Raw genomic sequence first — 57671 nt, forward strand, 5'->3', positions numbered from 1 at the left:
AAGTGGGATGTATGGGTTTTATTTAGTTGTTAAATTTATTAATAATCTAGATATTAGGAGGCATTAATTATGAGTGATATCGAAAAACAATTGTGGAAAGCGGCTGATAAGCTTCGGAAAAATATTGATGCTGCAGAGTATAAGCATATAGTTCTTGGCCTGATTTTCCTGAGATATATTTCGGATGCCTTTGATGAGTTATATGATAAACTGGATAAAGGGGAAGGGGAGTATGCCGGTGCTGATCCTGAGGACAGGGACGAGTACAAAGCCGAGAACGTTTTCTTTGTACCTGTAATTGCACGCTGGTCATACTTAAAAGCAGAAGCCAAAAAACCGGAGATTGGTAAGGCTGTTGACAATGCAATGGATGTAATTGAAAAAGAGAATCCTTTGCTTCGTGGGGTTTTGCCGAAAGTTTATGCCAGAGGCAATCTCGACCCTGCTAATCTTGGAGGTCTGATCGATCTTGTGAGCAATATTGCTCTGGGGGATGCAAAAAGCAGAAGTGCCGATGTTCTGGGTCATGTTTTTGAGTATTTCCTTGGTGAGTTTGCCCTTGCAGAAGGAAAGAAAGGTGGACAGTTCTACACTCCAAGAAGTGTTGTTGAATTACTGGTCGAGATGCTTGAACCATACAATGGTCGTGTTTTTGACCCTTGTTGCGGTTCAGGCGGCATGTTCGTGCAGTCGGAGAAGTTCGTTGCCGACCATCAGGGGAAGCTGAACGATATCTCTATTTATGGGCAGGAGAGCAACCAGACAACGTGGCGGCTGGCAAAGATGAACCTTGCCATAAGAGGCATTGATAGTTCTCAGGTCAAGTGGAACAATGAAGGCTCTTTCCTCAATGATGCTCACAAAGACCTGAAGGCGGATTATGTGATAGCCAACCCGCCGTTTAATGACAGTGACTGGAGCGGTGATCTGTTACGTAAGGACGGAAGGTGGAAGTATGGTGTTCCGCCGGCCGGGAATGCAAATTATGCCTGGATACAGCATTTCCTTTATCATTTAGGCCCGAGCGGTCAGGCGGGATTTGTTCTGGCTAAGGGTTCCCTTACATCCAAATCTTCGGGTGAGGGAGATATCAGAAAAGAGCTTGTAGAAGCACGTCTGGTGGACTGTATTGTGAACCTTCCTCCAAAACTGTTCCTGAACACCCAGATTCCGGCAAGTCTCTGGTTTTTGAGCAGGAACAAGGCCAATGGTGGGTACCGAAACAGGACAGATGAGATCCTGTTCATTGATGCACGGAACATGGGACACCTGATAAACCGCAGAACCCGGGAGTTCTCATCTGAAGATATACAGGAGATTGCGAGCACCTATCATAACTGGCGAAATCCTGAAGGGGATTACGAAGACGTGAAAGGATTCTGCAATTCCGCCCCGATTGAGCGGGTGCGCGAACTGGACTATGTGCTGACTCCGGGGCGCTATGTGGGATTGCCGGACGATGAGGACGATTTTGATTTCAATGACCGGTTCACCGCCCTGAAAGCCGAGTTTGAGGAGCAGTTGAAAGAGGAAGAGAGACTTAATGCGTTGATTGCCGAGAATCTGAAAAAGGTGAAGCTGGTATGAGTGGAAATGACCTGATAATACCAGAAGAGATTCGAAGCAGGATATATACCATTCGTGGTGTTCAGGTAATGATCGACCGTGACCTTGCATCACTTTATGATGTAGAGACTAGGGTACTCAATCAGGCTGTGAAACGAAATAGTGAGCGTTTTCCCGAGGAATATTGCTTTCAGCTTAATGATGAAGAATTTTCGAATTGGAAATCACAGATTGTGATGTCCAATGAGGACAGGATGGGGTTAAGAAGGCCTCCGTATGCTTTTACTGAACAGGGTATCTCTATGCTTTCAGCGGTTTTAAGAAGCGAAACTGCCATTAAAGTAAGTATCAGGATAATAAATGCTTTTGTGTCAATGCGACGCTTCATCAGTTCAAATGCACATATCTTCCAGAGACTTGATACGCTTGAAATAAAGCAACTTGAAACAGATAAGAAGATCAATCATGTCCTGAATGCTATTGAGAGTAAGGAAATCCAGCCAAAACAGGGTATTTTCTTTGAGGGTCAGATATTCGATGCCTACAATTTCGTAGCAGACTTAATTAGAACAGCCCGAACATCAATTATAATCATTGATAACTATGTGGACGATACTGTCCTGACCCACCTCACAAAAAGAAACGATGGTGTGGATGTTACTATTTTCACAAAGACTATATCAAAACAACTGGCACTGGACCTGAAGAAGTTCAATTCCCAATATCCACCTATTGAGATCAGGAAGTTCAAAAATTCCCATGATCGTTTTATGATTATCGACGACAAAACAGTCTACCATTTCGGTGCTTCCCTGAAAGACCTCGGTAAGAAATGGTTCGCCTTCTCAAAAATGGATTTCGAAGCAGTTGAGATGCTCACAAGACTGGAGGGGATGAAGTGACGGGTGAGTGGAAGGAAACTGAAATTGGCCGTATTCCATCTGAATGGAATTATGGTTGTTTATTAGATATTGCTTCGAGAGACAAAAAATCAATTATTTCAGGGCCATTTGGTTCCAATATAAGCAGGAAATATTTTGTAGACGAAGGTGTGCCAGTAATAAGAGGTAACAATCTTTCTTTGGATATTGGTCAGCCGTTTATTGATAATGAATTTGTTTATGTGACTGAAGAGAAAGCGGAGGAACTAAATACATGGGCAAAAGTCGATGATTTGGTTTTCACTGCGGCAGGCACTATTGGTCAAGTGGGGATAATTGGACATAGACAAAAATATGAAACTTATATTATTTCTAACAAACAACTCAGAGCTACAGTTGATTCTTCAAAGATGCTTCCGATTTTCGCTTATTATTGGTTTGCATCGAATTTCATGCAAAGATGGATTGAAAATTGTAATACTGGCTCAACAATTCCATTGATTAATTTAACTGTGCTTAAATCCCTCCCTGTTCCAATTCCCCCTCTCCCCGAACAACGTGCCATCGCCTCAGTCCTTTCCAGCCTCGACGACAAGATTGACTTACTCCACCGCCAGAACAAGACTCTTGAAACGATGGCGGAAACTCTTTTCAGGCAGTGGTTTGTGGAGGAAGTGGATGAGGAGTGGGAGGAAGGCACACTGGGTGATGTTATTGAGCTTATTTATGGTAAAGGTTTGAAAAAGGAAATAAGAACAGGTACAGGCTATCCAGTAATTGGTTCAAGTGGTGTTGTTGGTTATCACTCAGAATTCTTGGTTGAAGGCCCTGGAATTGTCATTGGAAGAAAAGGCACTCTTGGGAAAGTTATTTACTTGTGGAATAACTTTTTCCCGATCGACACCACATACTATGTTAAATCTAAAGTTGAATCTGCTGGATTGTTATATGAGTACTTCTTATTAAAAACACTCAATTTTGAAGAAATGAATTCAGATTCAGCAGTTCCTGGTTTAAATAGAGACCTCGCTTTGTCTACAGAAATCAGAATTGCACCTTTAGATAGATTAAAGAAGTTCAATCAATTTTGCTCACCATTTATAGATAAATTAAGAGAAAATACAAAGCAAATCCACACCCTCGAAAAACTGCGGGATACGCTGCTGCCTAAACTGATGAGTGGTAAAGTGAGGATGGAATTTTAAGGATGAGTGGGGAGTAGGGATGACTACAACTAAAATCACCGAATCCGAAATAGAGAACTTCGCCATCGAGCTTCTTGAACGTCAGGGCTATCGGTACATCTATGCGCCGGACATTGCCTCGGATAGTGACACTCCCGAAAGGAGCAGTTTTGAGGATGTTTTATTATTAGAGCGTCTGCGAACGGCTGTTGGTCGGATAAATCCGGGCGTACCGGCAGATGCGAGGGAGGATGCTATCAGGCAGCTTCAGCGACTGAACTCTCCGGAGCTCATTTCTAACAACGAGGCATTTCACAGGATGCTTACGGAAGGTGTAAATGTAAGTTACCAGAAAGATGGGATTAACAGGGGTGATCTGGTCTGGCTGGTCGATTTTAAAAATCCTGAAAATAATGATTTCCTTGTTACCAATCAATTTACTGTTATTGAGAACGATGTGAAAAAGCGTCCTGATATCATTCTTTTTGTAAACGGTCTGCCTCTGGTGGTTATTGAACTCAAGAACCCTGCTGATGAGAATGCAACCGTAAAATCTGCATTCAAACAACTGCAGACCTATAAACAAACTATTCCCTCCCTTTTTGCATATAATGGTTTCATGGTCATCTCCGATGGGCTGGAAGCAAAATCCGGTTCCCTTTCCGCTGGTTTCAGCCGCTTTATGGCATGGAAAAGTTCAGATGGCAACGTTGAAGCCTCGCCACCCATCGGACAACTTGAAACACTCATTAACGGAATGCTTGAGAAAACTACTCTTTTAGACCTTATCCGGCATTTCATCGTATTTGAAAAATCGAAAAAAGAAGACTCTGCTACCGGCATCATTACCATCCAGACCGTAAAGAAGCTCGCCACATATCATCAATACTATGCAGTTAACCGGGCCGTGGAATCAACACTCAGGGCATCGGGTTTTATTGTAAAGGGAAAAACGGACTGGGATACTCTGGGCATACATCACGAGAGTCCCGAAAGTTATGGTCTTCCGGGAGTGGAAAAACAACCTGTAGGAGATCGCAAAGGTGGCGTTATCTGGCACACCCAGGGAAGTGGCAAATCCCTTTCCATGGTATTTTACACAGGAAAGATCGTATTGGCAATGGACAACCCAACGCTGGTAGTAATTACTGACAGGAACGACCTCGATGATCAGCTTTTTGACACATTTGCCGCTTCAAAGCAACTCCTCAGGCAGGAACCTGTACAGGCAGAAAACAGAAATCATTTAAAAGAACTCCTAAATGTTGCATCCGGTGGAATAGTATTTACTACTATCCAGAAATTCCAGCCTGAAGAAGGCAACGTTTACCCGAAACTCTCAAACAGGGAAAACATCATTGTAATAGCTGACGAAGCACACCGTACACAATATGGTTTCAAGGCAAAACATGTCGATGTCAAAGATGATAAAGGAAATGTAATCGGTAAAAAAATCGTTTACGGTTTTGCGAAATATACACGTGATGCTCTGCCCAATGCAACATTCCTCGGTTTTACCGGTACACCAATAGAAAAATCAGATGTGAACACACCTGCTGTTTTTGGAAATTATGTTGATATTTATGATATCTCGCAATCAGTTGAAGACGGTGCCACGGTAAAGATCTATTATGAGAGCAGGCTGGCAAAAATCGCTCTTAGCACCAAAGGAAAAAGACTTGTCGCTGAACTGGATGAAGAGCTGGAAAAGGAAGACCTTGCAGAAACCCAGAAAACCAAGGCAAAATGGACTCAACTTGAAGCCTTAATTGGCAGTGAAACCCGGGTAAAGAAGATTGCTCAGGACATTGTGACCCACTTCGAACAGCGACAGGAAGTTTTCGAAGGGAAGGGGCTAATCGTTACAATGTCACGAAGAATAGCTGCTGACCTCTATGATGAGATAATCAGGATAAAACCGCAGTGGCACAATGACGACCTTCGAAAAGGAGCGATCAAGGTAGTAATGACCTCCGCATCATCCGATGGTCCCAAAATATCAAAACATCATACAACAAAAGATCAAAGAAGGGCTCTGGCAGAACGAATGAAAGACCCGGAAGACGAATTAAAACTTGTAATCGTCCGGGACATGTGGCTAACGGGTTTTGATGTTCCATGTCTCCATACCATGTACATCGACAAACCAATGAAAGGCCATACCCTCATGCAGGCGATTGCACGTGTGAACCGGGTCTATAAAGACAAGCCCGGAAGCCTGATAGTTGATTATCTGGGAATAGCCTCTGACCTGAAAGAAGCCTTATCCTTCTATTCAGACAACGGAGGCAAGGGTGATCCTGCTGTTCTTCAGGAGAAAGCAGTTCAGTTAATGCTTGAAAAACTAGAAATCGTATCCCAGATGTTTTACGGATTTATCTATGATGATTACTTTGCCGCGGACACTTCCAGAAAGCTGTCAATAATACTTGAAGCAGAAGAACATATTCTGGGTCTTGAAAATGGAAAGAAAAGATACATTGATGAAGTAACGGCTTTATCAAAAGCATTTTCTCTGGCTATCCCACACGAACAGGCAATGGATGTAAAGGATGAGATATCCTTCTATCAGGCAGTAAAAGCCAGACTCGTTAAATTTGATAGCACTGGAACAGGTAAAACAGACGAGGAAATTGAAACTGCAATCAGGCAAGTTATTGATAAGGCTCTTGTTACCGAACAGGTAATAGATGTATTTGATGCAGCCGGAATTAAAAAACCGGATATTTCCATATTGTCAGAAGATTTCCTTTTAGAAGTCCAGAACATGGAACATAAAAATCTGGCACTGGAAGTCCTGAAAAAGTTGCTCAATGATGAGATTAGAGCCCGTGCAAGGAAAAACCTTGTTCAGAGCAGATCCCTAATGGAAATGCTGGAAAATTCCATCGTCAGATATCATAACAAGGTCTTAACTGCGGCTGAGGTCATTGAGGAATTAATCAAACTAAGTAAAGATATCAGGCGTATGGATAAAGAGCCTCAGGAAATGGATATGTCTGATTTTGAATATGCTTTTTACACAGCAATTGCAGACAACGACAGTGCCAGAGAAGTAATGCAAAAAGATCAATTACGTGAGTTAGCCGTTGTTTTATTTGAAAAGGTAAAACAAAATACGTCTATTGACTGGACAATAAAGGAAAGTGCCAGAGCTAAACTAAAGGTTATTGTAAAAAGAACATTAAGGCAATATGGATATCCTCCTGACATGCAGGCACTTGCTACAGAAACAGTACTCAAGCAGGCGGAATTGATAGCTGATGAAATAACAAAGAGTTCTTAAACGGTAAACTCGTCCACATAGTGGCGTGCCTTGAAAAACCTTTTTTATTTCTATCAAGTATGAAAGTAGTCATCATAAACAGAAGTCCACTTAAAGAAGGAAACACAGCAGCAATGCGGAGCTAAACAGCCATGAATGAGAACAACCTTTCCGGCAACCAGTCAGATTTCATCCTCTACACCTCAAATGACGGAGACGTTAAGGTAGAGGTTGTATTGCAGGACGAGAATATCTGGATGACACAGAAGTCAATGGGTGAGCTTTTTGGTAAGGATCGAAGTGTTATTACCAAACACATCGGGAACATTTTCAGCAGTGGGGAACTAGATGAAGAAAGCAACGTGCAAAAAATGCACTTTGCATATTCTGATAAGCCTGTAAAATTATACAACCTTGATGTCATCATATCAGTTGGCTACCGTGTCAACAGTTTTCAGGCAACCCAATTCAGAATTTGGGCTACCCATATCCTGAAGGAGTACATCATCAAAGGGTTCGTAATGGATGATGAACGGCTCAAACAGGGGAAGCAGGTTTTTGGAAAGGACTATTTCGAAGAACTTCTTGAGCGTATCAGGGAGATTCGTGCAAGCGAGAGGCGGTTCTACCAGAAGATCACCGACATATATGCCCTCTCTGCAGATTATAACAAAAATGCACCGCAAACAAAGGAATTTTTTGCCACGGTACAGAACAAGCTCCATTGGGCGATCACCGGAAAACAGCCGCTGAAATCATTTATGACTCTGCTGACGCAACAAAGTTACACATGGGCCTGACAAACTGGAAACAGGCACCCGACGGGAAGATACTGAAATCTGACGTCACAGCTGCCAAGAACTACCTGGGGGATGCTCATATCAGGGAACTCAATCGGCTGGTCTCTGCCTATCTCGACCTCGCGGAAAACCGTGCACAGCGCCAGATACTAATGAAAATGCAGGACTGGAGTAAATTCCTGCATAACTTCCTGGAACTGTCCAGCTATCCGATATTGAAAGACAAAGGCAGGGTCAGTGCACTGGAAGCAAAACTGAAAGCTGAACAGGAATATGAAGAATACCGGGTAACACAGGATACTACTTACATCTCCGACTTTGACAGAGAGGTCCGACGTATCATGGAGAGTAAGGATGAGTACAACTAAGCTCATTGAGTCCAAAATCACTTATAACAACTTGCAATATTCATCTAGGGATAATTAATTTAAAATCACAAAAAGAGGAACCAACCATGAAAGTAGTCGCGATAAACGGAAGTCCACGTAAAGAAGGAAACACAGCAGCAATGCTGAAAAGACTTACATCCAAGCTGGAAGCTGAAGGTATAGAAACTGAAACCATCAATATTGGTGGGAAGAAGGTTCATGGATGTACAGCATGTATGAAATGTTTTGAGAAAAAGAACGATCTGTGTATTTTTGATGATGACCCAATAAACGAGTGTATCACTAAAATGAAGGATGCTGACGGAATTGTGATCGGTTCACCAACTTATTTTGCTGATGTGACAACCGAGACCAAAGCGCTCATTGACCGTGCAGGGTATGTATCTCTTGCAAACGGTGGTTTTTTTGCAAGGAAAGCCGGTGCAGCAGTTGTAGCAGTTCGCAGGGCAGGCGCAGTAGCTGCTTATGATTCCATCAATCACCTGTTTGGAATTACCAGCATGGTAACCGTGGGTTCATCTTACTGGAACCTTGGTATCGGACTTCATCCGGGAGACGTCAATGAGGATGAAGAGGGTATGCATACAATGGACAACCTGGCATCTAATATGGCATGGTTGCTGAATAAAATCAATGCAGATTAAGTATGAGTTGAAATTAACATAAATTAAAATTAACAAGAAAACAAACTTGAAGTTCAAATAGAAAATATAATGGAATCCGGCCCTATGGCTTAAATTCCTTCACCTTCACTTTATCATCAACAATTTCGATGTATTCAAGGTCTTTTTTGTCTCCGAATCCCCAGCTTCCCGTATTTGCAACCTTGTTCCTGTCATCAACATAAGCCAGGTGGGTGTGACCATATATCAGGTATTGTTCTGGTCGTACATTCAAAAGGAAATGTCTTGTCTTTGCAGCAGCAAGTTCCATTATTGGCTCGATTACGTTGTGTCTGTGATAATTCCTTATTCTCTTCTCCGGTGGTTCCATCATTGACTGGAGTGCGGATTTTGGTTCACTTGGGAATCTCTTCAGAGTATCCCAGAATGAACGCTTGGATTGTATCTCTTCCCACACCATTTCAGCTGCATTGCCGGCATCATCACCTGCAAGACACATGTGCTCGCTGAAAGCCTCGTAAGTTTTCATGGACTTGTAGTATGGGTTGCACAAAACTTCCAGCTGGTATCCGTGGAAGAAGAAAAACTCCTGATTTATATCCTTGATAACTTCGTGCTTCTTCACTTTGAACGGAAAGTTGTCTTTCAGAACCTCACTCATGCGAAGCAGATAGAAATCATGGTTACCAACAACGTAATGAACCTCAGTTTCATCCAGCATGTCGTTTAATATGCTAAGTGACTTAGAGCATTCCATCACTGCTTTTGTGAAATCCCTTCTCCATATATCGACTATATCTCCAAGGAGCACAAGGTGATCAATTCTCCTGTGCCTTATATACTCGATAAAATCAATGAAATCCTTTTCTTTTGCTCCCCTCATACCCAAGTGTACATCCGAAACAGCTACTATTGACATAAATACTCCCCCCTTTCAATTTGACTTTCTTTGTGAGATTTGTTTGCTCTCTGATTTCAATATGTTATTTGGTTGCTAATCAATTTAAAACTATTTTTCCCTGATAAATAAATGTTCTGAAGCAAAATCGGTGTACAGTCATTTCAGTTGTCGTATATTCCGTCACCGGTAATCATGCTTCCTTCTGCTGAAATCCATCCGTTCTGCATTCCGTTCATTCTGACATTTACAGTATCCTGAAATGTATCGAATCTCCATCCGCCGGTCCACCATTCATTTGTGCCTGTAAGCTCAATACTTATCTCCACATCTGTCAGTTCAGATGTATTGTATTGTGCGAGTATGAGGCTTTCATATTCATAGTATTCAGGATCTATGTACTCAGGTGGAGGTACCATATTTACAGGTTCCGTTATTCTCAGGTTGTACTTTGGTATCAATACTGATTCATTCCCAAGAGGATATTTTGTATCGATACTCTGTTTTACTGTGATTCCGACGGTAAACTTAATGGGCCTGAGCACAGGAGTTTCTTCCGAATATTCATTTGACTCGTTAATGGTATCTTTCTTTGAAACTTCCTGATCTTCAGATATGGGTTTCGGTAATGAATGATAAGTTGGAACTATTTTTTTGTTGCTTAGTTCAAGCATTGTTCCATGTTGTGTATTAACAAGACTGAAATTCCATTCGGGACTGTTATTGTAAAAATCTTTGGACATCATTTGTTGTCCCACAATGGATTCATTCTCTGATACTGGCACAGGAAGGTAAAATGTTGCATTATGCAGAGTTTTATTCGCTTTTATGGTAATCTCATAATTATAACTGCTCGTGTATGTTTCCTCTTTCTTATCTGTACTTTCCAGGTATATTATGGTCATTACTATAGAAAAGACTACCAGCACAGCAAATATGATTGATATGAATATTAAAAACTTGCCAAACTTGTTCAATATTTCCCAACCTTCGTTTTATTCATATTACTTCAGGAAGGTTATACTCTTATATTATTGACGCACCAAAATGGCATAACATAGCTTAATGACAAGGTATTCATAGTTATTTATCCTTTAAAGGTCAATATCTATCAATAATCACGATATTATCCTATATAGCTTATAACCACATCAACTAAAATTCCTGATTAAAATGAAACTCTACAGCACAAATCTTAACGCACCGGAAGTAAGCTTTCAGGAAGCTCTCATAACCGGACTTGCACCGGACAGCGGCCTTTATATGCCAAAGAGCCTGCCAACCTTCTCAAAGGAAGAGATTGACTCCTTTAAGGGTGTTCCATATCCTGAGATAGCTTACAGGGTACTTAGCAAAGTACTTGATGGCGAGGTCGATGATGAATCACTCAAAGCCATCACCTATGACGCTTACAACTACGATGTCCCGCTTGAACCTGTTGATGGGCAGACCTACATAATGAGACTTGACAGAGGACCAACTGCATCATTCAAGGACTTCGCAGCCCGCATGATGGCAAGACTCATGCAGTACTATCTCAGCAAGGAGAACAGAAGTCTGACCATCCTTACCGCAACATCCGGTGATACAGGCAGCGCAGTTGCCGATGCATTCTATGGTCTTGACAATATCAGGGTCATCGTACTCTTCCCAACAGGTGAGGTTTCCGACCGGCAGCGCAAACAGATGACCACACTTGGCAAGAACATCACTGCTATTTCAGTTGATGGTAAATTCGATGACTGCCAGGCAATGGTAAAACAGGCATTTGCAGACCAGGATCTAAAACACCTGAACCTCTCATCAGCAAACTCCATTAACATCGGTCGTCTTGTTCCTCAGTCTATTTACTACATTTACGCTTACGCAAAACTCAGAGATTATCCAGAAGATATAATCTACTCCATCCCATCCGGAAACTTCGGTAACATGATGGGATGTGTCCTGGCAAGGACCATGGGACTTCCTGTCAAAAAGATAATCGCTTCTGTTAATGAGAACGATGAAGTTCCAGCATTCCTGAGCACAGGCAAGTATGACAAGATCGTACCTTCAAAGAACTGTCTCTCCAATGCAATGAATGTGGGTCACCCAAGCAACCTTGCAAGACTTATTGCAATTTATGGCGGTATCATGGATGAAAAAGGTATCATTAGCAAAGAGCCCGATATGGATAAACTCCGAAAAGATATTCTCTCCAGCTCTGTGACTGATGAGGAAACTAAGGCAACCATTAAGGAGATCTTCGAGAAACACAATATCCTAATAGAGCCACATGGTGCGGTTGGAATAAAGGGACTTCTTGATTTCAGGAGGGAATCAGGCGATAACACACTTGCAGTAACCCTTGAAACAGCGGACCCTGCCAAATTCCCTGAACATGTCAAAGCCCAGACAGGCGTTGAACCTGAACTTCCGGAGAGTCTGAAGAAGGTAGAATCAAAGGACGAGTTCATGGATTATCTTGGAACTGATTATCCTGCTTTCAAGAAATATCTTCAGGAAAAACTCGGATGAGTTTTCCTTTTCCTTTCTTTTTTGCTCTAAGCACAAGACTATTAATTTGATCTTTAAAATTATCCAGTAGGGTGGTTTATTGACAGAGAATAATTCATATGTTCCGGAAAAGCGTGGTAAATATTTTGGAATCTGCACATCTTATCATCATTCAAAAGGCTGCAATTGTCCGGAGTGTCCTTCTTATCCTGAAATCGGGAAGTTTATGTTCTGCTCTAAAGGAGGGTATACTGGGTTAGAAAAGAAGGGATGTTTGTGTCAGGGATGTATTATTCACAGTAAATTCGGTCTTGAAGGTGAATATTTTTGTTCTGAATAAGGTCTTTTTTAGCTATTATGGGGGAGTTCATAATACCTCATCATTATTATAATCATTATATATTATTATATACATATATTTATATAGTAGTAAAAAGTACTATTTATTGTGGCAATATCTGCCAGTCAGAAATTGTCAGCATGAAATATATCATATAGAGTACGATATGGATTTCATCATCCCAACAAACTCCGTTAAATACGGAATTGGATTGCACAGAAATGTAGGCTCGATACTCCCCCTCAGTATCTAAAAACAAATGCCTACATTTCAACCTCTCTGAATTGGGAAATGGAGTATGAGCGTTTATGGTGGGACAGGTGGGGGCACCTGAGTGGGGGAAAAAGAGTATGAGCTAAGGGCGCCATTTCGGTCTGGCCGAAGTGGCGTGGTTATTGTCTTTTCATTTTCTGTTTTTAAATTTTCTATTATTAATAACTCTTTAAAAGCCGTATCTCGTTATTGAATGTTTTCTATAGTGGCTAATCTCTTATCATCCGGCTTAAAAGCGTTTTAATTGGCCAGTGTTCTGTAATAAATTATCATTTCAGATTGTTTTATATATTATTAAGTGCTTTCAGCGTAAACTTCATGAAACACATTAAAAACGCTAATTACTCTTATTTAGAGCTTATAATATCATGTACTATATTTGGAGCTAGTGGAATCTTTCTTAATCATATATATAGCATGCAAACTGTATCAATCATATTTTACAGACTTATTTTTGGATTTTTACTGCTATTAATGTACTGTATATGTTCAAACAAGTTGAAATTACTGTATATGAAGAAAAATAAGCGTTATCTAGTTTTAATTGCAATATTTAATGTATTTACGCTTTATACCTATTTTAGTTCCATAAAACATGCAGGAATATCAATTGCAGTTCTTTTACTTTATACAGCTCCGGTTTACGTCACTCTCCTGTCACCTTTGTTTTTGAAGGAAAAGATCACAAAACGTGGAATGCTATCTCTGCTAATTTCGGTCTGCGGAATATTACTTGTTGTTCTACCTGGAAACAACACATCATTGAATGCAAATCTTTTAACAGGAATAGTACTGGGTATACTTTCCGGCATATCTTATAGTGGAACCATTATGACTGTAAGTTATCTGAAGAAAGATTATTCAGGTCTGACCCAGCTTTTCTGGTCGACTTTTATTAGTCTGCTTATACTCCTGCCATTTGGGATTGGAGTTCCTGCAGAGGTGCTTGTACCGAATTTAGGTATGCTTTTCCTTTTTGGGCTTATAACAACAGCTTTTGCTTCAGTTCTCTATCTGAACAGTGCTTCAAAAATAAGAGCACAGACTGTAAGTGTCCTTGCATTACTTGAGCCTGTAAGTGGCATCATATTTGGTTTTGTCTTCCTGCATGAACCTATATTTATGAACACAATACAAGGATGTTTTTTCATACTTCTGGGAGCATCCATACTTGTTCTGGAACCGGGAACTTTTGATATATTCCGGAAAAAAAGATACGCTTACACTCCTGTGAGGTGGAAGCTTCATCCGGTCTTCAATTATCTCACGGCATCTTCACGTATGAGGAAATGATGACCGGATAATTATTTTCTGTTGAAGTACATGGCTATTCCAAGTATTGTAACAAATGGTATCACAAGAACTGGAAATTCGGGAATCTCATGATTTCCGTTATCATTGTTATTTTCATCATCTCCATTGTTGCTATCCCCCTCAGAATTACCTGATTCGGATGCAGACACGTTGCTACCTGTTACAGTGCTGTGACCTTCATGTTTCCACCATCCCTTTTCATCACTTGCAGCACTTTCAGGAGTAGACATTAGTGGAGTTTCATCAGCAGGTAGAGTCATGTTCGTTGTGTTTTCTGTGGAGCTATTGTCAATTACCGGTACAGGGGAAGTATTTTCCTGGGGAATAAAAAATCCCAACAGGAAAAGAAGCACTATTAAACCAATAACCACACTGTATCCGTTTATATTCAAGTCTTATTCCTCTCATGAAAACAAGTATTCTGCTGCTTTTGTAACTTCTATAAGCGTAGAGTAAATATATCTTTTGCCGTATATTATTTACTTAATAATGTTCAGTAAGACGGAAATTGCTTTATGTGGTCGTTGCTAACATTACATAATATTGGAACCTATCTTTCACTATGCATGCTAATGTTCCGGTGGTGCATATTCTGCTTATAAGGTACATAAATAAATTCCAGACTATCATAATAAAAATAATAATGGTGATGATGGTTTTTGTCATTCTCAGTGCCATGCTGGAGATTGGCTGGGTACTTATCACTGACATTTCAAATCCACCTTACTTTATAATAGGTGTGGATAAAATACTGGATGTATTCGCTCTCTTTTTCCTGGTTATCATAGGAATTGAACTGCTTGAGACTGTCAAGATGATAATCATTGAATCATCTATGAATGTTGATGTCATTATCCTTGTTGGTATCACTGCAGTAGTAAGGAAAATACTGATTGTCGACCTGAAAAATACTGATCCTTTATTCCTTATTGGAATGGGAGTCCTTATAATCGCTCTTGCGGGAACTTATTATCTTGTTGTGAATTCTGAAAAGGAGTTCAAATGCCAACTTGGTGATGATGAAATGGAATAAGCATTCCATTGATCTTTTTGAAAACGAATATATTTTAATTACGTGCAATAATCTCTGTAGTCTGCTATTATCTATATGATGTTCCTTGCGAAAAGGTTTAAATTTTAAAATCCATTCAAAACAGAGTTATCATGAAGATACATTGTCTTGTTCATCTCGATTTTGAAACTCTTGGAAATATCAGGGAATGGACCTGTGAAAAAGAACATTCTCTGCATGTTATTGTTCCTTCTGAAAAGCAACTTTTTCCCGACCCGGAGGATGTCGATCTGCTGATCATCATGGGCGGATTGATGAGTGTGTATCAGGAAGCTGAATATCCCTGGCTGAAACAGGAAAAAGAATTTGTGGAATCAGTTATTTCCTGTGGTAAAGCAGTTTATGGAATATGTTTCGGTGCCCAGATGCTTTCAGAGGTTTTAGGTGGGCAGGTAAGTCAAAATCAATATCGTGAAATTGGATGGCATAAAGTCAGGGCTCTGGATGAGCTAAACAAAAACAAGCAACTTTTCCATGTACAGGACGAATTTGCTGTTTTCCAGTGGCATGGTGATACATTTACACTCCCGAATGGTTGCAGGCGCTTGTTTGAGAGTGAAGCCTGTTCTGAGCAGGGTTTCATCTATGGTGACAGGGTGCTGGCATTGCAGTTCCACCCGGAAGTTGATGTGTGTTGTGTGGAAAGTCTGCTTGAGAATTGCAGCTCTGACCTGGCAGAAGATGGCAAATATATCTCATCCGAAAATGAGATACGGGGACGAGATGACCTGCTGGAGGTTTCAGCAAACCTTATGTTCTCAATACTTGACTGGTTTGAGAATATAATAGAAAAAACTTAATTGAATTAATGGCTCTGGTATTTGGTGTATTATGCAAGATAATATTGAACACATGAGGAAATTATGCAAAACACGCCCGGTCAGATATTCGGATCTTGACCATATGAAAAAGGGCTCCACAGCTTTTCTTCATGACAGTGGATACTCAGACTGTCAGATAGCAGAAGCCCTTGGTCTGAATGAAAAAGATGTTGAGAATAATCTCAAAGGTACTGGTTTTCCTCTGGACTACAAAAGGATAGCTCCATTTGAGGATAATCTCCCTTCAAATATCGGTGATATAGTTACCGTCTCTGTTCCTTCATGGGATGGTACTGGTCAGGAACTGAGTTTCAGGGCAAAGGTAGTCCAGTGCATTCCGCAGGGTGGTGGATGTGGTCTTTCAGTGGTCCTTCTTGAAAACACTGATTTTGAAATACCTCTTTACGGTAAAGGTAAGAAAGATGAGGAGATCGTTGTTCCTCTTGACTGGATCGTAAAATAAATCAGTTTTTCAGTTTTGTGTGTAACTCATGCAATGGCTTTTGTCATATCATGGTCATAATCGTTGTATGTGCTACAAAGAATGCCTGATATGTCACTGAAAGCTATTTCTGTGAAACTGTTGTATTCTCCAAGTTGACAGCGTCCGGTTCTGTTAACTCCGTGGAAGTCTGATCCTCCTGTCATTATAAGACCCTGTGCAGAGCATAGTTCATACATTGTGCGTACCTGATCTTCGTTGCTGTTGGCATAGAATACCTCGAATCCGTCCAGGCCACATCTGATAAGTGATTCCGACATAAAGGGCAATAATGAGAGTTTATCACTTTGTTCCAGTGTTCTGATAATGTGTGCGCAGACAGCTTTTCCACCGGCTTTGTGGATGGCTTTAATCACTTTCTTAGCAGGGAATTTTTGCATTGTAATATCAAGAGGTGAATTTTCTGATAGCCACATGTTATGAAAATCATAGTTACTCATGTTCTTGTTTATAACAGACAATGTTATGTCGTGTTTTGTGATTATTCCCTTTGTATTATTAAGAACTGAATTATCTATTTCCATTCCATATGATTCCAGTGCAGAGCAAACTTTGCTGCAGTAATCTTTTGCATTTTGCTTTGCATGGTCGGTCATTTTGAGAATACCGTTGTCTTCAGGATCAAAACTGTATCCAAGTATGTGTACTTCAATGTCTGAATACTCTGTCTCGGTCGTGAATTCAATTCCCGGAATCAGGGTGATATTTTGCGTTTCACATTCCCATCTTGCTTCATCAAGTCCGTCAACTGTGTCATGATCGGTAATGCTAAGGACTTTTATTCCTTTGTTTTTTGCCAGTTTAACAAGTTCTTCCGGTTTCATATCCCCGTCAGAATAGCATGTATGGGTGTGCATGTCTGCTAAATTAACTATATTTTCACCTTCGTCATCCTCAATGCTTTTCCATTGAAGTGTGCTAATATATAATTAATCTACATAAAATATAGTGGTAATGAAATCTATATATCGGTAAAATCTAGGTAAAAAAGTAAACAAAAAATAAGATGGATATGAGGAAATACCTCATATCATTCAGATACTATTTCGTCGTCGTTCCTGATGGCAGCAACGATATCAACAGGATAGACAAATATCTTACCGTCACCGAATTTGCCTGTTCTGGCACTCTTTCTGACAATTTCGATTATTGGCCTGACATCCTCGTCACCAACGACCATTTCGATCTCAGTCTTAGGGATCATGTCTACTTTGATCTGTTTACCTCTGTACTGGAGACAGATACCTTTCTGTGCACCACGACCCTTGACTTCTGTCACTGTCATAGCAAAGTAACCTTTCTCTTCCAGTGCTGCCTTTACATCTTCCAGCTTTTCCGGACGAATTACTGCTTTTACTGTCTTCATTCATATCACCTCAGGCTGTTGTGGATTCTCCATGCTGGGAGATATCAAGGCCAACATATTCTTCTTCTTCGGTTACGCGCAGTCCCATCGTCTTGTCGATTATTACTGCAAGTATATAGGTAACTACAAATGCATAGATCATTGCAACGGTTGCATCAAGTAATTGTATAAGGAACTGGTGTGTGTTTCCATAAATAAGTCCGTCAACTCCACCAATGCTTGCGGTTGCAAATATTCCTGTTGCTATTGCGCCCCAGAAACCGCCCATTCCATGAACTGCCCATGCGTCAAGACTTTCATCAAGTCCCTTGCGTACACGGAATAAAAGTGCTCCGTAACAGAGAAGTCCTGCAAAACCACCGATAAAAATTGCGGCCATCGGACCTACAAAACCGGAAGCAGGTGTAATGGCTACAAGACCTGCAACAGCTCCACTGATAAGACCCAGTGAACTTGGCTTACCCATGGCCCATGCTGCAAACATCCAGGTTATTGCTCCTGCTGCTGCAGAGACATTTGTAACAACCAGTGCATTAACGGCGAGTCCGTCTGCTGCAAGTGCGCTTCCTGCGTTAAATGCGAACCATCCGAACCAGAGCATTGCTCCTCCGAGAAGAGTTGTTGTGATGTTCTCTGCTTCCATGCTGTATTTGCCAAATCCTGCACGGTTGCCTATTACAAGTGCAAGTGCAAGTGCACCGAATCCTGAACTGATGTGTACAACGGTACCACCGGCAAAGTCAAGAGCTCCGAGTTCTCCTGCCCAGCCGCCACCCCATGCCCAGTGAGCAAGGGGATCATAGACAATTGTTGTCCAGAGTATGCCGAGTACTATGAATGAACTTAATTTGATACGTCCTGCTACACCGGATGTAAGAATTGCCAGTGTGACGCCAGCGAAAACAAGCTGGAATACCATGAACAGCATGTCAGGGATGCCGTCTCCTTCAAGACCTACACCAGCAAGGAAAAGGTGGTCAAGCCCACCGATAAATCCCGAAATATCGGATCCAAAGGAAAGTGTGTATCCTATTGTTACCCATTGGATACTCACAACAGCAAATGAAATGAAAGACATTGCTATCATTGAAATTATGTTTTTACTACGTACCATCCCGCCGTAAAAGAGCCCGACCCCTGGAGTCATAAGCATTACCATGGCGGTACAGATGATTATAAATGCGGTATCTCCTGCATCGATTGCCACTTAAATCACCTGTTTTTTAAGAATATGTTCTTTGATCTTTTCCATTGTTCCACCTATTTTAAATAATGTTAATCGGATGTCTGCAATACTCTTCCCTCTTCCGATATACAATTATTTAAAACTATTGGTATGGTGGAGTTTTTAAAAAATTCACTAAAAGACTTTAAGTCATTGAATATAATAGTGAATGGGGTTCATTATGAAATCAAAAGAAGTAATTGTGGAAATAAGTAAAGATGGTCCTTATATTGTGAAAAATGTATCTGCGCTCATAAATTCAAAAAATGAAAACCTTGAGACTCAGCCGGTGATGGATCTCTGTAGATGTGGAGGTTCCGGGAATAAACCATTTTGTGACGGTACGCACATAAAAATCGGTTTTAAGGACGAGAAAAACTGATCTTTCACATCTCAACCTTTTCTTTTACAATTTTGATATTCTTCATTTTATAGCGTAGAATGCGTATTCCAATCAATATCAAAAGTTTATTAAGCAACATTTTTCTTATTTTGTTTTAATGGTTGGAGATGGTTATTTGATTAATAAAGTGAATATCCTGAAGAAAAATGATGCAAATGGTAATTTGAAAATCGTTATTGCAGCTGCTGCAGTTGTTATTGTGGCTGTTCTTACAGTTGTAGCAGCTTCCGGAATGGTGTACATTCCAGTCCTGACCGAGATTCTTGGTACAGATGAAGCTGTGGATCTGGGTATTGAAACTGACCCTCTGCTTTTTGACAATATTGTTAAAGAGCAGGGTATAACCCTGAAGGATCCTGTATCACAATATCAACTGACAAGCAATATTATCTATTCCGATACATCTCCCATGGATATAAGTCTTACAAGTTCTGACCTGAGTTCATATTTACAGGCAACAAACAATGAAGGTCCTCTTAAGGACATACAGGTAAAACTTGGTGATAATAACCAGGCTGAGATGTCAGCTTATCTTGACCTGAAAGAATATGGTTATGATTTCAAGGGTCCGGTATATGCAGAGGGTAGCATATTCAAAGCAAGTGACAATTCTATAAGTATTGATATCGACAGTGCTAAAGTCGGTCTTCTTCCGCTTCCAGAGGGAAGTACAGAACAGGGAGAGCAGGAACTTGAGAACCTGATAAATTCACATCTATCAAAGATGCCTGACCTCAAAATTGGTACTCTGGAAGTATCTGATGGGACCCTTAACTTTCAGGGGGATTTTCCAAGGACTGCAGATGTGGTAGATGAATAAAGAAGTTTCCTTTTATGCATTGCTCTCTTTTTTCTTTTTTAACCCAACAAAGCCTATTTATTGGTAATTAACTATACCAGAGGCATACTGTTAATTTGGATGATATCTGTAATATGTCAGTATATAGATATGTTAAGATATCAATTTCATGGAGATTCAATAAATGGCAATTCATCCTATAGAATACCGTTACGGAACAGATGAGATGAAGTTCGTCTGGAGCGAGGCAAACCGCCTGGAAAAAATAATGAAAGCTGAGGCTGCTCTTGCTAGGGCTGAAGCAGACATCGGACTGATTCCTAAGGAAGCTGCAGATATCATAGAAAACAGCATAGGTTCTGTGGAACTTGAAAGGGTAAAAGAGATCGAGGACGAAATTCACCACGATATGATGGCTGTTGTGCTTGCTATCTCAGAAAAGTGTGAAGAGGACGCTGGAAAATGGGTTCACTTCGGTGCCACATCCAACGATATGCTTGATACTGCTACAGGTCTTCAGTTAAAGGAAGCTGTGAATATACTGGAAAAGAAGATCCACAAACTTCTTGATGTACTTCTTATTCAGGCTGAGAATAATAAGAACCTCGTATGTGCCGGAAGAACACACGGTCAGATAGGTGTTCCAACAACATACGGACTTAGATTTGCCATATGGGCATCCGAGATTGGCAGACACATCGAACGTCTGGAACAGCTCAAACCACGTGTCACAGTTGGCCAGATGACCGGAGCAGTTGGAACTCAGGCTGCTTTTGGCAAGGATGGAATTGAGATTCAGAAAAAGGTCATGGAATATCTTGAGATCGGCTCAGTTGACGTTTCAAACCAGATAATCCAGAGGGACCGCCATGCAGAATTTGTCATGTGGATGGCAAACACCGTAACAACCCTTGACAAGATCGCTATTGAGATCCGCTCTCTCCAGAGAAGTGAGATTGCTGAAGTTGAGGAGAGTTTCAGGAAAAAGCAGGTTGGTTCATCAACAATGCCACACAAGCGTAATCCTATCAAGTCCGAGCAGATATGTGGCCTTGCAAGAATTGTACGCTCCATGATAGAACCTGAACTCCAGAATAACACTCTCTGGGATGAAAGGGACCTTACAAACTCCTCATGTGAAAGGATTGTTTTCCCTGAAGCATGTGTGCTGACCGATCATATCATTAAACTTGCAATTGGTGTTATCGAGAACCTGAGGTTCTATCCAGAGAATATCCGCCGCAACCTTGACCTGCTCAGAGGTCTGAACATGGGAGAAGCAGTTATGATCGAACTTGCAATGCGCGGAGTCGGTCGTCAGGAAGCTCACGAGATCGTGCGTTCCAGTGCAATGGAAGCTCATGAAAGCGGAAAACATTTCAAGGATGTACTCCTGGCAAATCCGGAAGTTGCAAATTATCTCAGTGAAGAGGATGTCATCAATCTTGTCGATCCTGACAAGTACATCGGTACTGCTGTGGAACAGGTTGAAGCGGTTGTTGCAAAACTGAAAAAATAATTTTTCTTTTTATTTTTTATATCATTGTATCCCTTTCAGATACATTGATATTTTTCTTAATTTCGGATTCTATCAAGCCGATCTCTTTTTCAATAGTTTCCAGCATTTCCGGAATGTTCTCTACCTGATTCTCTACAGAATCTTCAAGTTCCTTTGCCATGCTGGCAAGAATATCGAAACCTATATTCAGTGAAACACCTTTCATTCTGTGGGCGTTCTCTTTTACTCCCTGTAGATCCTGCTCACTGTAGTTATTAATTGTTTCTTCCAGGCTTGATGTGACTGATCTCAATGCCATTGTACTCAATCTTTTGTAAGTCTCATCATCACCTGCAATGGTGCTCATAAGTCTTACTTTGTCAAAGTGCACAGATTCGGTTTCATTTTCAGTAGCAATACATTTGATACTATCTGCTTTTTCAGTTTCATCGATGTTTTTTCTGTAAAGCCACTTATTCAGAATGTCATGTATGATCTCTGAAACCACCGGCTTTGAAATATAGTCATCCATTCCAGACTGAATACACATTTCTTTTTCGCCTTTAAATGCACTTGCTGTTAAAGCAATGATAGGAACATGTCCTCCTGTTTCTTTTTCAATTTCCCTGATCTTAACGGCAGAGTCATGGCCATTCATTTCAGGCATCTGTATGTCCATGAAGATCAGGTCTACTTCCTGTTCTCCTTTCTTCTTTCCATTCAGGAATAATTTAACAGCTTCTTTTCCGTTCTCCGCTTTAAGGATCTCAGCCTCAGGCAGGAATTCTGAAATTATAATGGAGGTAAGCTCCATATTTGTATCATTATCTTCAGCAACAAGTAAGGAACATTTTTTGTCTATGTTAAATGATCTTGTAATATTGTAACAGTACTCCTTTTGCTCCGCGTTACATTCTCCCATTTCCACAGGCAATTTTACTTTGAAATAAAAAGAGCTTCCTTCCCCTAACTCACTTTCAAGTTCAAGTTTTGACCCCATCATTTCCAGAAGTCTGTTGGATATTGTAAGTCCAAGTCCTGTACCTCCGTATTTTCGTGTTATGGAACCGTCAGCCTGTGAGAATGATTCGAATATCCTGTTCCTGTTATCGTCTCCAATTCCGATTCCAGTATCGCTCACAGAAAATATGAACTCCATTATATTATCAGTATCTGAAACAGGTTTTGCTTCAACCTTAAGTTCGATTTCACCTTCTTCTGTAAATTTGATGGCATTGCTAAGGAGATTGACGAGTACCTGACGTAACCTCAGATGATCAACAGTAACATGGCAGGGCAGGTCTTCAGGAATTGTAAGTTTAAGTTCCAGTTCCTTTTCCTGAGCACGATACTTTACAATGTCAGTAATCTTTCCCAGTAATTCTGAAATCTCTATCCTTTCAGGGTTCAGTTCGAGTTTGCCAGCTTCGATCTTTGAAAAATCAAGTACATCATTGATAATATCAAGCAATGAGTTCGCAGAGGTAGAAACCGTTTGCATGTAGTGTTTTTGTTTACGACTGAGTTCAGTCTGCATAAGAATGTCTGAAAAACCTATTATACCATTAAGAGGTGTGCGTATCTCGTGGCTCATGTTTGCAAGGAACTCGCTTTTCGCACGGTTTGCCATTTCTGCCTGTGTAGTCATGAATTGTGCTCTTGCAGTTGCTTCCTCAAGTTCACGGTTGGTCTGAAGCAAGATATCTTCTGCATTTTTGCTTTCTGTGATGTCCCTTAATATGATCATCTGACCTACAATATCATCGCCTTCACCATACATTGGAAGGAAATCTATCTTTAACCATATAGGAGTCCCATTATTGTCTCTCATTACTTCCATACTGTTCTTTTTAGAAGCATTGTTTCTGACAGCATCGAGTTCCGGCCAGCATTCCATTAAATCAGCAATATACTTGCCAACGTCTCTGGTGGTTATTCCAAGGAACTTTGCAGCAGATCCATTACAATCTACAATTCTCTGCATCTGGTCAAGAACAATTACACCATCAGGGAGTTTGTCAAAAAGCTCACTGCGGGCCATAGGTGCAATATCCAGAAGCTTGTAACGTGTCAGGCCAATATACATTATAATTCCGGAAAAAGGAAGAGAATAAGGTATTGGATCCAGACCAGAGGGAAATAATCTTGCTATGAAGAGTAGCAGTACGATGAATGGTATTAAGATACCTGCCATAACAATGGTTATTTGTTTCCTGAGGGCAGGGATTACTTCAAGCCACATTTTCAGCATGAGTAATATGCTGAACATTATGCAGAGGACGTTATAGAATTCCTGCACAGCATACCATATTCCCGGTTCAAAGGTAAGTGTCGGGAAAATAGTGTTTGTATTCATTATCAGGTTCTGGTGATAAAATGAATGTCTTTCTGTGGTAAATACCAGGATCATTGTTATCAGCGGGATTGAAAAAATGGATACTATTGTGGGTGCAGATAACCATTGTTTCTTACCTGTGTATTTTATTGCAAATGTAAGTAAGAAAGCGGGGATAAAAGGAATGCCAATATATTCAAGCTTATAGAAAACCAATGCTGTATCAAAACTGGTAGATGATATTTCAAATGCATAAAAGAATGAATAGATTATCGTAGCAAACAACATTAATGAGAAACACGTTGTTCCACTTGCTTCCTTGTGTTTTCTTACATGGAATAATAATACACAGAGTATTATTACTAGTGCTATCAGTGGCAGCATAAAGTAATTCAGGTACATATTGACTTATCTATAAATTTGAATTATGCAGATCCCTTGTTTTAGCTAGATATCTGGTATTTTTTAGAAACTTGTTGTGTGATCACAACTATATACCAATTTAAATTATATAAATACATGTTATATTTACGTATGTGTTTTAGATGCGAGTTTGTCTGTTGATGTTGATTTTTTAACAAGCAGGCTTCTGCAAACACATACTATTTTAAAAATAAAGTGATTAATGCATCTCATTCTAACATCTTCTTCAGGAATTGTCCTGTGTAGGAAATATTATTCTTTGACACATCTTCAGGTGTTCCCTGTGCGATAACCTCGCCACCTCTGTCCCCTCCTTCAGGCCCTAGATCGATTATCCAGTCCACAGTCTTGATCACATCCAGATTGTGCTCGATGACAATTACCGTATTTCCTGCATCTACCAATCTCTGCAAGACTTCAAGGAGTTTTTTGACGTCATCGAAATGAAGTCCTGTTGTTGGTTCATCAAGTATGTAAACTGTTTTCCCGGTAGAACGCTTACTCAACTCTGTTGCAAGTTTCACTCTCTGGGCTTCTCCTCCTGATAATGTGGTAGATGACTGGCCAAGTTTGATATATCCAAGACCTACATCGTTGAGCGTCTGAAGTTTACGGCTGATCTTCGGTACATTCTCGAAGAACTCCAGCGCTTCCTCCACAGTCATGTCAAGGACTTCGGCAATGTTCTTATCTTTATATGTGACTTCCAGGGTTTCTCTGTTGTAGCGTTTTCCATGACATACTTCACATGGAACGTAAACATCAGGCAGGAAATGCATTTCTATGGTTATTATTCCATCACCTGAACATGCTTCACAGCGACCGCCACGAACATTAAAACTGAATCTACCTGGTTTGTAACCTCTGGCACGTGCTAATTTTGTCTGTGCAAAGAGTTCCCTGATGGGCGTGAATAGATTAGTATAAGTTGCAGGGTTAGACCTAGGTGTACGTCCTATTGGTGACTGGTCTATGGTTATAACCTTGTCAACATTTTCCAGTCCTTCAATGGAACTATATTTTCCAGGAATATCCCTTGCTTTGTTAAGTTGCTTTGCAAGCACCTTATTGAGTGTTTCATTGATAAGCGTACTTTTTCCGGAACCAGATACGCCGGTTACGCCGACAAGGATTCCCAGTGGGAATTCCACATCAATATTTTTGAGATTGTTCTGGCCTGCACCACACAGCGTAATTGTGCCAGTAGGTTCTCTTCGTGTTTCAGGTATTTCTATTCTGAACTTTCCACTCAGGTACTTTCCTGTGGTTGAAGCCTTGTTTTTCATGATCTGCTTTGGAGTACCCTCAGCAACTATTTCACCGCCATGAATACCTGCTCCTGGTCCCATATCCACTACATAGTCCGAGTTGCATATGGTCTCCTCGTCGTGTTCAACAACAAGAACCGTGTTTCCAATATCCCTGAGATGCTTAAGGGTTGTTATAAGCCTGAGATTGTCTCTCTGATGCAGGCCGATACTTGGTTCATCAAGAATATACAGCACACCCATAAGACTTGATCCTATTTGTGTTGCAAGCCTTATACGCTGGGCTTCACCACCAGAGAGTGTGGCTGCTGACCTGCTCAATGTAAGATAATCAAGCCCTACGTCAACAAGGAATCCAAGTCTTGCTTTGATCTCTTTAAGTATCAGACGGGCAATGGTGTATTCCCTTTCATTGAGCTTTGGTTCAACTTGTTTGAAGAATTCCAGTGATTCTTCCACGGACATCTCTGTTGTGTCTATGATGTTCCTGCCATCGATGGTGACTGAAAGTGTCACCGGCTTCAGTCTTTTACCATGACATGAAAGGCAGGGTTTGGTACTGATATACCTGCTCAATCTGTCTTTGCTGTTCTCTGATTCTGTGCCGTCGTAAATTTTAGACAGATTGGCAATTACTCCCTTGAAGCGTCCTTTATGTTTCCACATACCACCGTTCCTTCCGACATGAACAAATGGAATAAGCTCCTCGCTTCCGTAGAATATAATATGCTGGATTTCGGGGTCTAATTCTTCAAAGGGTACGTCCATAGAGAATCCAAGATGATTGGAAAGTGACTGAAGTGATTGCATGTAGTAACCATCTTTCTTCTTGCCGTACCATGGTTCCACTGCTCCTTCATTCAGGGTGAGCTTTTTATCCGGAACAATGAGGTCAGGGTCGAACTCCATTGAAGTTCCAAGTCCGTGACACTCGGGACAGGCACCCTGTGGACTGTTGAATGAGAATGCTGCTGGCTCCATTTCCTCAAAGCCGATACCACAGGAAGTACATGCCAGTTTTTCACTGAATGTCAGTTCTTCTCCGTCAAGTACCTGAACTGTGATGGTCCCACCGCTTTTTTCAAGTGCTGTTTCCACGGAATCAGAAAGTCTTTCCTCGATTCCTTCTTTTATTACAAGTCTGTCAACAACGATGTCAATATTATGTTTGAAGTAACGCCCAAGTTCGATTTCTTCAGCTTCTTCGAGAAGGTGAATCTCACCATCCACGCGTACTCTTGTGAAACCTTCCGTGCGCAGGTCGATGAGGAGCTTTTTGTATTCTCCTTTTCTTTCTCTCACAAGTGGTGCCAGCACATGTATTTTTGTACCCTCACGCAGGTTCATAATACTGTCAACTATCTGGTCAACGCTCTGGGTTTCAATTATCCTGCCACAATCGGGACAGTGTCTTATGCCTATACGGGCAAAGAGCAGTCTCAGGTAGTCATAAATTTCAGTAACGGTCCCCACGGTAGAGCGGGGATTCTTGCTTGTGGTCTTCTGCTCTATGGAAATAGCAGGTGAGAGTCCTTCGATGTACTCTACATCCGGTTTTTCCATAAGGCCAAGGAACTGCCTTGCGTATGCTGAAAGTGATTCAACGTACCTGCGCTGTCCCTCTGCATAAATTGTATCAAAAGCAAGTGATGATTTTCCTGATCCGCTAAGTCCTGTGATGACTATAAGCTCATCACGTGGAAGGGTCAGGTCTATATTCTTAAGATTGTGCTCTTTGGCACCTTTTATCCTGATGCTGCTCAAAGACATTGTCTACTCTGATGCCTGACTAATAAGTATAGTTTGCGGTGTGACGAACAAATTTCAGATAAACACCTGCTTTTTACTCTTATCTCTGGAAGCAGCGCTCTTTTTCTGAATACTTCTGATGGTGGTTATCAGCTTTACTCTCCTCTCAAACTCTGTCATGATTGCTAATTGTAGAATTTGGTATATATTGGAGATGTAAGCGGGGTGAAAGTATTCATTAGTGGATTTATGTGAGTCATTTCTTTTTTTCTATAAACAAAAGGCAAAATGACCATTGATGCCAGAGGAATAATTACAAGTGCTTGATCCAGGTTATTTTTAATTACCGCCACATTTTGCAATTGCTGATTTTGAATTACTTGAATCATTAAAACAGAATTCACTATTATTGTCTACATATCTTGGGGGCTGACAGTGTCCTAATTGCTTGAAAAATAAGCGTGTTCCATTGAAGCTCCTTTAGACTTCGTACTTCTAATAGATTTTCACTTGATTAAACGGTACTGATTCTACTTTAAAAAAAGAAGATAGTGTATCATATTTTGTAAAAAAAGAATGGCCTTAGAGGCCATTTGAACAATGTTTTCATTTTATTTTACAGTTTATCCCTTCCTCCTTTATTCTTCAGGAAAATAATTGCAGATGCTGCTACTGCAATAATTGCCACGGTTCCGAAAATTGTTCGGCTACTATTACCGCCTGCTGAACGTTCTGTGTCCTCTGAATCGGACTCAGCATTTCCTTCATTTGCTTTTGCTTCATCGTTATTATCAATTACAATGCTATCTTCGGATCCACTATCCTCACTGACTATAGTTTCGTTTTCTGTAATCTCTTTTTCATCCGAGCCGATTCCCAACAGCATTTTCTTAAGGTACCACGGCATGCCGTCATCTGTATTTGTACTTGGAGATACTTGCTCATAATCACACGTTATCGCGAATGGGGAGAATCCTGAAAGATTTCTGACAATAAAGTATGAATATGTTCCATCGTTTCTTGTGAATTCCGGTGTATAAGCTTCCCATGCAGGGTTTGACCAGTGTCTGAGTCTGACAGAATTCCTGACAAGGACCTGTCCATTACGTTCGTTAAGAACTCTGAATTCGATGTTCCTGTCACTACCATTGTTAACAAGGGTTTCGTTGTTGAAGCTGATGTCAAAATACTGGTACACAGAATCTGCTGAAAATCCAGCGTCTGTTACGTTGATACTGGATCTGTTGAGGAATTCGATCTTTGTCAGGATACCGGTACTTTCGTTTGTGGTATTGAAGGATATTGCAATAATACTTCCGTGAATTCCATCATTATCTGTCCTTGAATCGTCAGTAGTGTTGAAAACCACCTGTGACTCATTGCCTGAAGCTGTTACGTTTGCAGACTGGTTGATGATAAAAGCGATATCATCATTATCACTTGCCGATGATGAACTTGTGACAGTCCATTCCCATGAAGAGGTATCTGTTCTGCCAATACTCTGGTTGCTGACACTGACAGAGATATTGTAGATGCCCATATAGTAGTCATCCTGGTTGAAGTACTGGCTGGTATTGATCTTACAGTATGAGCTATTTGTAGAATCATCTGTGCTGGCATCAGTCGTAACTCCTGTACCATTTAATGGAGCTCCGTCAATGAACCATTCAAAGCTTGAAAGCAATGTGCTGTTAATACTGAAGTTCATCTCGTCCCCATAGAGTGATATCTGCTCCATGGTTGCAGGAGTTAGTGTATACTCAGGTTCCGGTGCGGCTCTTATGTTCATCAGCGAGGATGAGCTTCCGTTTATGTTTGTTACAGTAAGGTTCACTGTGAAATTACCGGAATCAAATGTGTGAACCGGATTCTGGTCTGTTGATGTATTTCCGTCCCCGAAGTCCCAGAGCCAGCTTTCTACAAGTCCGGATGAGTTGTCAGTAAAGTTGACTGAAAGCGGCTGTGTTCCTCTTGTAACGTTGGCTGAGAAATCTGCTATAGGTAGGATTGCAACATTGATCAGATTGTCACCTGTACTGTTGACATTGCCTGCAACATCTGTGAAAGTACAGTTGAAATCTATTGAGCTTACAAGGGTTCCGGAATCACTGGCAGGAATAGAAATATTCCAGGAATAGTTACCTGAGCTTTCATTCATCTGGTGCTCCTGGCCATCCACCGTTATGTTTGCAGAGCTAATGCCGGCATTGTCAGTTACGTTCAACTCAATTGTTATATTGTCACCGGTGTTTGCATTGACAGGTTTCTGTATCCAGCTATAAGACGGAACTTCATTATCCAGCTTGAACACATTAGAAACTGAATGGATTATGTTACTTGCATTGTCAACAGCTCTGACATGCAGATACCAGTCGCCGCTAACAGAATCTTTTGTTAGTGTGTCACCACTGTTAAATGATGTCCATGAACTTACGGAATTCTCGTCGGCTGACTGGTTCCATGCAAATCCAAGTTCCTGAAGACCTGCCACCTCATCGCTTGAACTTACTGTGGTACTATGGCTGTTAGCATATGTGCTGCTGCCATTTGTACTAAAGCTGACAGACGGATTTTCAGAATCGATCTTTGTGACATTAAATGTTGTGACATTTGTGTTTCCTGCAGCGTCTTCCGCATACACAGTGTAGCTTCCATTGTTATTTACAGTGAATGTGTACGGATCATCAATTGTAGTACCGGATAATCCAAAGTAAGCTGTATCCTGTACTCCGGCAGCCCACTTCACTGACTGCATAGCAGTAAGATCAGTGATATTCACATCTATAGTCGCACTGCTGTTCTGCCACTCGGCCGGATTTCCTGAGATTTCGATTACCGGTTTTGTAGAATCTATTGTAAAAGTAACATCTCTTGCTGAGGAGTTATCCATTGTGTCATTAGCATATACACGGAACATTGCGCTGTCAGTATTATCTGCAGGCAACGTAAAAGAAGCGCTATTCGTGCCGAGCATACTCCTGATCATTGACCAGGTACTATTGAAGAACCAGAGGTCATATGTGATATCATGGTTTTCCGGGTCGGTTGAAGATCCCCATCCTACTGTAAGTGTCTCTCCGCCCTTTAGTATCTGGTTCTCTGTAGGTGTGGTGAATGCTCCGGGAGTTGAAGGTGCCTCATTTGCTGTCTTCAGAAGGAATTCCTCGTATGCTCCACCTTCAGCTGTGGCTTTTATTGATATTATGGTTATATCTTCTTCTGGATATGAAAAAGCTGTTGTGATGTTACCTTCAGCATCAGTGCTGCCTGAACTTGAATCAAATGTACCGTTGGTTGCTGAGAATGTGACCGGCCAATCTGATACTGTATTGCCACTAGCGTCTTTCACAGTTGCTGTTACATTAGATGTTGTGGTATAGTTAGTAGGATCAAGTGTGAGAATCACTTGTGTAGGTGCTTCATCGTAAGAATAAGTGTTTATGTCTATAGGATCGTATGTGTTAGTGAAATACCAGGAAAGAATATCGTGATTTTCCCAAGCACCACCGGTTGAAGCTGTAAAACCAACAAAGGCTTCATCATAACCTATTATATCTCGAAGTGTCTTTCCTTCAAAATTGTGGATAAGTTGAGGATTAGATGGCCGCGTTTCTGAAGTATTGATTCTTACTTCCACAATGTTAGTACTGGAATTATAATCTATCCATGCATGCTTGATGTTTGTATTCCCAAGATCTAAGTCGCCTGCAAGAGCCGTGCTATTTAGAGAAGTAACACTACCATTAATATCAATTCCGACGTGACTACCCGAAACCTCTGAATTATCAAATGTATCAAACTCTATTCCGATACTGTTGTTGATACCTTCATAACCTATGCCTCCTCCTGTGCTACCTTCATCATTTGAGTTTGGTTGAATTACAAAAACGATACCATCTGCGCCAGTAGATACTGGACTGGTTATTTCGAATGTAAAATATGTACTGAAAGAACTATCGTTCCCAATAGATACCTTATCCTTAAGGAATGCACTTCCATGCTGATTTTGTTGGCTTGGAGTCAAACGTAGTTTTGTGCCAGACTGATATGCATCTCCATTCAATTGAAATCGTGAAACATCGGAAAAGTTTTCATATGCTGCCGTGATTGTTTTGTTCTCAACAGATTCTGCTGTTGTTATTGTTAGACTTAATGCGATTAAAAGTCCCAGTAACAAAACAATTGTTTTTTTGTGTTTTCCCAAAATGATCTCTCCTTCGTGTACTAGATGAAAAGTATATAGCGTCAATTCTATCTTAAAATTAATATATTATTTAAAAGACACCTTCTCAATTAATATAGATTTTGTGATAATCATTAACATGCACCTCGTTAATTTATATTGAATGATTGTTTGTTTCAGGTTATAATTTTGTATCTCTTTTCAAAAACTACAGTTTCCTGACGCTTATCTATATAAATCTATAGCAAATATTCTTATTATCCACAAAAAGAGGAGTTCATAATGAAAACACTCGTTACATACCTGACCCAGACCGGAAACACACAGAAGATAGCCGAAGCCATTTATGGTGAACTTGAAGGCGAGAAAGACATCAAACCGATCAATGACGTTGCAGACCTTGAAGACTATGACCTTGCATTTATCGGATTCCCTGTTATGCAGTTCGACATTCCTCCAAAGGTAAAGTCTTTCATAACCGACAAGACCGCAGGCAAGAACATTGCAATATTCATGACCCATGCAGTTCCTGAAGGCTTTGAAGCAATCCACTCATGGACTGGCTCATGCAAGGAAGCAGCATCAGGTGCAAATTTCCTCGGATCATTTGATTGCCAGGGAGAACTCGCACAGCCTGTTATCGACATGCTTCTTCAGGCAGATGATCCACAGATGCAGGAATTCGGAAAGATGGGACCATCAACAAAAGGCCAGCCAGATGAATCCCGTGTCCAGAAGGCAAAGGAATTCGCAAAGGAAATTCAGGCAAAATTATAATTATCTGTCAGGCTTATCTTTATCTGGAAAAACGAAAAAAGTCTAAACAGCTTAGAAACAAACGGAGGGGATAATTAATGGCAGACCAGAAAAAAGCTCCGGTATTCTGTGAGAAATACTGCCTTGTGTGCAAAGGCGCACGTGCCGGTAATGGTTTTTTCAAGGCAATCCAGAACCTTGAACTCAAGATATTCGGCGAAAAAGGTTGTCCATGGGGCAAGGCAAGAACAGAATACTATGGCGTAACACCTGATAAACCGATTCAGAAATAAAGTAAAAGGCTATATGGCCTTTTATCTTCTTCTTTTGCCAAATTAGCAGTCCTCACAATTCATATGAGTAATATGATATCCTCAAAGAGGAAACTCTAGTTTATTTTTATTTTTCTTATAACAACTATAGCAAGTTGGTTTGATTTTTGATGATTTAGTTGCTTGTCCACAAATATGACAATGTTTTTCTTCATATTCTTCATTTTTGTATTTGTTCCACGAAGTATAACACTTTTTACAATATGGGCTCATGGGATCTAATTTAATTTCATCATTACAACGGATACAAAATCCATTCTTTTTTACTGCTACTTTTGGTTTATTTTTTGGAGCAGCTTTAGACTTACCATTATTTACATTTTCATTTCGTGGAATTTTCTCTACAGTTACTTTTATTTCCTCACTGATGCGGAATAATCTTATTGCTTCTTTATTTATATCTTCATATAATGTAGAGTCATCTTCCCTTGAGACATATATCCCCATTTCATTGTTATTCTGTTGAGAAAACTCATATAAATTCATAGAAGTAACTATAGCTTCTTTCTCGCTCAAGTAACATTTAGCATGTAAATTTTTGCAAAAACCAGTCCTCACAAAGTCTAGGGATTTTAACCAATTATTTTCATCAGGTTGTAATTCATTTTTCCCATAAACGACATCAATACGAATTTTCATTCGATTTTTGTCTTCGATTAATTCTTTAATTCTGTCATTAATCCTTAAATATGGGCTAATGATAACTACTTTTTCATTTGCATTTTTAATAAGTCGCTCTAAATGATATGTAATTCCACTTGTATCTAAAAAATCCGCCATGATATAACAATATTAATATAATTACTTAAAATTTACGTAATTGAATTTTACAAACTTCTTTTAGTATTAGTGTCATTTATTGGAACCAATAGTCCTGTTTAAAATAGATAATACAAATTCTATGTGCTATGATTTTCGCATAGTTGTGAAAACAAAACAAAAAAGGCCAAAGGCCTTTTTTCTTCAGTTCGCCTTGATATACTCGATCATCTTCGGTGTCAGCAGTGGTGCAATCTGCGGAAGCATGTTAGGCATGAGATTCTCCATTGCAGCCGGCATGAGGTCTGGCATCTGTTCCTTCATGTAATCTGGCATTGGGACTCTCTTTTCCACTGCAACAAGCATCTTTGGCATGACCTTTGGCATCAGTGAAGGCATGAGCAGTGGCATCATCTTTGGCATCATTGGTTTCATGAGCGCGTCCATGCCGGGTACGTACTTCACTGTCTTCATCATGGCCTGCATGTATGAAGGCATGGCTCCGATCATGTCAGGCAACAGTTCAACCATCATATCGGTCATGTTCTCAGGTTCCATGAGCTCGATCATCTTGTCAAAGGTCGCCCAGGCAATTAGTGCATCCTCGGTGGTTTCAGGAATGTCGTAACCAAGGCTGCGTGCTGCAAGAGCACCAAGGTCCTCTATCTTCATGTCCACATTGTTCTCCTTGGCAGCGATTCTGAACTGTACAAGACAGCACGGACAAAGTGCAGCCATGATGTCGGCATCCTGGTCCACAGCTTCCTGCAAACGGACATTACCTATTTTACCGGCAACCTTCGGCTCGTCAATAAGTGTCACAACAGAACCACAGCAGAGAGCTTTCTCACGGTTGTGCTCCATTTCCTTGAAATTGATTCCCGGAATTGCCTTAAGCAGTTCACGTGGTGGTTCATAAACACCTGCTCCGGCTCTGCCTATGTGGCAGGAATCATGCCATGCAACAGTCTTGTTCAGTGGCACCTTGAACTTTGGCTTGAGCACATCCATCTTATCCATAAGGATCTCTGAATAATGCTTTGCCTCAATGTCAAACTCCATGCCGAGCTTCTCAGCCCACTGCGGATAGATAGTCCTCCACATGAGCAGACATGCAGGACATGAGGTAACAACGGTCTTAGCCTCACGCTTCTGCATATTGGCAATGTTCATTTTCAGGATTCTCTCAAACACATCCCACTTTCCGGCAACAAGCATTGGAATTCCACAACATGCTTCCTTGTCACCAAGGGTTGTGAACTCGATTCCCGCATCATCAAGCAACCTCACAGTACCTTCAGCAACATCTTTTTCCACAAAGGATGCGGTACATCCGGCAAAGTAAGCAATGTCCGCCTTGTCCTTTATCTTAGGCCGGATGTCATCAGGTATCCACTTGTCCCTGTCAACCCTGTAATTTGCCCAGATATTTCTCTCCTTGTCCAGACTCTGAGCCATGATCTCAAACGGAGGAATTGTCATCATGCCTCTCTTCTGGACAAAGTTCTGCCTCAGGGTCATCCATGAGCGCTCGATCGGCAGGTCAAGCTGGCAGTAATAATCACACATCTCACAGGTGGTACATGCAAGGAAAGTGTCAACCTGCTCCTGGTCAAGTGGCATTTTTCCTGCAAGGTATTCTTTTATGAAGAACCACTTTCCACGCGGTGACTGTGATTCCCAGCCACGTCCGTAGTACTGGTCACATTCGTTGACACAATAGCCGCATTGTGCACAGGTGAATGCATGGGATATAATATCTCCGGGAATTCCTTTCTCGTCCCTGGACTCCTGATGACCGGCTCCGGACATGTTTCCGACCATACGAGCCATTGGCTCGAATGCCTTTGCCATGGACAGGCCTGTGTTTATCATTGACTTACCTGTCATTGTTTCAGGATTCATGATATCTTCAGGGTCAACCTGCTTCTTGAAATTCTGAATAACTTTGAGCCTGTCTTTATAGACTTTCTCTGCCTGACTTGCAAAGTAAAGACCTGAAGCGTAAATTCTTCCGCCATTCTCCTCTGCGATCTTAACAATGCTCAGGGCAAGCGGGAAGGCAAGGTTATACTTGAAGGATCTTTCTGAGTGAGGCATGAAACAGAGCATGATGGCTTCATCGCCCTTGGTGACCATACCTTCAACAAGTACAGGCAAACCAATTTTCTTCTCGATCTCATTGAACATTGTGTCGATCTTGTTAACAGGAACAACCACTTCAGCCGGAATGAATGAAGGACCAAGTCTCTTGACTTTCATTGACCTGAACCATTCCTGAGTTTCATGCTCGGCAATCTCTTCCGGCAGTATCTCTCCACCTGCTTCCTTGATTATCTCTTCAAGTGCACTTACGTCCCTTGATTCAGGATAGGCAAAGTTGCATATGTATGAGAGTGGCAGTTCAGGCCTGTGTTCGTCAACAGTCTCCCCGTAGTGAGTCTTATACGGAGCTTTGTTCTTCATATCGGCCCACTGGGGATTTAAGAATGAGATTGCCCACACAGGGACTTTCTTCTCCCCTACCATTTTGATGGCAGTCTTCATGGAAGAGGCGTCAGGGAATTTGACTGAGATAGCTGCAGTTTTTTCGTATTTCCTGAGTTTCAGGGTAATCTGTGTAATAATTCCTGTGGTTCCAAAGGTTCCGATTATTTTCCCCAGTTCTTCACCTGAGAAATCCTTCACTTCACCGTTTGGAAGTACAACTCTTGCAGATTCCATGGTGTCCTGTGACCATCCGTATTCATAACTTCCGTAACCAACGCCGTTCTGGGCAAGCCATCCACCAACTGTTGCAGACATTGCACTGGAAGGTACAGCCTGTACAGCAAGTCCTTCCTCGTTAAGTTTTTCCTCCAGCTGATACCATACGGCACCTGCGCCTACTGTTACCCTGAGATTGTCCTTGTCAATATCGATTATATGTCTCATGGGAGTTACATCGGCCACAATCCCACCTTTCGTAGGAAGGATTCCACCGTATCCTGAAGAAGCACCAGCTCTTGGTACAACAGGGATTTTGTATTTATTTGCAAAATTAATAAGTTCAACAGCTTTCTCTTCGTTTCTTACTTTTACAATAGCTGCTGGTTTTGTATTACCTACCATTGACTTAATTAATGAAGGCAAGGCTCCCACATCATGTGTGTAAAAGTGTCTTTCTTTGTCTTTGAAATTGACTCCTCTGCCGAAAATATCGGAGAGTTCATTCTTTTGTTGCTCACTCAACTTATAGACTGAATTTGTCATGATAAACCCCATAATATATATTCAATTCTTATGTTTTAAACATTTTTAATGATGTAACTTTATAGTATGTCTATTATGTCTGTATATATACTGAATTGAATACTTCCGAATAAGCCTGAATTTAATCAGTTCCATGAGAAATAATATATTGATTACTGAATATCTTTAAGGTGGGATAATGTATGTATTTGCCTGACCATAAAACAAAAATTGTATGCACTATCGGCCCTGCAACCTCTTCACCTGAGATGATCCGGGAACTGATCCTTGCAGGAATGAACGTTGCTCGCCTGAACTTTTCTCACGGGGACATGGAGGATCATCGCACACTTATCAAGAGGATCAGGGATGCATCTGATGAACTAAATCAGGTGGTTGCAATTATGGCAGATCTTCCTGGTCCTAAAATAAGAGTAGGGGTTATAGAAGATGAACCGATGCTGCTTGAAAAGAATTCGATGGTAACTTTAACCCCTAAGGATGTTCTGGGCAGGAATTCAGTAATTCCTGTTCAGTATAAACGAATATCAGAAAGTGTGTCATTGGGGAGTCCTATATACCTGAGTGATGGTTTTATCCAGCTTAACTGTGAATCCATAGAGAATGAGGATATTCACTGTAAGGTCGTTGTAGGTGGTCAGCTTTTCTCTAAAAAAGGCATCAATCTCCCTGGTTCTAAAATATATATCAGTCCTATAACAGGCCGTGATCTTGAAATAGTCGATTTTTGTCTCAAGGAAGATATTAGTATTTTCTGCCTCTCATTTATAGAAACCAGGGAAGATGTTGAGCAGGTACGTAATTATATTGAATCAAAAGGAAAGAAAGCATTCCTGGTCTCTAAAATAGAAAGGGACCAGGCAGTAGTTAATATAGATTCTATACTTCAGGAGACCGATGCTATCATGATAGCTCGTGGTGATCTTGGGGTTGAGGTTCCTATTGAGGAAGTTCCTATTATCCAGAAGAAGATAATCCACAAAGCGAATCTTCTCAGTAAACCGGTGATCACTGCCACCCAGATGCTTGAATCAATGGTCAGCAACATTCGTCCTACAAGAGCTGAAGCGACAGATGTGGCAAATGCGATAATAGATGGTACAGATGCAGTAATGCTTTCAGCAGAGACTGCAGTTGGAAAATATCCTGCTGAAACTGTAAGGATGATGGCTACAATCGCCAGGTCAACAGAAAAATGGAGAGACCATACAACTCTCGGACTTGAGTTAATGACAAAGGCAATCCAGAAAATGGATCCGGGCATTGAAGATGTAATTTCCATACAGGTAAATGATGCTCTTCGCAGCTTGCCGGTCCGTTATGTAATTACTCCCACTGTGTCCGGGAAAACCTCCCGGATGATTTCCAGGTTCCGGCCAAACGTCTGGATACTTGCATTCAGCCGTAATTCACTGACCTGTGAACAGCTTGCTTTGCAGTATGCGGTGTATCCTGTATTTGTTATATTGAAAGTTCATGAATGGGAGGAAACTATTATGGATTCGCTCAAAAGATTTGGAAATATAGATCCTGGTGACCTCGTCATACTTACCCAGGGGCAAACTCCGGGTATGGGTAAATCCGGCGGTACAAACTTCCTGAAATTTGTTGTGGCTGAATAATAATTATATTTCTTTGTTTCATTGACAAGGTTATAAATATTTTCAAGTAATAGTAACTTTTACACTTTGTGGGAGGAAAGTGCTATCAAAAATAAAATAGCTTTCTTGACTGTTAGGTTTGTTTTGACAGTTTTCATTCTGAGCTTGTTATTCATACCTCTGGCAAATTGTGAGTCAAATGAGTCTCAGGTATACAGGATAGGTGTTCTTACAGTTTGTGGAAATGAGGAATGCCTGAAAGAAAGATGGACTCCTGTTGTGGCTTATCTGTCAGATTGCATTCCAAATTCCAGTTTTGAAATGGTTCCTCTGGAATATGATGAATTCTCCCAAACGTTAACTAATGATAATATTGATTTCTTTTATTCCAACCCTATTCTCTATGTGGAAATGGCACGTGTTAATGGAGCAGGCAGGATAGCAACATTCCAGCCATTGTGGAACAACTTTTCGTATGCTGGTATGGGTGGTGTTATTTTCGCAAGGGCTGATAGAAATGATATTAATTCCTTGCAAGATCTGAAAGGGAAGTCATTCATGGCTGTCAGCGACAGATCATTAGGTGGATACCTGGCAGCAAGGGGTGAATTCCATCTTGAAGACATTGAAGATGATGATTTCAGTTCAATAACATTTGCTGATTACCAGAGAGATGTGGTACTTTCTGTAATTGAAGGTAATGTTGATTCGGGTACTGTAAGAACAGCTGTTCTGGAAAATATGATAAGAGAAGGGATCATAGGTCGTTCTGATGTCAAAATCCTGAGCACAAAAGAATACGATGCTTATCCTTTTTTGATTAGTACTGAACTCTACCCTGATTGGGTTTTTGCAAAAACCGCATCAACAGGCGATGAGATCTCTAAGAGTATAACAATTGCTCTGTTAAGTATGCCTGCGGATAGTGAGGCAGCAATTTCTCTTGGTGCAAGTGGATGGACAGTTCCGGCAGATTACAGTCCTGTGGACAGACTCATGCGTGAACTCAGATATGGCATGTATGTTGATTACGGAAAAATAACTCTAAGGGAAGCTTTCATTCAACACTGGTACATCCTAGGATTCGTACTTATGATCTTTGCTATTTTTGTAGTTCATTCCTGCTGGATGCTTGAAAAGAAAAAGAAATTACAGCTTGAAGCATCAAACCAGCTCAAGGATCTGTTCATGGATATCATGAGACATGATCTGATAAATCCTGTAAATGTGATTAAAGGCTTTAGTGATGTGCTTTATGCGGATGAGGTAAATCTTGAAAAAAAGGAATCTTTAAAGACCATAAGCAAACAGTCAGAACATCTGACTTCAATGATAAGTTCTGCTGCAAAACTTGCCAGGCTTGAATCTGATGAAGATATGGAATTCAGGATTCAGGACATAGGTGCCATATTGGGTATGGTTGCCGATAGTTTCTCTCCGGAATTTTCAAAAAAGGGAATCAATCTTGAATATAATATAGTACAGGAGTATCAATCAAAGGTCAATGATGTAATTGAAGATGTCTTTTCTAATATAATATCAAATTCATTGAAGTATAGTCCTGCCGGCAGTACAGTTTCCATCTCTGTTCAGGATGAAGGAAAATTCTGGAAAATAATGGTTGCAGATGAGGGTGACGGTATAGCTGATAATGCAAAGCCATATATTTTTGACAGGTTCAAACGTGCTGATAAAAAAGGTATAAAAGGAACCGGACTTGGGCTTGCAATCGTAAAAAGGATAGTTGAGATCCATAAAGGCAGTGTAGGTGTTGAAGACAATCCGAAAGGAAAAGGTTCAGTTTTCTGGGTAATGCTTGAAAAAGCATGAACCAAAGTTTTTAGTTCAATAATAATTTCCTGGTTTCAGTCGATCTTACGCATAACAATGGAACCGTCACGCATATGAACTTCAACGTACTTTTGTTTTTCTTCTTCCGGCTCGTATTTGTTATAGAGCATTGATTCAACCCTTCCGGCATCCATAAGTTCCCTCATGAGCTTGCTGTCATCTCCTTTCATTCTGGATTTTGCAGCAGGAGGACTTGTCTTTGCCTTGTGTTTACTGTAGATGGCACCACCTTCCATTCCTGCACCTATGAAACCTTTAGCGTTCAGGAATATGAGTTTTCCATCTTTCATGTATGCTCCGGCAAATTCTCCGACTTCACCATGAACTACAACAGTTCCACCGTTAAGGTGAGAGCCTGTATTCATGCCGGCATTTCCGTTTACAATGACTGTAGCTTTTCTGGCAAGCATTCCGGTTCCATTGTATGCATCACCTTCAATGACAATTTTAGAATTACAAGGACATCGTGCAGCCACAGTTCCTCTGGGAACCCCGTCTTTAAGGATCAATGTTCTCTCTGATTCATTGAACTCATTGGTTATGAGTTCATCATTACCTTTTCCGTTACATAGAATATCTGTAATGGAGCGGAATTTTCTGTAATCCTGGACATCACTGACAAGTTCTATGATATTACCCAGGGGATATTCGATATTTCCTTTGATGTAGAGCGTACCGGCGACCATTCCCATGCCGGCTTCAGCTCCTACATTTCCATCTATGAATACCCTGCCTGCCTTTTCAATTTCCCCGCTTCCTTCAAGGTGTTTAATATCAGCACCAAGGCTATAAGCGAAGTTCTTCCCGACATTTCCGGTAATGCTAACATCTCCACCTGCTTTCAGTTCATTGACAATATCCTGATATGTGAAAGTAGTCCCATTTTGCCCGGGAACGGTGGAATCCGGTTTCAGGTTGTTGTTATGCCAGTAAAAATTGAATGTATAGTCGCAGATATAATCTGCAGTTCCTTCAATCTGCAGTTCTATTGTCATGATCTCATCCATGAATAAGTCGTGGGAGGCATTTTGTGCAGACCCAGAGACTTTCCATGTTATGTCTTACAGGCATGAGGTAGTTATCCTGTTCACCGCAACCACAACTGAAACACTTAATGGAAATATCAGTGCTCTTTGGTTGTGATTCAGCCTTTCTCAGATCAAAGGGCACAGCTTCCCTTTCTTCAATTGTGATGGCTCCTTCGGGGCAGACCCCTATACAGAAGCCCATTCCGTCACAGAGTTCTTCAGCAACAACCTTTGCCTTTCCGTTAATGATCTGTATTGCACCCTCGGCACACGGTGAAACACATTTCCCGCATCCAGTGCATTTATCTTCGTCAATTTTAACTATCAGTCTCTTTCCCATGTTTCTCTCTCCTGTTCAGTGGTGTGTCCCTTCAACAAGTTCTATTCCGGCATTTTTTACTGTATTTCTGATCTCGTCTATATGCGGACATTTCGGATAATTTTCCATCTGCATGCATGAGCTCAGATGAACAACGTCAACACCTCGTTTTTTCAGTGATTTGAGCAAGCGATAAACTCTTCTGCCGGAGCATCCGCCACAGGTAAAAAATGCAACCATCTCTGAGTTCTCATTGTAATCGCTAAAATACATGCTCCTTTTGTTGAAAGCCATGAAACATCCCACACCGGGGCATGCTTCTGATACAATGTCACATCTTATTACTGCGATCTTTGTTGCAGGTTTAACATCTTCGATACTACCAGCTCCGTTTTTTAAGAAATAATAAAATTTATTCAATAAATAAGAAAAAGAGGGGATGATTTCCCCTGAAGAATGCTCAAATCAAACTTATAATCCAATTTCTTTCTTGAAGTTGTCAAGACCCATATCGTCGATAACTCTTCCGAGGCGGTGCTTTGAACCATTTGCCTTGGTGAAACTGACGATCTTATCAACGAGTGCAAGTACTTCGTCTTCACTGAGCTCATCTGCAATGACATCTGCAAGCCTTGGCTTGAGTGCTGCATTACCACCGACCATGACTGTGTATCCCTTTGGGGTACCCATGATTCCGATATCTTTGATCGCTGGTTCTGAACATGAGTTCATACATCCGGAAACAGCCATCTTGAATTTACATGGAAGTTCCATTCCATGATATTTCTCATCGAGCTTAAGTCCAAGACCGACTGCATCCTGCTGCCCACGCTTACAGAATGTGGTTCCAGGACATATCTTGATACTTCTTACGCAAAGTCCAATGGCGGCTCCTGGCTTAATTCCAAGGTCGTCCCATGCATTGTCGATATCCTCTTCTTTTAACCCAACAATACAAACCCTCTGAGATGAAGTTACTTTCAATGTTGCAGCATTGTATTTCTCAGCAACATCTACAATTTTACGAAGCTGTTCTGCAGATACTACTCCACCTGGCAGATGTGGTGCAATTGCGTATGTTTCCTGGTCTCTCTGCAGGATTGCTCCTTTCTCAAGTAAATCTTTTGCCATTTTGGTCACTCCTTCTTCCAAAATTCTCTTCTGGATATCAGGTATATTACAGATACTCACTTATATATTGGGTGGTTTCCTATATGATACTATGAAAGATTGCACAATTTACAAAACGGTCGATATTGTCGGCAAAAAATGGTCTTTATGCATCTTGCATGAACTTTACAAGGGTGAAAATAAGCGTAAAAGGTTCAATGAGCTCAAAAATAAGCTTCAAGATGTAACACCAAAGACGCTTTCAACAAGGCTGAAAGAACTGGAAGAACATGGTCTTGTTGATAAGAATGTTGACGACACGGTATTTCCCATAAAGTCAGAATATTGTCTTACAGAAAGCGGTGAAGAGTTTCTGCATGTTTTGCAGAATATCAAACAATGGGGTCTTAAGTGGCAGTTCGAGAATCCAGAGTGCGGTGGAACCAATTGTAAGACATGCGAACTGTGATTGTATCAAGTTCAATACATTGGCAATAAACTGATTTATAATGCCTATAATATCATAGATCTATAGATACAGATTTTGATCAATTATTTATCAGGAGGGAATTATGTCTAAAAGGTTAACACGTTCAAGAACCGATAGAATGATAGCAGGGGTCTGTGGAGGTCTAGGTAACTATCTGGGTATTGATCCGGTGATTATAAGGCTTCTGTGGGCAATAGCTATATTTGCTTATGGCACAGGATTGTTGCTTTATATCCTTGCATGGATCATCATTCCGGAGGAGTAATTTAACCTTCCCGGTGAACTGTTCCGTTAAGTTTTATTTTTGCCACCTGCAGTTCACATTATCAACGGCTCCACAAAAAATAAATATTCTGCAGTAAGTGTACTACTATATTGAAATAAATGGGGGTTAACAATGATATCAGATCCTTTAGTTGCTACCATGAATTTTAAACATGTCAAATCAATTTTATTGGTACTGATGGTATTGTTATTGTCTCTTTCACTGTCCGGATGCCTGGGAGCAGATGAGGTTCAGGAGAAAAAAACTGATATTCTAAGTGGAAGTGCTGAAGATATTGAAAATGGTTCTAATGTTAACCCGGAAGACGATAATATGCTTTCTGAAACTCTAATAGTAACCAGCTCGGCCTTTGAAAATAATGGCGCAATTCCGGTAAAATACACATGTGATGGTGAGAATATCAATCCTGCTCTTGAAGTTAAAGGTATTCCTTCAGAAGCAGTCTCTCTTTTATTGATAATGGATGATCCCGATGCACCTATGGTGACGTTCACTCACTGGGTTGTCTGGAATATTGCAACAGATCCGCAGATCGATGAAAATAGTATTCCGGGTGTTGAAGGCAAGAACAGTGCAGATCAGGTTTCATACATAGGTCCATGTCCTCCTTCCGGAACTCATAGATACTTCTTCAAGGTCTATGCACTTGATGCTGAACTTGATCTGGAAAGTGGTTCTGAAAGAGATATTGTGGAAGATTCAATGGATGGTCATGTTGTGGCATATGGGGAACTTATGGGCACATACAGCCGCGCATAAGATGGAATTCATAATACAGGGTTCAGTTGAACTAATATGAATGCGAAAATGAGAAATGATGCATATTCTATTTTGTCAGAGGCAGTTGAAGCAGTTGACCCGGCTGCCTGTATCTACCGATCGGTGTCCAAAAAAGATAATGAATTGTTGATTGGCATAGAAAGCTATGATCTTTCTAAATATACCAATGTCTATGCAATAGCCTTCGGCAAAGCTGCAATATCTATGTCCAGGGCGATAGAAGATGTTCTGGGGGATTCTCTTTCAGGCGGACTTGCGGTTACAAAATATGGTTTTGGCAACTCACTTTCTAAAATAGAAGTATTTGAGTCAAGTCATCCTGTGCCTGATGATAATAGTGTTAAAGCCGGACACATGGTCCATGATCTCCTTGAAAACACAGATGAAAATGATCTTGTAATTTTCCTTATCTCAGGTGGTGGTTCGGCTCTGATCACATATCCTCGCAAAGGTATCACCATTACGGATATTGCAAAAATTACCGATTCCCTGATGCGTGGCGGTGCAACAATTGATGAGCTCAATACTGCAAGAAAACATCTGTGTTCCATAAAGGGTGGAGGACTTGCAAAAATGGCTTTTCCTTCGGAATCTGTGAGTCTTATACTTTCAGATGTGGTTGGTGACCCACTGGATGTTATCGCTTCAGGCCCCACTGTTCCTGATACTTCTTCTTTCGGGGATTTCAGTGAGATTATTGGCAGGTACAACATCAGCCTTTCCCTGGGTGTTGAAGGTCTGCTTGAAGATGGCCTGGAGGGTGTGATCGAGGAAACTCCTAAAGCAGGAGATTTTATTTTTGAAAAAACAAGTCATTATCTGGTAGGAAATAATTCCCTTGCTCTTCAGGAAGCAGAGATAAAGGCTTCTGAACTGGGTTACAATACAATGGTTCTGACTTCTTCTATTGTTGGTGAGGCAAAAGAAGTCGCCAAGGTGCTTGCTTCCATTGCCAGGGAAGAACGACGTAGAGGTGCTCCGCTTCCACTCCCGGCCTGCATACTTGCTGGTGGGGAAACAACGGTCACAATGAAAGGAAAAGGATCAGGGGGCAGATGTCAGGAAATGGCATTATCTTTTGGCATCGAAGTTTCAGGTTTGAATAATGTTCTTTTGCTTGCAGCAGGAACTGATGGCAATGATGGTACTACTGATTGTGCAGGTGCTTTTGCAGATGGTGAAACGGTAGAAAAGGGAAAGGGTATTCAGCTTGATGCTCATATGTATCTTTCAGATAACAATTCCTATGCATTCTTTAAAGAAACCGGGGATCTGGTAAAAACAGGTCCTACTGGTACCAATGTTATGGATATTTATCTTATTCTTGTTGATATGTTCTGAATGTAAAAATAAAGGAAATATAGTCAGAGTTCGATATCGACTTCATATACCTTTTCCGGATTTTCCTTGTGAACTTTCCAGAAAGGCTCTTCACCGAACTCTTCTACTAATTTTAAAGTTCTTCTGGGGATTGTTTTAGGACCTAACACTGCTCCGGGCCTGTCCGGGTCATCGATGTAATCGGTTTCCATCATAAACCTGGTCCCCTGCTTAAGTGCTTCCTCAATGGCACCTTTGCCCGCCAGCACACCGGGGAAAATCCCAAGTCTTTCACATACATTGACAAGTGGTGGTGCGTAGTGTTTTACGACCTTGTGCATTTTGATGCCTGTTTTTCTGGCACGCTCTGCAATATCTGTGAGTTCCGGCTCTCCAACATCTTCTGTGTGTAGTTGTACGGCACAGTCAAGGTCTGCGGCAAGTGTGAAAGCATATTCCATGACCTCATTAGAAGCATCCCATATTTCAGGGTTGACAGGATAGTGAGGTCTTCCGCTTTTGAGTCCCACAGCAAGTCCCCTCTTAACATAGTCTGCTGCAATGTCGAGTCCGCCTTTCATGGTCTCAACGGCTTTTGGAAGCTCCATGTATTCGGTGAGCTTTGTAATTTCTGCAGGATGAACTCCCAGTACCGGGAAAGAGGTGACACCGGTTTCATTGATCTGTCTGGAGATTTCAACGGTCTCATCAAAGACTGCGATGTGGTCTTCGGGTTTTGTGACTTTGATACCAAGCGTCCAGCTTGGTTTCATTACAAGGAATATGTGTGTTCCGCCTACGTTCTGGAACTCTTTGACAGCTTTCAGTCCCTTTGCTCTTGGGTCAATGTGCATGTGTTCGTCTGTGATGGGAAAACTTTGTGTCATAATATTCTATATGAGTTTTTTATCTAAAAATGTAGGCGGTAAAATATAAATGCAAATTCCGGTAATATGTGCGTATGAATCTTAAACTTTTTTTTAAGAACAGGGAAGTCTGGACAAGCATGTTTTCCCTACTGAGTCAATTGGTAATCATGGTGCTTGCATCTCTGGTTATTATTTCAGGGACCGTTACAGGTTTGAGAGCTATCCTGATCTTCATTATAATATTAGGGTTTGCTTACATTTTTGCAGTAACACTGCTCAGGTTGAAGAATCTTGCAAAGGCAACAGATTCTTCAAAAATGTAAGCGGTCAATTATAAATGCAAAACAGGGTAATATATTCTTATGAACTTGAAACTGTTTTTGAAACACAGGGATGTCCAGAAGAGTTTATTGTCTTTGCTGGGCCAGGTAATCATAATTTTCATAGCTTCTTTTGTGCTTTTCTATAATGATCCGTCACTGGATAGAATTATTGCTATGGTTGTTATCCTGCTGGTGTTTACTTTTATTTTCGCAGTGACCTTATTACGATTGGCGAATCTGGCAAAGGTTACGGATTCCCCTAAAAAATGATAATTTGATGTTTTTTTTCTTTTTGAACCTTTATTTTTTAGTGTATGTTTGCTTTCTGGGTATGAAATATATATGATGTCGTCGTCAATAAAGCAATTTGAATTTTCAGATTCATATTATAATTTACAATTTTAAAATTACAATTTGTTAAAATACTTATTGATTTTGAGCAATATTAATTTACAGAGAAAGGGATTAAGATGTCACAGAAATCTACAATCATTTATACTAAAACCGATGAAGCTCCGGCTTTGGCAACCAGTTCACTCCTGCCTATTGTACAGGCTTATGTGAAAAACGCCGGAATCACTATGGAAACGAAGGATATCTCCCTGGCGGGAAGGATCATTGCCCAGTTTCCCGAAAGACTGACAGAGCAACAGAAGATTTCCGATGCCCTTTCCGAATTGGGAGAAATGGTCTTAACTCCGCAGGCTAACATTATCAAACTACCCAATATCAGCGCTTCAATCCCCCAGATCAAAGCTACAGTTGCAGAACTTAAGGCTAAGGGATATGATCTGCCCGATTATCCCGAAGATCCTTCTAATGATGAAGAAAAGGCTATCAAAACGAAATTCGATATTGTCAAGGGCAGTGCTGTTAACCCGGTACTTAGAGAAGGGAATTCTGACCGCAGAGCTCCTAAAGCTGTAAAAAATTATGCGAAAAAACATCCTCATTCAATGGGAGAATGGAAGTCCGATTCCAGATCCCATGTAGCCAGCATGACCGATGGAGATTTTTATGGCAGTGAGAAATCTGTTGAAATTGAAGAGGCTACCAATTACAGAATTTTATTTACAGATGAAGCTGGTAATAAAACACTATTAAAAGACAAAGCCCCTCTTCAGACCGGAGAGATCATTGATGCATCTGTTATGAGCAAAAAAGCACTTCAGGCATTTCTGGCTGAACAGATAGAAGATGCCAAGGCTCAAGATGTCTTATTCTCCGTTCATTTGAAAGCAACAATGATGAAAGTTTCCGACCCTATTATCTTCGGTCATGTGGTAAAGGTCTTCTTTAAAGATATATTTGATAAATATGATGATCTGCTTTCAGAATTGGGTGTAGATCCCAACAACGGACTGGGGGATCTCTATACAAAGATCCGGAACCTGCCTGAAGACAAACAGGACGCAATCAAAGCAGATATAGAAGCTGTGTATGCCAAAAGACCGGCATTGTCTATGGTTAACTCCGATAAGGGAATTACCAATCTCCATGTTCCAAGTGATGTTATTATCGATGCTTCCATGCCTGCAGCAATCCGCTCATCAGGCGGCATGTGGGGTCCAGACGGGAAACTGAAAGATATGAAAGCCGTAATTCCGGATCGCTCTTATTCGGGAGTGTATCAGGAAACTATTGAGTTCTGTCAAAAACACGGTGCTTTTGATCCATCAAAAATGGGAAGCGTTTCCAATGTGGGGCTTATGGCGCAAAAAGCTGAAGAATATGGCTCACATGACAAGACCTTTGAGATGACTGGTACAGGAAAAGTCCAGGTTATCGATGACAATGATAATGTACTCGTTGAACAGCCGGTAGAGGAAGGAGATATCTTCCGCATGTGTCAGGCAAAAGACGCACCAATTCAGGACTGGGTCAAACTGGCTGTAAAACGAGCCAAAGAGACAGGCGATCCTGCAGTCTTCTGGCTCGATGAGAACAGAGCTCACGACTTACAGCTCATTAAGAAAGTGAACAAATACTTGAAAGATCACGATACCGATGGTCTGGAAATATTGATCAAAAGTCCTGTTGAAGCGACCAGGTTTTCGTTGGAGAGAATTCAAGAAGGCAAAGATACAATCTCTGTGACTGGAAATGTTTTGAGGGATTATCTGACAGACCTCTTCCCAATTTTAGAAGTGGGAACCAGTGCGAAAATGCTATCCATCGTTCCCCTGATGAATGGCGGTGGACTTTTCGAGACAGGTGCAGGCGGTTCGGCACCCAAACACGTACAGCAATTTGAATCGGAAGGTCACCTGCGTTGGGACTCTCTGGGAGAATTCCTGGCCTTAGGTGCTTCTCTGGAGCATCTGGCCAACAGTTTTGATAATCCTAAAGCTATGGTTTTAGCAGAAACACTGGATAAAGCCACAGAGCTGGTTCTGGAAAATGGAAGATCACCTTCCAGAAAAGTGAATGAGATTGATAACAGGGGATCTCATTTTTATCTGGCAATGTATTGGGCTCAGGCTCTGGCTGATCAGGAGAAAGATAGCGAATTAAAAGCAATTTTTGAACCTGTAGCTAAATCTCTAATGGAAAATGAAGAGAAGATTGCCAATGAGTTGTTAGAAGCTCAGGGCAAAGCTGTGGATATTAAAGGATACTACGCTCCGGATGAGGAGTTGAGATCCCAGGCCATGAGACCTAGTGCGACTTTGAATGGGATTATCGATTCCATTTAATTTTATTGTGGAAACAAAAGGAAAGCCTCGGTTTTGGCGGGGCTTTTTATCGTCGTAGCAATCGAGAAGGTCACCGCAGAAGGCAAGTCTGTAACATACGACCTTGCGGCAACACAAAGATGAACTAAATAACCGACGCCATTCAAAGTATGTCGAAGCTGAGATGAAGTAATTCCATCTAAAAAACTTTCTTTTCCATTTCATTCTTTATTTTTCTATTGTATTATTTTGTAAAATAGGTTCTTTTTAGGATTCTGAAAATAAGTATATGCTATTTTGCAGTTAATGCACAAAAAAAGATAATATCCCGAATCAATGATCCGGGATTGCTCAAAAAGCTTGTTTACAAATTCTTCTTTTCTTCATCGTTTCTCTTTTTCAGGAACAAGATGAAGAACCCCCCTACAATTAGCAATGCAAGCAGTCCTGCAATCTTCAATGGATTGCTCTCTCCCTGCTCTTCCTCAATATATTCTTCCGATACGTCTGTATCTCCTGAAGAACTTGCTGAGACCACGCCAACCGAATCGCCCAGAGATTCTGTATCTATGATGTCAACATTTTCTGTTTCTAATACATCAGCCACTTCCTCTGTTGGTTCCTCATCACTCCAGAAAAGCAGTTTCTTGAGATAATATGGTATTCCATCATCGCTGGAAGTTGAAGCTGAACTGAACTGATAATTACAGGTTACAGCAAATGGAGAATATCCTGAAACATTCCTCACAATGAAGTATGAGTACGTTCCGTCATTTCCTATGCGTTCAGGAGTATATGCTTCCCACTGTGGATTTGCCCAGTGTCTCAGGTACACGGTATTGACTATCAAAGTACCTCCGTCCTTTTCATTAAGCACCCTGAACTCTATGCTTCGATTGCTGCTCTGGTTGTTTACCAGTGTTTCATTGGTGAAACTAATGTCAAGGTACTGGTAGATTGAAGAGGTTGAGAAATCAATACTCGACTCATTAATAGCAGAAACATTCAGCACTTCTACCCTGACCTGTATGCCGTCGGTGTTGTTACCTGTATTAAACGATGTTGAAACAATACTGCATGCAAGACCGTTGTCATCAGTGTCATCGTCATTGGTGGTGTTAAAACGCAGATACTTATCACTGCCATTTATTGTAATCGTCGGAGTGGAATTGATTACCATTGTGATGTTATTTCCGCTTTCTGAAGACTCGGTAACTGTCCACTGCCATGAGTGTGTGTCAGTTCGCCCAATACTTTCATTGCTTGTCTGGACTGACACATTGTAAATGTCCATGAAGAAATCACTCTGATTAATGTACTGACTTGTGTTTATCAGGCAGTAGGAAATCATGGATGAATCATTTGTATTGTTGTACAATGTTGATCCTGTTTCATTTACAGGATTTCCGTCGATGAGCCATACAAAGCTGGAATAAAGTGTGCTCTGTATACTGAAGTTCAGTTCTTCTCCATATGCAGATATTGCTGATGAATTCTCAGGTGAGTACGTGTAAACCGGTTCCTCTGCACACCTGATATTCAACAGACTGGAAGATGTTCCGTTGCTGTTCTGTACTGTGAGATTTACCGTGTAATTACCGGATGTAAAAGTGTGTGTAGTGTTGATGTCAGTTGAATTTGTTCCCTCTCCAAAATCCCAGTTCCAGTTTTCCACAAGTCCTGATGAATTGTCAGTGAAATTAACTGTAAGTGGACTTATTCCTCTGGTTACATTTGCACTAAAATCAGCAATTGGCAGGATGGATACGTTCATCAGAACATCATCAGTAGTGTTTATATTTCCGGCAATATCCACGAAGGTACAGTTGTAGGTCATATGACTTACCAGCGTACCGGAATTGCTTGCAGGAATATCGATTGTCCATGAGTAGTTTCCTGCATTTGCGTTCATCTGGTATTCGTTGCCATCAACAGTCACATTGTAACTTACTATTGTTGAATAATCAGTGACGTTCAGTGAAAGAAGGACACTATCTCCGGTGTTTGCAGCCACGGGCATATTTGTCCATGAATATACAGGATTTGATTTGTCAACCAAAAACACGTTAGATGTTGAATAGTTTATATTGCTGGTATTGTCAACTGCTTTTATGTGAAGATACCAGTCACCATCATTCTGATCTGCTGTAAGTGTGTCTCCGCTGTTAAAAGGAGTCCATACAGACACATTGGATACATTAGAGTCCAGTGCCCAGGAATAAGACAGTTCATTGACACCTGATACTGTGTCAACTACTGTTACAACGGTACTGTGACTATGGTTGTATGTGCTGTTACCATTTTCATTGTAATATGTTATAGGCAGACTGTTGTCCAGCTTGAAAACATCTGACACAGAATAATTGATATTTCCAGCATTATCAGTTCCACGTGTATGGAGATACCAGTCACCATCAACTGAATCTTTAATCAGCGTTCCAGAGTTTGCAAAAGAAGTCCATGATGAAACAGAACCCATATCCTGATCCTGTGTCCAGGCATGAGCCATATCGGAGATACCAGCAGGTGTATCCGTTCCGGTCACTGTGGAACTGTGGTTGTTAGCATACGTACTGTTACCATTTGTCCCATACGCAATTATCGGTGGAACTGAGTCAATGGTGAATGTAACATCACGAGCCGATGAATTATCCTGAGTGTCGTTGGCATATACGCGGAACATTGCACTTCCAGTATTGTCCTCTGGAAGAGTGAATGCCATGCTGTTGGTGTTTAGGAGATTCCCAATAAGTGACCATGTACCATTGAAGAGCCAGAGGTCGTATTTCACACTGTCACCTTCCACATCAGAGGATGCTCCCCATGACACTGTCATTGAGCTTCCACCCTTCTTTATCTGGCTGTTAGTTGGTGATGTGAATGCTCCTGGAGTTGTAGGTGCATCATTTACTGACGTCACGCTCACAGTAACTGTTGTTGATAGTTGAGGTGATTCATCTCCGCTCATTCCACCGTATTCAAGAAGGTATCCATCCAGTGCTGTATCTGTATGAGGAAGGTCATTCCAGGTACCATTGTTGGTTGAATACATTTGCCCTGCATCCTCATTGCTACCTGAATCATTAGGCTCATTACCATTGCCTAATGCAGGTCCGTTCCATTTGTTATATTCACCTGGTATTGCTGATCCTATGTAACCATCTCCTTGATAGAACTGTCTTCCAGCCCCTTCTTCCTCTGTTCCTTCCGGACCAGTAACCCAGCGCCATTCTCCTTCGACGGCAGCGTCACTTGCTCCAATCCATGCATCAGCCTGTATCTTTTCCATTAGGAAATTATTTTCTTCCTCTGATGTGATGGTTGCAAGATACCCCTGTAGTCCTTCCATAGTCTTTGTATCTGCATTTGCTTTCGCTGCTGTCCATGATGAAGAATAAGACACGTATTCATAATAATGACCCGTATCTTCAAAATATAGTGTATTTCCTCCCAGGACAAAGGTAATCTTTCTGTCTGCAGTATTTGGTTCTTGATTAGTGTTCTCGTACCTTACATTTCTAAAAGCTGCCTGATATGCGGCTGCATCCCCGCTTCCTGTCAGTGTAAGAATACCAGTTGATTGGCTGAAGCTTCCAGTAATGCTTCCGGTAGTCGAATATCTCAGATAGTCCTGTCCAGCGATATAACCGTCTCCGATGTAGACTTTAGCTGATGAGTAAGTAGACTCACTACCGGTGATTGTTAGCCCGGGGTCTATATACATATCATCGTTTTCAGTATATGTAACAGAACTATTCGAAGCACTCACTGTCGTTGCAGCCTGTGCAGCAGATGTTAATGCGGCACAGGATATTAATATAAAAAATATAATTATAATCAATTTGCGCATAAAATCCTCTCTCATCCAAATTATGTACTTATTTTATACTGATACAAGAATAATCATTGATTTGTTTTCTGGAATTGTCCCTAAACAAGTTAGTTGTAATTAGTTGCTGGAAACTTATATTCATAACTATATATTTTTATATGCATATTTATATCTATCGTCATTTAGGATTCACTGCTTTCAGAAAAAGAAATTTATTTATCTATATCAATAGATGCTATGCAGAAACCAGAACTTAATATAATAAAATCTTATTAAATGGAATTTTTGAATTAGATGGGATATATGACGCTCATATATCGAGTTTAAAAAATGTTTCTTTATAAATAAAAACACATAGCTGCCATGCTCAGACGACAGCCCAAAAAAAGAATTAGTCTATAGTATCATGCATGCGAGGCTTGATCTCGTTGTCCTTCTGGCCTTCATCGAGATTGCCGTTCTCTTCCAGATCCTTACGGTTCATGTCCTTATGAACCATCGGGTTGAACATGAAGTACTTCTTCACATAAGCCATGATCTCTTCGTCGGATATGCAGGAAACCCTCTTTTCATCGTTGTAGAGTTTCTGGATCTCAGCCTGAATCGCTCTAAGACGCTTATCATTCTTGTCGATCTCAATGCTTACATCCATGAGCTCATTTAGTGTTTCCTGTACCTTGTACCTAAGTACTTCGATTCCTGATGAGTCACCAATGAGGAATATCCTTTTACCACCGACAATTTCAGGTGGATATGGTTCGTAGGTGAACGGGTTCTTAATAACGCCTGCAGAGTGGATGCCTGATTCATGAGCGAAAACGTTGTTACCGACAACCGACTTGTTCCTTGGTATACGGACACCGATCTCTTTTTCCATGAACTTTGAGAATTCCATAATAGCATCAAGGTTGTACTTTTCAAAGCCTTCGATACGTCTTTTAAGGAACAGCAGAAGTTTTTCCATTTCAGCGTTACCTGCTCTTTCACCTATTCCAAGGAATGTTACATTGGACCAGTTAGCTCCATGCCAGTATCCTGCAATGGAATTGGCAACAGCAAGACCGAAGTCATCATGACAGTGGGTCTCGATATTCTTGACATTGAGTTCGTTCTTCAGGTACTTTGTTATCATCGGGATTCCAAATGGCTCATCAACATCAATAAAAGGAATACCGAATCCGATAGTGTCACATATACGGATAGTACAGTCCGGGTCAATATCCATAATTTTTTCAATAAGCGGGAAGGTGAAACCATAATTGTCTGCACGGGTCATATCCTCAATATGAGCCCTGGTGCGGAGACCGTGGTCCACTGCATACTGGAGTGCATTGAGATATTTTTCCTCTGCTGCTTCCCGGGTAAGTCCCATCTTGTCAACAATGTGAGGATCTGATACTGACATCAGGACTCCTGTTTCCTCGATGCCGTCAATATCAAGGACCATATCAATGTCAGCGGGATTTGCACGTGCCCATCCTGTGATCTCTGGGAATTCATAACCCTGATCCATCATGAGCTTTATAGCCTTTCTATCCCTGTCATTGTAGACAAAAGTCTCAAGTTTCTCTATTCCTATCCGATTCAGGTAGTTATATATCTGAAACTTCTGCTGACTCTTCATGACAATACCAGGCATCTGTGCCCCATCCCTGATAGTGCTGTCACTTATGGATACTTCCTGCCCCAAAGGTAATTCTATTTTAGGAAGATCGTCATAGTCCTCGTATATTTTCATTTGAAACCTCCTTTTCAATTCAAAAGCTCCAGAGCTTAAATAAATGTGTTAGTTATAGAAACGAGTCGGTATTAGTACTCTGATAAAATGTGTCCGCTCTGGATAAGCATTATTTTGAGTGTGAATTGTAATTCTATTATAGCACCACTCCTACTTAAAATATCGTTTCTATATATATTCCGGAGGATTGCTATTCCTTACGGACAAAACTAAACCTTTAAATCTTTATATTTTAAAGGATTACATGATTCATATGTGGAGCATATTACTAAGGAAGTTCGAGAAATACCCGGCCCAGCAAAAGGTGCTGAAGCTTATTTTTGAACGCGGTTTTCAGGTAAATGATGAGGGAAAGGTAACCTCAGGTGCCATAGAGATCGCACATACACAACTTGCCAGGGAAGCAGGGGTTGACAGGCGTGTTGTGGATTCCACGACAGAGGTTATACTTTCAGATGAACAGTTAAGCAAGATATTCCATAACGTAAAATCAATACCCTTCCTTCGTGATGTGGCGCCACTTCTGGGACAGGGAGTAATTATCATAACCCCTGATGATGCCTCTAGCAAGGGAATAATTTCCGAAGTCTCCACAGTGATCGCAAAACATAATATTAGCATCAGACAGGCTGTATCAGATGATCCTGCATTTACCGATGAACCTAAACTTACCATAATCACAGATACAAAGGTTCCAGGCAGTATTATCGAGGAATTGCTCAAACTTGATTCTGTCAAAGGTGTAAGCATCTCCTGATAAATCAGTTTTTATGATTACAAATATATGATATCAAAGAACAGCCTTGGCAAAAGCCCTGAATATCTTCAGCATATGAATGGATTTAGAAGGGTGAAGTAGTTTTTTTATCAATATTGAGGGATGGTCCATGTCACCATAACGTGTTATGGTGTTCAGAATAGCAGGATTATTCATTGAGTTAATCAATTCATCGAGCTCTTTATCTGCCAGTCCTGCTACAAACCTGTGAATTCTCATTCCCATAGCAAGCTCCTTTCCAAGCTTTGCTCTCCACTGATGGTCGTATTCTGAAAGTAAAGATGCTGAGCTGTTTTCCTGTTCGACAGCCCTTGCAGCAATTTCACCAGCAATCTTCGCACATACTGCTCCGGTATATATTCCACCGCCAGATGTGGGTTTGACCTGCCCTGCCGCGTCACCGACGATCATCACGCCATCTGCATATGTCTTATCAAGTGGACCAAGGGGAATTCCTCCCATCACCAGGTCAAGTTTTCCACCACCATATCTTGAATCAATATGCTTGTTCTTCGTCAACAGATTTTCAAGAACTCTTTGAGCTGAAATTCCATAGTTAGGATCAACGGCCATACCTACACGGGATATACTTTCATTAACCGGCACAGTCCAACCAAAGAATCCGGGCACTTGTGAGCCAACGAACAATTCCACAAAATCAGTATCATCACTACTGTAAGGGACTTCAGCTTGAATTCCCGGCAGCACCTCTCTGACATTTCCAAGTCCTGACCACTTTGCCACCTGACTTCGAACACCGTCAGCACCAATGATAACTTTGGTTTTGACAACTTGTTTTTCTCCGTTCTTTACAACGGAAACCTTCTGTTCATTTTGTGACCTTTCAATACCTGTAACCCTTGATTTAAGCCACAGGTCTATATCTTCTTCAAGGGCCATTGCAGCAAGTTTCCTGTCAAATATCTTTCTGGAAACAACATACGCTTTGGTTTTTTTACCGTCAATTGGAAGACAATCTCCATGCATAGGGTGGACAAAAGCACCTCTAACAGAGTTCAGGACGCAACTGTCAGCCGGTTCCACCTCACATTCACTTAGTGCCCTGGTGCTCAGCAGTCCGGTACATCCAACAGGAGTACCAATAAATGCATGATCTTCCAGTATCAGTGTCTTTGCACCATTAATTGCAGCATATCTTGCTGCCACCGAACCGATTGGTCCTCCGCCTACAACAATAACATCATATTCTGTCATTTTCACTTAAGTTCACGTACTATTTCCAGAACCTCACGGAAATTGTTGAGTGTTCTGTCAGGTTTGTATTCACCTGATGTCCTGTCCTTTGCACTGTTGCGGTCTCCATAAGCCGCATATGCTGTCATCATGCCCAGTTCCTTTGAAGGAGCAATATCCCTTCTCAGGCTGTCGCCAACAAAAAGTGTTTCTGAAGCGTTAAGTTTCATGCTCTCAAGGGCATATTTAAAAGGTGCATGATCCGGTTTTTTTGCACCGGTCATATCATGGGCTGTAAGCGACTGAACCAGTTTTTCAAGTCCTGTCTTTTCAAGTCTTTTTCTGGCGTTATTGCTGTTTGCATCAGTAACAATTCCAAGCGGAAGTCCAATTTCGTTAAGTTCCTCCAGTGTTTCCCTTACATCCGGGTAGAGCCTGATGTGATCGATCTTGTGGGTTTCATATATTGTAACGCATCTCTGGTAATTTTGAATTGGGTCTAATCCATTATCAAACAGGTAGTCCTTTATGTTTTCCGGATTTTCAAAACCATGAGTCTCCCTGCGGAAATACTCGAATAATTCTCCCGGATCACCAGCTCCAAGAAAACTGACAACTTCTGTGCATGCAACTATCTTCGCTTCCACAAAGTCGAATAGTGTATTATCCATATCAAAGATAATGCCCCTTAAATTCATTCCTATT

46 protein-coding genes and 1 pseudogene are annotated in these 57671 nt (G+C 41.0%); 27 read left to right on the top strand and 20 right to left on the bottom strand.

What is annotated here, in order from left to right:
- Positions 1-69: 69 nt before the first annotated feature.
- From J2746_RS07690 to J2746_RS07715, 6 genes and pseudogenes are all read left to right on the top strand, one after another.
- Positions 70-1587: a type I restriction-modification system subunit M gene (locus J2746_RS07690; RefSeq protein WP_209618685.1), complete on the top strand. Its 1518-nt coding sequence runs from the start codon at positions 70-72 to the stop codon at positions 1585-1587.
- Positions 1584-2468: an ORF6N domain-containing protein gene (locus tag J2746_RS07695; RefSeq protein ID WP_209618688.1), complete on the top strand. Its 885-nt coding sequence runs from the start codon at positions 1584-1586 to the stop codon at positions 2466-2468. Before J2746_RS07690 ends, J2746_RS07695 begins: the two co-directional genes overlap by 4 nt.
- The gene (locus J2746_RS14965) at positions 2465-3652 is read left to right on the top strand and encodes a restriction endonuclease subunit S (RefSeq protein ID WP_342451818.1); all 1188 of its coding nucleotides are present in this window, start codon (positions 2465-2467) and stop codon (positions 3650-3652) included. The genes J2746_RS07695 and J2746_RS14965 overlap by 4 nt, the downstream gene beginning before the upstream one ends.
- A 19-nt stretch (positions 3653-3671) precedes the next feature.
- On the top strand, positions 3672-6917 hold the full coding sequence (locus tag J2746_RS07705) for a type I restriction endonuclease subunit R (protein ID WP_209618693.1): 3246 nt from the start codon (positions 3672-3674) through the stop codon (positions 6915-6917).
- A gap of 131 nt (positions 6918-7048) precedes the next feature.
- Positions 7049-8064 (top strand): annotated as a pseudogene (rhuM, locus tag J2746_RS07710) (RhuM family protein).
- Positions 8065-8150: 86 nt separating this feature from the next.
- Positions 8151-8729 carry a flavodoxin family protein gene (locus J2746_RS07715; RefSeq protein WP_209618694.1) on the top strand — a complete coding sequence of 193 codons (579 nt, stop codon included), beginning with the start codon at positions 8151-8153 and terminating at the stop codon, positions 8727-8729.
- An 82-nt stretch (positions 8730-8811) separates the two neighbouring features.
- Here the strand turns inward: J2746_RS07715 and J2746_RS07720 are convergent, their stop codons facing one another.
- Complete coding sequence (locus tag J2746_RS07720) at positions 8812-9627, bottom strand: UDP-2,3-diacylglucosamine diphosphatase (protein WP_209618697.1); 816 nt, start codon at positions 9625-9627, stop codon at positions 8812-8814.
- A gap of 143 nt (positions 9628-9770) precedes the next feature.
- Positions 9771-10535: a hypothetical protein gene (locus J2746_RS07725; RefSeq protein WP_209618699.1), complete on the bottom strand. Its 765-nt coding sequence runs from the start codon at positions 10533-10535 to the stop codon at positions 9771-9773.
- 244 nt (positions 10536-10779) lie between these two features.
- Between J2746_RS07725 and thrC the strand changes: the two genes are divergently transcribed.
- The 3 genes from thrC to J2746_RS07740 all read left to right on the top strand — a co-directional run bounded on the left by thrC (position 10780) and on the right by J2746_RS07740 (position 14008).
- Positions 10780-12123 carry a threonine synthase gene (thrC, locus tag J2746_RS07730; RefSeq protein WP_209618701.1) on the top strand — a complete coding sequence of 448 codons (1344 nt, stop codon included), beginning with the start codon at positions 10780-10782 and terminating at the stop codon, positions 12121-12123.
- A 79-nt stretch (positions 12124-12202) separates the two neighbouring features.
- Positions 12203-12442 (top strand): DUF2769 domain-containing protein, encoded by a 240-nt coding sequence (locus J2746_RS07735; protein WP_209618703.1) that lies wholly within the window; start codon positions 12203-12205, stop codon positions 12440-12442.
- A 591-nt stretch (positions 12443-13033) separates the two neighbouring features.
- Positions 13034-14008: a DMT family transporter gene (locus tag J2746_RS07740; RefSeq protein ID WP_209618705.1), complete on the top strand. Its 975-nt coding sequence runs from the start codon at positions 13034-13036 to the stop codon at positions 14006-14008.
- An 11-nt stretch (positions 14009-14019) separates the two neighbouring features.
- On the opposite strand, the gene J2746_RS07745 is transcribed toward J2746_RS07740, so the two are convergent.
- Entirely contained in the window at positions 14020-14421 is a 402-nt protein-coding gene (locus tag J2746_RS07745) for a hypothetical protein (protein WP_209618707.1), read from the bottom strand.
- Between the two features lie 170 nt (positions 14422-14591).
- On the opposite strand from J2746_RS07745, the gene J2746_RS07750 reads away from it, so the two are divergent.
- The 3 genes from J2746_RS07750 (at position 14592) to J2746_RS07760 (ending at position 16385) form a co-directional block, all read left to right on the top strand.
- Positions 14592-15062, top strand: a complete 471-nt coding sequence (locus J2746_RS07750; RefSeq protein ID WP_209618709.1) for a phosphate-starvation-inducible PsiE family protein — start codon at positions 14592-14594, stop codon at positions 15060-15062.
- A gap of 131 nt (positions 15063-15193) precedes the next feature.
- A complete protein-coding gene (locus tag J2746_RS07755) occupies positions 15194-15901 on the top strand; it encodes a type 1 glutamine amidotransferase (RefSeq protein WP_209618712.1) in 708 nt (235 codons plus the stop codon).
- 31 nt (positions 15902-15932) lie between these two features.
- Entirely contained in the window at positions 15933-16385 is a 453-nt protein-coding gene (locus J2746_RS07760; protein WP_209618714.1) for a hypothetical protein, read from the top strand.
- Between the two features lie 26 nt (positions 16386-16411).
- On the opposite strand, the gene J2746_RS07765 is transcribed toward J2746_RS07760, so the two are convergent.
- The 3 genes from J2746_RS07765 to J2746_RS07775 all read right to left on the bottom strand — a co-directional run bounded on the left by J2746_RS07765 (position 16412) and on the right by J2746_RS07775 (position 18997).
- Positions 16412-17281 carry a PHP domain-containing protein gene (locus J2746_RS07765; RefSeq protein WP_280921228.1) on the bottom strand — a complete coding sequence of 290 codons (870 nt, stop codon included), beginning with the start codon at positions 17279-17281 and terminating at the stop codon, positions 16412-16414.
- A 173-nt stretch (positions 17282-17454) separates the two neighbouring features.
- The gene (locus tag J2746_RS07770; RefSeq protein ID WP_209618718.1) at positions 17455-17790 is read right to left on the bottom strand and encodes a P-II family nitrogen regulator; all 336 of its coding nucleotides are present in this window, start codon (positions 17788-17790) and stop codon (positions 17455-17457) included.
- A 10-nt stretch (positions 17791-17800) separates the two neighbouring features.
- Positions 17801-18997, bottom strand: a complete 1197-nt coding sequence (locus tag J2746_RS07775) for an ammonium transporter (protein WP_342451819.1) — start codon at positions 18995-18997, stop codon at positions 17801-17803.
- A 199-nt stretch (positions 18998-19196) separates the two neighbouring features.
- Between J2746_RS07775 and J2746_RS07780 the strand changes: the two genes are divergently transcribed.
- The 3 genes from J2746_RS07780 to purB all read left to right on the top strand — a co-directional run bounded on the left by J2746_RS07780 (position 19197) and on the right by purB (position 21736).
- A complete protein-coding gene (locus J2746_RS07780) occupies positions 19197-19397 on the top strand; it encodes a CDGSH iron-sulfur domain-containing protein (protein WP_209618720.1) in 201 nt (66 codons plus the stop codon).
- Between the two features lie 136 nt (positions 19398-19533).
- The gene (locus J2746_RS07785; protein WP_245250043.1) at positions 19534-20238 is read left to right on the top strand and encodes a hypothetical protein; all 705 of its coding nucleotides are present in this window, start codon (positions 19534-19536) and stop codon (positions 20236-20238) included.
- A 163-nt stretch (positions 20239-20401) separates the two neighbouring features.
- Positions 20402-21736, top strand: coding sequence for an adenylosuccinate lyase (gene purB / locus J2746_RS07790; RefSeq protein WP_209618723.1), 1335 nt, complete (start codon positions 20402-20404; stop codon positions 21734-21736).
- A 16-nt stretch (positions 21737-21752) separates the two neighbouring features.
- Here the strand turns inward: purB and J2746_RS07795 are convergent, their stop codons facing one another.
- From J2746_RS07795 to J2746_RS07805, 3 genes are all read right to left on the bottom strand, one after another.
- Positions 21753-24452, bottom strand: a complete 2700-nt coding sequence (locus J2746_RS07795) for a histidine kinase N-terminal 7TM domain-containing protein (protein ID WP_342451820.1) — start codon at positions 24450-24452, stop codon at positions 21753-21755.
- 230 nt (positions 24453-24682) lie between these two features.
- Positions 24683-27511: an excinuclease ABC subunit UvrA gene (uvrA, locus tag J2746_RS07800; protein ID WP_209618727.1), complete on the bottom strand. Its 2829-nt coding sequence runs from the start codon at positions 27509-27511 to the stop codon at positions 24683-24685.
- Positions 27512-28106: 595 nt separating this feature from the next.
- Positions 28107-31694 carry a lectin-like domain-containing protein gene (locus tag J2746_RS07805; RefSeq protein WP_209618729.1) on the bottom strand — a complete coding sequence of 1196 codons (3588 nt, stop codon included), beginning with the start codon at positions 31692-31694 and terminating at the stop codon, positions 28107-28109.
- Between the two features lie 261 nt (positions 31695-31955).
- Between J2746_RS07805 and J2746_RS07810 the strand changes: the two genes are divergently transcribed.
- Both J2746_RS07810 and J2746_RS07815 read left to right on the top strand, forming a co-directional pair.
- Positions 31956-32450 carry a flavodoxin family protein gene (locus J2746_RS07810; RefSeq protein WP_209618731.1) on the top strand — a complete coding sequence of 165 codons (495 nt, stop codon included), beginning with the start codon at positions 31956-31958 and terminating at the stop codon, positions 32448-32450.
- Positions 32451-32527: 77 nt separating this feature from the next.
- A complete protein-coding gene (locus J2746_RS07815) occupies positions 32528-32722 on the top strand; it encodes a hypothetical protein (RefSeq protein ID WP_209618733.1) in 195 nt (64 codons plus the stop codon).
- A gap of 81 nt (positions 32723-32803) precedes the next feature.
- On the opposite strand, the gene J2746_RS07820 is transcribed toward J2746_RS07815, so the two are convergent.
- Both J2746_RS07820 and J2746_RS07825 read right to left on the bottom strand, forming a co-directional pair.
- The gene (locus J2746_RS07820; RefSeq protein ID WP_209618735.1) at positions 32804-33541 is read right to left on the bottom strand and encodes a phospholipase D family protein; all 738 of its coding nucleotides are present in this window, start codon (positions 33539-33541) and stop codon (positions 32804-32806) included.
- Between the two features lie 183 nt (positions 33542-33724).
- Complete coding sequence (locus J2746_RS07825; RefSeq protein WP_209618737.1) at positions 33725-36772, bottom strand: FAD-binding and (Fe-S)-binding domain-containing protein; 3048 nt, start codon at positions 36770-36772, stop codon at positions 33725-33727.
- A gap of 182 nt (positions 36773-36954) precedes the next feature.
- On the opposite strand from J2746_RS07825, the gene pyk reads away from it, so the two are divergent.
- Positions 36955-38394 carry a pyruvate kinase gene (gene pyk, locus J2746_RS07830; RefSeq protein WP_209618739.1) on the top strand — a complete coding sequence of 480 codons (1440 nt, stop codon included), beginning with the start codon at positions 36955-36957 and terminating at the stop codon, positions 38392-38394.
- A gap of 123 nt (positions 38395-38517) precedes the next feature.
- Positions 38518-40203 carry a sensor histidine kinase gene (locus tag J2746_RS07835; RefSeq protein ID WP_209618741.1) on the top strand — a complete coding sequence of 562 codons (1686 nt, stop codon included), beginning with the start codon at positions 38518-38520 and terminating at the stop codon, positions 40201-40203.
- Between the two features lie 35 nt (positions 40204-40238).
- On the opposite strand, the gene J2746_RS07840 is transcribed toward J2746_RS07835, so the two are convergent.
- From J2746_RS07840 to J2746_RS07855, 4 genes are read right to left on the bottom strand one after another with little or no spacing between them, the layout of a single operon-like run.
- Positions 40239-41219, bottom strand: a complete 981-nt coding sequence (locus J2746_RS07840; RefSeq protein WP_209618743.1) for a GltB/FmdC/FwdC-like GXGXG domain-containing protein — start codon at positions 41217-41219, stop codon at positions 40239-40241.
- Between the two features lie 4 nt (positions 41220-41223).
- A complete protein-coding gene (locus J2746_RS07845) occupies positions 41224-41592 on the bottom strand; it encodes an ATP-binding protein (protein ID WP_209618746.1) in 369 nt (122 codons plus the stop codon).
- Positions 41593-41607: 15 nt separating this feature from the next.
- Entirely contained in the window at positions 41608-41991 is a 384-nt protein-coding gene (locus tag J2746_RS07850) for a CGGC domain-containing protein (RefSeq protein ID WP_245250044.1), read from the bottom strand.
- A gap of 51 nt (positions 41992-42042) precedes the next feature.
- Positions 42043-42702, bottom strand: coding sequence for an NAD(P)/FAD-dependent oxidoreductase (locus J2746_RS07855; protein WP_209618750.1), 660 nt, complete (start codon positions 42700-42702; stop codon positions 42043-42045).
- A 91-nt stretch (positions 42703-42793) separates the two neighbouring features.
- Here J2746_RS07855 and J2746_RS07860 point away from each other — a divergent pair, with 91 nt between their 5' ends.
- The 4 genes from J2746_RS07860 to J2746_RS07875 all read left to right on the top strand — a co-directional run bounded on the left by J2746_RS07860 (position 42794) and on the right by J2746_RS07875 (position 45578).
- Complete coding sequence (locus J2746_RS07860) at positions 42794-43150, top strand: winged helix-turn-helix transcriptional regulator (protein ID WP_209618753.1); 357 nt, start codon at positions 42794-42796, stop codon at positions 43148-43150.
- Positions 43151-43253: 103 nt separating this feature from the next.
- On the top strand, positions 43254-43436 hold the full coding sequence (locus J2746_RS07865; protein WP_209618756.1) for a PspC domain-containing protein: 183 nt from the start codon (positions 43254-43256) through the stop codon (positions 43434-43436).
- Between the two features lie 132 nt (positions 43437-43568).
- Positions 43569-44216, top strand: coding sequence for a YbhB/YbcL family Raf kinase inhibitor-like protein (locus tag J2746_RS07870; RefSeq protein WP_245250045.1), 648 nt, complete (start codon positions 43569-43571; stop codon positions 44214-44216).
- 48 nt (positions 44217-44264) lie between these two features.
- A complete protein-coding gene (locus tag J2746_RS07875) occupies positions 44265-45578 on the top strand; it encodes a glycerate kinase type-2 family protein (RefSeq protein ID WP_245250046.1) in 1314 nt (437 codons plus the stop codon).
- Between the two features lie 23 nt (positions 45579-45601).
- Here J2746_RS07875 and J2746_RS07880 read toward each other — a convergent pair whose 3' ends face one another.
- Positions 45602-46444, bottom strand: coding sequence for a TatD family hydrolase (locus tag J2746_RS07880; RefSeq protein WP_209618762.1), 843 nt, complete (start codon positions 46442-46444; stop codon positions 45602-45604).
- A gap of 74 nt (positions 46445-46518) precedes the next feature.
- Here J2746_RS07880 and J2746_RS07885 point away from each other — a divergent pair, with 74 nt between their 5' ends.
- The 3 genes from J2746_RS07885 to J2746_RS07895 all read left to right on the top strand — a co-directional run bounded on the left by J2746_RS07885 (position 46519) and on the right by J2746_RS07895 (position 49445).
- Positions 46519-46749: a hypothetical protein gene (locus J2746_RS07885; protein ID WP_209618765.1), complete on the top strand. Its 231-nt coding sequence runs from the start codon at positions 46519-46521 to the stop codon at positions 46747-46749.
- 39 nt (positions 46750-46788) lie between these two features.
- Complete coding sequence (locus tag J2746_RS07890; protein ID WP_209618768.1) at positions 46789-47019, top strand: hypothetical protein; 231 nt, start codon at positions 46789-46791, stop codon at positions 47017-47019.
- Positions 47020-47219: 200 nt separating this feature from the next.
- On the top strand, positions 47220-49445 hold the full coding sequence (locus J2746_RS07895; RefSeq protein WP_209618771.1) for an NADP-dependent isocitrate dehydrogenase: 2226 nt from the start codon (positions 47220-47222) through the stop codon (positions 49443-49445).
- Between the two features lie 343 nt (positions 49446-49788).
- Here the strand turns inward: J2746_RS07895 and J2746_RS07900 are convergent, their stop codons facing one another.
- Both J2746_RS07900 and J2746_RS07905 read right to left on the bottom strand, forming a co-directional pair.
- Positions 49789-53274 carry a PKD domain-containing protein gene (locus J2746_RS07900; protein WP_209618774.1) on the bottom strand — a complete coding sequence of 1162 codons (3486 nt, stop codon included), beginning with the start codon at positions 53272-53274 and terminating at the stop codon, positions 49789-49791.
- Between the two features lie 373 nt (positions 53275-53647).
- Positions 53648-54994, bottom strand: a complete 1347-nt coding sequence (locus J2746_RS07905; RefSeq protein WP_209618776.1) for a homocitrate synthase/isopropylmalate synthase family protein — start codon at positions 54992-54994, stop codon at positions 53648-53650.
- 253 nt (positions 54995-55247) lie between these two features.
- Here J2746_RS07905 and trpY point away from each other — a divergent pair, with 253 nt between their 5' ends.
- Positions 55248-55751 carry a TrpY family transcription regulator gene (gene trpY / locus J2746_RS07910; protein ID WP_209618780.1) on the top strand — a complete coding sequence of 168 codons (504 nt, stop codon included), beginning with the start codon at positions 55248-55250 and terminating at the stop codon, positions 55749-55751.
- 33 nt (positions 55752-55784) lie between these two features.
- Here trpY and J2746_RS07915 read toward each other — a convergent pair whose 3' ends face one another.
- Positions 55785-56987 carry a geranylgeranyl reductase family protein gene (locus J2746_RS07915; protein WP_209619094.1) on the bottom strand — a complete coding sequence of 401 codons (1203 nt, stop codon included), beginning with the start codon at positions 56985-56987 and terminating at the stop codon, positions 55785-55787.
- 2 nt (positions 56988-56989) lie between these two features.
- Positions 56990-57664 (bottom strand): HAD family hydrolase, encoded by a 675-nt coding sequence (locus J2746_RS07920; RefSeq protein WP_245250047.1) that lies wholly within the window; start codon positions 57662-57664, stop codon positions 56990-56992.
- Positions 57665-57671: the final 7 nt, after the last annotated feature.

It is taken from the genome of Methanolobus bombayensis (assembly GCF_017873415.1).
Taxonomy (GTDB): Archaea; Halobacteriota; Methanosarcinia; order Methanosarcinales; family Methanosarcinaceae; genus Methanolobus; species Methanolobus bombayensis.

Excerpts from the sequence above, each read along its gene's own strand:
- J2746_RS07820 (WP_209618735.1), bottom strand. The coding sequence starts at position 33,541 with ATGGCGGATTTTTTAGATACAAGTGGAATTACATATCATTTAGAGCGA.
- J2746_RS07815 (WP_209618733.1), top strand. The coding sequence starts at position 32,528 with ATGGCAGACCAGAAAAAAGCTCCGGTATTCTGTGAGAAATACTGCCTT.
- uvrA (WP_209618727.1), bottom strand. The coding sequence starts at position 27,511 with ATGTCTTTGAGCAGCATCAGGATAAAAGGTGCCAAAGAGCACAATCTT.
- J2746_RS07795 (WP_342451820.1), bottom strand. The coding sequence starts at position 24,452 with ATGTACCTGAATTACTTTATGCTGCCACTGATAGCACTAGTAATAATA.
- J2746_RS07755 (WP_209618712.1), top strand. The coding sequence starts at position 15,194 with ATGAAGATACATTGTCTTGTTCATCTCGATTTTGAAACTCTTGGAAAT.
- J2746_RS07920 (WP_245250047.1), bottom strand. The coding sequence starts at position 57,664 with ATGAATTTAAGGGGCATTATCTTTGATATGGATAATACACTATTCGAC.
- J2746_RS07715 (WP_209618694.1), top strand. The coding sequence starts at position 8,151 with ATGAAAGTAGTCGCGATAAACGGAAGTCCACGTAAAGAAGGAAACACA.
- J2746_RS07900 (WP_209618774.1), bottom strand. The coding sequence starts at position 53,274 with ATGCGCAAATTGATTATAATTATATTTTTTATATTAATATCCTGTGCC.
- J2746_RS07915 (WP_209619094.1), bottom strand. The coding sequence starts at position 56,987 with ATGACAGAATATGATGTTATTGTTGTAGGCGGAGGACCAATCGGTTCG.
- J2746_RS07875 (WP_245250046.1), top strand. The coding sequence starts at position 44,265 with ATGAGAAATGATGCATATTCTATTTTGTCAGAGGCAGTTGAAGCAGTT.
- J2746_RS07690 (WP_209618685.1), top strand. The coding sequence starts at position 70 with ATGAGTGATATCGAAAAACAATTGTGGAAAGCGGCTGATAAGCTTCGG.
- J2746_RS07855 (WP_209618750.1), bottom strand. The coding sequence starts at position 42,702 with ATGGCAAAAGATTTACTTGAGAAAGGAGCAATCCTGCAGAGAGACCAG.
- J2746_RS07860 (WP_209618753.1), top strand. The coding sequence starts at position 42,794 with ATGAAAGATTGCACAATTTACAAAACGGTCGATATTGTCGGCAAAAAA.
- J2746_RS07720 (WP_209618697.1), bottom strand. The coding sequence starts at position 9,627 with ATGTCAATAGTAGCTGTTTCGGATGTACACTTGGGTATGAGGGGAGCA.
- J2746_RS07695 (WP_209618688.1), top strand. The coding sequence starts at position 1,584 with ATGAGTGGAAATGACCTGATAATACCAGAAGAGATTCGAAGCAGGATA.
- J2746_RS07765 (WP_280921228.1), bottom strand. The coding sequence starts at position 17,281 with ATGCACACCCATACATGCTATTCTGACGGGGATATGAAACCGGAAGAA.
- pyk (WP_209618739.1), top strand. The coding sequence starts at position 36,955 with ATGTATTTGCCTGACCATAAAACAAAAATTGTATGCACTATCGGCCCT.
- J2746_RS07770 (WP_209618718.1), bottom strand. The coding sequence starts at position 17,790 with ATGAAGACAGTAAAAGCAGTAATTCGTCCGGAAAAGCTGGAAGATGTA.
- J2746_RS07895 (WP_209618771.1), top strand. The coding sequence starts at position 47,220 with ATGTCACAGAAATCTACAATCATTTATACTAAAACCGATGAAGCTCCG.
- J2746_RS07890 (WP_209618768.1), top strand. The coding sequence starts at position 46,789 with ATGAACTTGAAACTGTTTTTGAAACACAGGGATGTCCAGAAGAGTTTA.
- J2746_RS07905 (WP_209618776.1), bottom strand. The coding sequence starts at position 54,994 with ATGAAAATATACGAGGACTATGACGATCTTCCTAAAATAGAATTACCT.
- purB (WP_209618723.1), top strand. The coding sequence starts at position 20,402 with ATGGCAATTCATCCTATAGAATACCGTTACGGAACAGATGAGATGAAG.
- thrC (WP_209618701.1), top strand. The coding sequence starts at position 10,780 with ATGAAACTCTACAGCACAAATCTTAACGCACCGGAAGTAAGCTTTCAG.
- J2746_RS07740 (WP_209618705.1), top strand. The coding sequence starts at position 13,034 with ATGAAACACATTAAAAACGCTAATTACTCTTATTTAGAGCTTATAATA.
- trpY (WP_209618780.1), top strand. The coding sequence starts at position 55,248 with ATGTGGAGCATATTACTAAGGAAGTTCGAGAAATACCCGGCCCAGCAA.
- J2746_RS07750 (WP_209618709.1), top strand. The coding sequence starts at position 14,592 with ATGCATGCTAATGTTCCGGTGGTGCATATTCTGCTTATAAGGTACATA.
- J2746_RS07880 (WP_209618762.1), bottom strand. The coding sequence starts at position 46,444 with ATGACACAAAGTTTTCCCATCACAGACGAACACATGCACATTGACCCA.
- J2746_RS07870 (WP_245250045.1), top strand. The coding sequence starts at position 43,569 with ATGATATCAGATCCTTTAGTTGCTACCATGAATTTTAAACATGTCAAA.
- J2746_RS07760 (WP_209618714.1), top strand. The coding sequence starts at position 15,933 with ATGCAAGATAATATTGAACACATGAGGAAATTATGCAAAACACGCCCG.
- J2746_RS07780 (WP_209618720.1), top strand. The coding sequence starts at position 19,197 with ATGAAATCAAAAGAAGTAATTGTGGAAATAAGTAAAGATGGTCCTTAT.
- J2746_RS07885 (WP_209618765.1), top strand. The coding sequence starts at position 46,519 with ATGAATCTTAAACTTTTTTTTAAGAACAGGGAAGTCTGGACAAGCATG.
- J2746_RS07825 (WP_209618737.1), bottom strand. The coding sequence starts at position 36,772 with ATGACAAATTCAGTCTATAAGTTGAGTGAGCAACAAAAGAATGAACTC.
- J2746_RS07845 (WP_209618746.1), bottom strand. The coding sequence starts at position 41,592 with ATGGGAAAGAGACTGATAGTTAAAATTGACGAAGATAAATGCACTGGA.
- J2746_RS07865 (WP_209618756.1), top strand. The coding sequence starts at position 43,254 with ATGTCTAAAAGGTTAACACGTTCAAGAACCGATAGAATGATAGCAGGG.
- J2746_RS07810 (WP_209618731.1), top strand. The coding sequence starts at position 31,956 with ATGAAAACACTCGTTACATACCTGACCCAGACCGGAAACACACAGAAG.
- J2746_RS07840 (WP_209618743.1), bottom strand. The coding sequence starts at position 41,219 with ATGACAATAGAACTGCAGATTGAAGGAACTGCAGATTATATCTGCGAC.
- J2746_RS07705 (WP_209618693.1), top strand. The coding sequence starts at position 3,672 with ATGACTACAACTAAAATCACCGAATCCGAAATAGAGAACTTCGCCATC.